48 protein-coding genes and 1 pseudogene (1 of these 49 only partly in view) are annotated in these 57036 nt (G+C 65.4%); 26 read left to right on the top strand and 23 right to left on the bottom strand.

What is annotated here, in order from left to right; genetic code table 11:
- Positions 1 to 217: 217 nt before the first annotated feature.
- The 4 genes from NGM28_RS06695 to NGM28_RS06680 form a co-directional block, all read right to left on the bottom strand.
- Positions 218 to 931: a sel1 repeat family protein gene (locus NGM28_RS06695; protein ID WP_252089286.1), complete on the bottom strand. Its 714-nt coding sequence runs from the start codon at positions 929 to 931 to the stop codon at positions 218 to 220.
- Positions 932 to 1024: 93 nt separating this feature from the next.
- Entirely contained in the window at positions 1025 to 2110 is a 1086-nt protein-coding gene (locus tag NGM28_RS06690; RefSeq protein WP_240064405.1) for a hypothetical protein, read from the bottom strand.
- Between the two features lie 29 nt (positions 2111 to 2139).
- Positions 2140 to 2763, bottom strand: a complete 624-nt coding sequence (locus tag NGM28_RS06685; protein ID WP_240064406.1) for a LysE family translocator — start codon at positions 2761 to 2763, stop codon at positions 2140 to 2142.
- Between the two features lie 2 nt (positions 2764 to 2765).
- Positions 2766 to 3542: a YqcI/YcgG family protein gene (locus NGM28_RS06680; protein WP_240064407.1), complete on the bottom strand. Its 777-nt coding sequence runs from the start codon at positions 3540 to 3542 to the stop codon at positions 2766 to 2768.
- Between the two features lie 171 nt (positions 3543 to 3713).
- Between NGM28_RS06680 and NGM28_RS06675 the strand changes: the two genes are divergently transcribed.
- On the top strand, positions 3714 to 4634 hold the full coding sequence (locus NGM28_RS06675; protein ID WP_240064408.1) for a LysR substrate-binding domain-containing protein: 921 nt from the start codon (positions 3714 to 3716) through the stop codon (positions 4632 to 4634).
- Here the strand turns inward: NGM28_RS06675 and NGM28_RS06670 are convergent.
- A complete protein-coding gene (locus NGM28_RS06670; protein WP_240064409.1) occupies positions 4615 to 5526 on the bottom strand; it encodes a LysR family transcriptional regulator in 912 nt (303 codons plus the stop codon). The genes NGM28_RS06675 and NGM28_RS06670 overlap by 20 nt on opposite strands.
- A 114-nt stretch (positions 5527 to 5640) precedes the next feature.
- Between NGM28_RS06670 and NGM28_RS06665 the strand changes: the two genes are divergently transcribed.
- From NGM28_RS06665 to NGM28_RS06625, 9 genes and pseudogenes are all read left to right on the top strand, one after another.
- A complete protein-coding gene (locus tag NGM28_RS06665) occupies positions 5641 to 6846 on the top strand; it encodes an MFS transporter (RefSeq protein ID WP_252089285.1) in 1206 nt (401 codons plus the stop codon).
- Positions 6847 to 7137: 291 nt separating this feature from the next.
- Positions 7138 to 9504 (top strand): DNA polymerase II, encoded by a 2367-nt coding sequence (locus NGM28_RS06660; RefSeq protein WP_252089284.1) that lies wholly within the window; start codon positions 7138 to 7140, stop codon positions 9502 to 9504.
- Between the two features lie 91 nt (positions 9505 to 9595).
- Positions 9596 to 10360: a COG4705 family protein gene (locus tag NGM28_RS06655; protein WP_252089283.1), complete on the top strand. Its 765-nt coding sequence runs from the start codon at positions 9596 to 9598 to the stop codon at positions 10358 to 10360.
- A gap of 16 nt (positions 10361 to 10376) precedes the next feature.
- Positions 10377 to 10799 (top strand): hypothetical protein, encoded by a 423-nt coding sequence (locus NGM28_RS06650; RefSeq protein ID WP_252089282.1) that lies wholly within the window; start codon positions 10377 to 10379, stop codon positions 10797 to 10799.
- Positions 10800 to 11072: 273 nt separating this feature from the next.
- The gene (locus tag NGM28_RS06645; protein WP_240064414.1) at positions 11073 to 11738 is read left to right on the top strand and encodes a response regulator; all 666 of its coding nucleotides are present in this window, start codon (positions 11073 to 11075) and stop codon (positions 11736 to 11738) included.
- Positions 11714 to 13057 carry an ATP-binding protein gene (locus tag NGM28_RS06640; RefSeq protein ID WP_252089281.1) on the top strand — a complete coding sequence of 448 codons (1344 nt, stop codon included), beginning with the start codon at positions 11714 to 11716 and terminating at the stop codon, positions 13055 to 13057. Before NGM28_RS06645 ends, NGM28_RS06640 begins: the two co-directional genes overlap by 25 nt.
- Positions 13058 to 13368: 311 nt before the next feature.
- Positions 13369 to 13692 carry a hypothetical protein gene (locus tag NGM28_RS06635; protein WP_252089280.1) on the top strand — a complete coding sequence of 108 codons (324 nt, stop codon included), beginning with the start codon at positions 13369 to 13371 and terminating at the stop codon, positions 13690 to 13692.
- A gap of 36 nt (positions 13693 to 13728) precedes the next feature.
- Positions 13729 to 15426 carry a phosphoethanolamine transferase gene (locus tag NGM28_RS06630; protein ID WP_286088924.1) on the top strand — a complete coding sequence of 566 codons (1698 nt, stop codon included), beginning with the start codon at positions 13729 to 13731 and terminating at the stop codon, positions 15424 to 15426.
- A gap of 278 nt (positions 15427 to 15704) precedes the next feature.
- Positions 15705 to 17890: pseudogene (locus tag NGM28_RS06625) on the top strand (TonB-dependent receptor).
- A gap of 200 nt (positions 17891 to 18090) precedes the next feature.
- On the opposite strand, the gene NGM28_RS06620 reads toward NGM28_RS06625, so the two are convergent.
- Genes NGM28_RS06620 through NGM28_RS06595 form a run of 6 tightly spaced genes read right to left on the bottom strand, consistent with a single transcriptional unit; the run spans position 18091 to position 23946 of the window.
- Positions 18091 to 19053, bottom strand: a complete 963-nt coding sequence (locus tag NGM28_RS06620) for an SdiA-regulated domain-containing protein (RefSeq protein WP_252089279.1) — start codon at positions 19051 to 19053, stop codon at positions 18091 to 18093.
- Positions 19050 to 20606 (bottom strand): ArnT family glycosyltransferase, encoded by a 1557-nt coding sequence (locus NGM28_RS06615; protein WP_252089278.1) that lies wholly within the window; start codon positions 20604 to 20606, stop codon positions 19050 to 19052. Before NGM28_RS06615 ends, NGM28_RS06620 begins: the two co-directional genes overlap by 4 nt.
- Positions 20607 to 20609: 3 nt before the next feature.
- A complete protein-coding gene (locus NGM28_RS06610) occupies positions 20610 to 20882 on the bottom strand; it encodes a lipid-A-disaccharide synthase N-terminal domain-containing protein (RefSeq protein WP_240064421.1) in 273 nt (90 codons plus the stop codon).
- The gene (locus NGM28_RS06605; protein WP_252089277.1) at positions 20879 to 21610 is read right to left on the bottom strand and encodes a glycosyltransferase; all 732 of its coding nucleotides are present in this window, start codon (positions 21608 to 21610) and stop codon (positions 20879 to 20881) included. Before NGM28_RS06605 ends, NGM28_RS06610 begins: the two co-directional genes overlap by 4 nt.
- A complete protein-coding gene (locus NGM28_RS06600) occupies positions 21611 to 22621 on the bottom strand; it encodes an NAD-dependent epimerase (protein ID WP_240064423.1) in 1011 nt (336 codons plus the stop codon).
- Positions 22609 to 23946: a UDP-glucose dehydrogenase family protein gene (locus NGM28_RS06595; RefSeq protein WP_252089275.1), complete on the bottom strand. Its 1338-nt coding sequence runs from the start codon at positions 23944 to 23946 to the stop codon at positions 22609 to 22611. Before NGM28_RS06595 ends, NGM28_RS06600 begins: the two co-directional genes overlap by 13 nt.
- 609 nt (positions 23947 to 24555) lie before the next feature.
- On the opposite strand from NGM28_RS06595, the gene NGM28_RS06590 reads away from it, so the two are divergent.
- The 5 genes from NGM28_RS06590 (at position 24556) to NGM28_RS06570 (ending at position 32087) form a co-directional block, all read left to right on the top strand.
- The gene (locus NGM28_RS06590; protein ID WP_252089273.1) at positions 24556 to 28998 is read left to right on the top strand and encodes an NEL-type E3 ubiquitin ligase domain-containing protein; all 4443 of its coding nucleotides are present in this window, start codon (positions 24556 to 24558) and stop codon (positions 28996 to 28998) included.
- A 186-nt stretch (positions 28999 to 29184) separates the two neighbouring features.
- A complete protein-coding gene (locus tag NGM28_RS06585) occupies positions 29185 to 29745 on the top strand; it encodes a DUF4174 domain-containing protein (protein WP_252089270.1) in 561 nt (186 codons plus the stop codon).
- Positions 29746 to 29993: 248 nt separating this feature from the next.
- Complete coding sequence (locus NGM28_RS06580) at positions 29994 to 30488, top strand: HvfA family oxazolone/thioamide-modified RiPP metallophore (RefSeq protein ID WP_252089269.1); 495 nt, start codon at positions 29994 to 29996, stop codon at positions 30486 to 30488.
- Between the two features lie 68 nt (positions 30489 to 30556).
- A complete protein-coding gene (locus tag NGM28_RS06575; protein WP_252089267.1) occupies positions 30557 to 31390 on the top strand; it encodes an HvfB family MNIO-type RiPP peptide maturase in 834 nt (277 codons plus the stop codon).
- Positions 31383 to 32087 carry an HvfC family RiPP maturation protein gene (locus NGM28_RS06570; protein WP_252089265.1) on the top strand — a complete coding sequence of 235 codons (705 nt, stop codon included), beginning with the start codon at positions 31383 to 31385 and terminating at the stop codon, positions 32085 to 32087. The genes NGM28_RS06575 and NGM28_RS06570 overlap by 8 nt, the downstream gene beginning before the upstream one ends.
- Before the next feature lie 199 nt (positions 32088 to 32286).
- Here the strand turns inward: NGM28_RS06570 and NGM28_RS06565 are convergent, their stop codons facing one another.
- Positions 32287 to 33243 carry a DMT family transporter gene (locus tag NGM28_RS06565; RefSeq protein WP_252089263.1) on the bottom strand — a complete coding sequence of 319 codons (957 nt, stop codon included), beginning with the start codon at positions 33241 to 33243 and terminating at the stop codon, positions 32287 to 32289.
- A gap of 103 nt (positions 33244 to 33346) precedes the next feature.
- Here NGM28_RS06565 and NGM28_RS06560 point away from each other — a divergent pair, with 103 nt between their 5' ends.
- The 3 genes from NGM28_RS06560 to NGM28_RS06550 all read left to right on the top strand — a co-directional run bounded on the left by NGM28_RS06560 (position 33347) and on the right by NGM28_RS06550 (position 34857).
- A complete protein-coding gene (locus NGM28_RS06560) occupies positions 33347 to 34231 on the top strand; it encodes a LysR substrate-binding domain-containing protein (protein ID WP_252089261.1) in 885 nt (294 codons plus the stop codon).
- 263 nt (positions 34232 to 34494) lie between these two features.
- Positions 34495 to 34638: a hypothetical protein gene (locus NGM28_RS06555; RefSeq protein ID WP_252089260.1), complete on the top strand. Its 144-nt coding sequence runs from the start codon at positions 34495 to 34497 to the stop codon at positions 34636 to 34638.
- Between the two features lie 21 nt (positions 34639 to 34659).
- Positions 34660 to 34857 carry a hypothetical protein gene (locus tag NGM28_RS06550; protein ID WP_240064432.1) on the top strand — a complete coding sequence of 66 codons (198 nt, stop codon included), beginning with the start codon at positions 34660 to 34662 and terminating at the stop codon, positions 34855 to 34857.
- A 125-nt stretch (positions 34858 to 34982) separates the two neighbouring features.
- On the opposite strand, the gene NGM28_RS06545 is transcribed toward NGM28_RS06550, so the two are convergent.
- The 4 genes from NGM28_RS06545 to NGM28_RS06530 form a co-directional block, all read right to left on the bottom strand.
- The gene (locus tag NGM28_RS06545; RefSeq protein ID WP_240064433.1) at positions 34983 to 36137 is read right to left on the bottom strand and encodes a cysteine desulfurase family protein; all 1155 of its coding nucleotides are present in this window, start codon (positions 36135 to 36137) and stop codon (positions 34983 to 34985) included.
- A 217-nt stretch (positions 36138 to 36354) separates the two neighbouring features.
- Positions 36355 to 36567 carry a hypothetical protein gene (locus NGM28_RS06540; RefSeq protein WP_240064434.1) on the bottom strand — a complete coding sequence of 71 codons (213 nt, stop codon included), beginning with the start codon at positions 36565 to 36567 and terminating at the stop codon, positions 36355 to 36357.
- 131 nt (positions 36568 to 36698) lie between these two features.
- Positions 36699 to 37007 (bottom strand): YecR family lipoprotein, encoded by a 309-nt coding sequence (gene yecR / locus NGM28_RS06535; protein WP_252089258.1) that lies wholly within the window; start codon positions 37005 to 37007, stop codon positions 36699 to 36701.
- A gap of 304 nt (positions 37008 to 37311) precedes the next feature.
- Positions 37312 to 38238: a LysR family transcriptional regulator gene (locus tag NGM28_RS06530; RefSeq protein WP_213657366.1), complete on the bottom strand. Its 927-nt coding sequence runs from the start codon at positions 38236 to 38238 to the stop codon at positions 37312 to 37314.
- 140 nt (positions 38239 to 38378) lie between these two features.
- Between NGM28_RS06530 and NGM28_RS06525 the strand changes: the two genes are divergently transcribed.
- Entirely contained in the window at positions 38379 to 39608 is a 1230-nt protein-coding gene (locus NGM28_RS06525; RefSeq protein ID WP_252089256.1) for an acyl-CoA dehydrogenase, read from the top strand.
- A gap of 114 nt (positions 39609 to 39722) precedes the next feature.
- Here NGM28_RS06525 and NGM28_RS06520 read toward each other — a convergent pair whose 3' ends face one another.
- Together NGM28_RS06520 and NGM28_RS06515 are read right to left on the bottom strand one after the other, a co-directional pair.
- Positions 39723 to 41135 carry a purine-cytosine permease family protein gene (locus NGM28_RS06520; RefSeq protein WP_252089254.1) on the bottom strand — a complete coding sequence of 471 codons (1413 nt, stop codon included), beginning with the start codon at positions 41133 to 41135 and terminating at the stop codon, positions 39723 to 39725.
- Positions 41136 to 41523: 388 nt separating this feature from the next.
- A complete protein-coding gene (locus NGM28_RS06515; protein WP_011534480.1) occupies positions 41524 to 41976 on the bottom strand; it encodes an Lrp/AsnC family transcriptional regulator in 453 nt (150 codons plus the stop codon).
- 113 nt (positions 41977 to 42089) lie between these two features.
- On the opposite strand from NGM28_RS06515, the gene NGM28_RS06510 reads away from it, so the two are divergent.
- Positions 42090 to 42704, top strand: coding sequence for a LysE family translocator (locus NGM28_RS06510; RefSeq protein WP_252089252.1), 615 nt, complete (start codon positions 42090 to 42092; stop codon positions 42702 to 42704).
- A 171-nt stretch (positions 42705 to 42875) separates the two neighbouring features.
- On the opposite strand, the gene NGM28_RS06505 is transcribed toward NGM28_RS06510, so the two are convergent.
- Positions 42876 to 43388 carry an HvfX family Cu-binding RiPP maturation protein gene (locus NGM28_RS06505; RefSeq protein ID WP_240064442.1) on the bottom strand — a complete coding sequence of 171 codons (513 nt, stop codon included), beginning with the start codon at positions 43386 to 43388 and terminating at the stop codon, positions 42876 to 42878.
- A gap of 15 nt (positions 43389 to 43403) precedes the next feature.
- Positions 43404 to 44021, bottom strand: coding sequence for a ferric reductase-like transmembrane domain-containing protein (locus NGM28_RS06500; RefSeq protein ID WP_252089250.1), 618 nt, complete (start codon positions 44019 to 44021; stop codon positions 43404 to 43406).
- Positions 44022 to 44206: 185 nt separating this feature from the next.
- Between NGM28_RS06500 and NGM28_RS06495 the strand changes: the two genes are divergently transcribed.
- On the top strand, positions 44207 to 44959 hold the full coding sequence (locus NGM28_RS06495) for an AraC family transcriptional regulator (RefSeq protein WP_240064444.1): 753 nt from the start codon (positions 44207 to 44209) through the stop codon (positions 44957 to 44959).
- On the opposite strand, the gene NGM28_RS06490 is transcribed toward NGM28_RS06495, so the two are convergent.
- Together NGM28_RS06490 and NGM28_RS06485 are read right to left on the bottom strand one after the other, a co-directional pair.
- The gene (locus tag NGM28_RS06490) at positions 44929 to 46359 is read right to left on the bottom strand and encodes an efflux transporter outer membrane subunit (protein ID WP_252089249.1); all 1431 of its coding nucleotides are present in this window, start codon (positions 46357 to 46359) and stop codon (positions 44929 to 44931) included. The genes NGM28_RS06495 and NGM28_RS06490 overlap by 31 nt on opposite strands.
- Positions 46360 to 46375: 16 nt before the next feature.
- Positions 46376 to 47155 carry a helix-turn-helix transcriptional regulator gene (locus NGM28_RS06485; protein ID WP_240064446.1) on the bottom strand — a complete coding sequence of 260 codons (780 nt, stop codon included), beginning with the start codon at positions 47153 to 47155 and terminating at the stop codon, positions 46376 to 46378.
- Positions 47156 to 47582: 427 nt separating this feature from the next.
- Between NGM28_RS06485 and NGM28_RS06480 the strand changes: the two genes are divergently transcribed.
- Both NGM28_RS06480 and NGM28_RS06475 read left to right on the top strand, forming a co-directional pair.
- Positions 47583 to 53921: a non-ribosomal peptide synthetase gene (locus tag NGM28_RS06480; protein ID WP_252089248.1), complete on the top strand. Its 6339-nt coding sequence runs from the start codon at positions 47583 to 47585 to the stop codon at positions 53919 to 53921.
- Positions 53922 to 53976: 55 nt separating this feature from the next.
- Entirely contained in the window at positions 53977 to 54378 is a 402-nt protein-coding gene (locus NGM28_RS06475; RefSeq protein ID WP_252089246.1) for a hypothetical protein, read from the top strand.
- A 5-nt stretch (positions 54379 to 54383) separates the two neighbouring features.
- On the opposite strand, the gene NGM28_RS06470 is transcribed toward NGM28_RS06475, so the two are convergent.
- On the bottom strand, positions 54384 to 55001 hold the full coding sequence (locus NGM28_RS06470; RefSeq protein ID WP_252089244.1) for a LysE family transporter: 618 nt from the start codon (positions 54999 to 55001) through the stop codon (positions 54384 to 54386).
- Positions 55002 to 55172: 171 nt separating this feature from the next.
- On the opposite strand from NGM28_RS06470, the gene NGM28_RS06465 reads away from it, so the two are divergent.
- The 3 genes from NGM28_RS06465 to NGM28_RS06455 all read left to right on the top strand — a co-directional run.
- Positions 55173 to 55394, top strand: a complete 222-nt coding sequence (locus tag NGM28_RS06465; RefSeq protein ID WP_011534470.1) for an MbtH family protein — start codon at positions 55173 to 55175, stop codon at positions 55392 to 55394.
- Entirely contained in the window at positions 55391 to 56134 is a 744-nt protein-coding gene (locus tag NGM28_RS06460) for a thioesterase II family protein (protein ID WP_353620514.1), read from the top strand. Before NGM28_RS06465 ends, NGM28_RS06460 begins: the two co-directional genes overlap by 4 nt.
- A gap of 78 nt (positions 56135 to 56212) precedes the next feature.
- Positions 56213 to 57036, top strand: partial view of a hypothetical protein gene (locus NGM28_RS06455; protein ID WP_252089242.1) — the 5' portion only. It continues 127 nt past the right edge of the window; only the first 824 of its 951 coding nucleotides appear in the window; its start codon is at positions 56213 to 56215; its stop codon lies off the right edge, out of view.

The raw sequence follows: 57036 nt of genomic DNA, 5'->3' as shown, positions 1-57036 counted from the left end.
GAACACAACGTGGCAGTTCTGTAGGTAACCTCAAGCCTTGCGCGTTCCCTGTAGGAGCGGCCTTGTGCCGCGAAAGGGCCGCAAGGCGGCCCCGACGATCGTTGCTCGACGTTGAACTCCTGGGGCCGCTACGCAGCCCTTTCGCGGCACAAGGCCGCTCCTACAAGGTTGGGGTATATCCCGAAAATCCTGCAAGGCAGTTGCGCCCACTAGATGTTCAGCGGTTGCGGGCCAATCGTTGCTGCGCTGCGGCGCAGCCATTGATGTCAACGGCTTTCTGCATCAGCGCCTGGCGATGTTGCGGGTCCAGCTCGCCGAGCAGGCGGTAGACCTCGGCCTGGTAATCACGCTGGCGCCCCCATTGCATTTCCAGCCCTTGCGGCCGGCTGCGGCTGCAAGCCAGGTGCGTTGCCGGCTGGGGATAGTACGGGGCGTACAGGGTGGCCATGCTGGGGATCGCCTCCAGCGCCTGGCGGTAGGCAGGGCTGGCGCTGTAGGTGGAGCACCAGCGGGCGATGGCCAGGGCCGGTGGCGCGAAGCCCTGCTTGAGGCTGGCTTCGAGCAACGGGCAGGCGGCATCGGCGATCTGCCCGGCAGGTAGATAGGTGGTGTAGTACAGGGCCAGGCGATACTGGGCCACCGGGTGGTCGAGGGCGACGGACTTCTTCAGCAACGCCACCGCCGTGGGCAGGGTGCGGGCCAGGGCCTGGCCCTGGCGGCTGAGCTCCGGGTCGCCGGCGCTGGTACGCAGGGGGCTGGCCGTGTCGTCCTGGTTGTCGGCCTGCTCCAGCAAGGGGAGGGCCTGGCGATAGAGCAGGTCGGCATGCGGGTCGATGCTCACGTCGAGTGCCTGCGCAGCGAAGGAGGTCAGCAGCAGCGGCAGCAGGGCTGCATGGGCGCTACGGCGCTTGGGGGCGGCTTCGATGGTCATGACAGGTGCGCGGGTGCCTCAGGCGGATCAGGAGCGATGACCGGCCTATTCTATCCACCCGAGTGTGTTCGACGATAGTCAGGGAATTCCTTATCAGACGAGCTTGATCGGCATGACCTTGCGCTGGGCGTATTTTTCCTGGGCCAGGCCAAGTTTGGCGGTGATCACCTTGGCCAGGGCGTTGTTGCCCAGGTCGTTGAAATGCAGGCGGTCGGCGAACAGGCTTTCAGCGAACACCGGCGAGCTGCTGAGCATGCTGTTCATGTCGTAGCAGGGGACGGGGTCGGCCTGGCTCTTGATGCGGCGGAAGAAAGCCATGTGCAGCTGGCTGTCGAAGGCGCCATCAATGAGGCGATCGAAATTGGACGGCTGTTGTTCGAGCCGCTCGAGCATGGCCTGCTCGCCGGCCGGTAGCGCTTCCCTGCACCAGGGCAGCAGGGGCTGGAGGATGAAGGTCAGGGTGGTGTGGCCGTCGGCCAGCAAGCGGTCCCACTGGCGCAGTGTGCGGCCGATGCTGTCGGCGGCGCGGATCAGGCGTTTATCCGGGCTGGACACCGGCTCCAGTGCGGGGCAGGGGCCCGGGCGACGCGGCGCCAGGGCGTGGCCCAGGCGTTGCCACAAGGAGTCACGGCGCGGTTCCTCAGCGGGCTGGACGCCTTCATGGAAGCGGTTGAAAAAGTCCTGTTGCCCGGTTTGCGTGCTGGTCATTATTTCGCCCAGCGTTTCCTGGGCCAGCGTATTCAGCCCACTGAACACCACGACATGGCCAATCTGGCCGAAGCGGTGCTGGTGGGTGAGGAACATCAGCAGTTCCTGGGTGGCATTGAGCCCACAACCGGCCAGGTTGAGCCAGATCTCGCCGGTCAGCAGCGAGAGGTACGAGGCCACCGTGTGTTCGTCGGAGCTGGCGCCGATGCCCATCGCGGTCGAGCCGCCCACCAGCAGGTTGACCCGCGCCAGGCCACCGCGCTCGGCGACCGAGAAGCGCTTGCCGGCGAAATGGCTGTAGCGCATGCCCAGGGCGTCGGTATTGATGGTACCGGAGCGGTAGCCGCGCTCATGCACGTAGAGCGTGTGCGGAATACGCCGGCTGCCCAGCTGGAGGAAGCGCTGGTAGTCATGCTGCAGGGGATGGGTGCTGCCCATGGGGTCTGCCACTGAGGTGTCGAGGATCGTCATGGGCGCTCCTGGGTTGATGGGCAATGGGTTCAGGCTGCCAGTTCCCTGAGGTTGTAGCCCAGGCCGACGATGGCGATGAGCAGCAGCGCAACCCCGGAGGCCAGGCTGATCAGCCGGCTGCTGCGCTGCGAGGCGATCTTGCCGATGGCGAAGATGTACAGGCTGAGCACAGCGAAATCGATGGCGATCCACAGCAGCGACAGCACCACCATGCTCTTGCCGAACGATTCGGTGATCTGGATGAACTGTGGGAAGAAGGAGATGAAGAAGATGATGTCCTTGGGGTTGGAGATGCCCACCATGAACCCCTGGACCAGACCGCCTCGGCCTGTCGGCACCGCGCTGGGGGCGGTTTCGACCGGTGCCTGAAGGGCCTCGCGCAGGGTGCCCACGGCGATGTAGCCGATGAACAGGCAACCCAGCAGGCTCATGCCGTTGAGCCAGGCCTTGTCGATGGCCGCGCTGGTCATGATGATCCAGGCGGCGGCGCCGATCAGCACCAGCGACGCCCAGTTGGTGCCGACGGCGGTGAACAGGGCCTTGCGCGAGCCGGAGGCGGCGGCGGTGTTGACGATCAGTGCCACCACCGGGCCAGGCGTGGCGATCAGCAGCAGGACGGTGAGGGCGTAGGTGGCGGTCAGGGCGGTATTCACGTTCAATTCTCGATCAGTGAGTCAGATGTTGCTTGTGCATGGAACGGGCAGCGCGCGGGGTTCAGCGAGCCGGGCTCCTGCAGTTGGTACTGTTTCCATTCGAAGTTGTCACCGTGGCCGAAGAAGCCGAGGGTTTCCGGCATCACGCCGTCGTTGTAGTGACGGACCCGGTCGCGAATACGCGCGCGGATGCGCTGGCCGCTTTCGGTGGAGGCGCTGGCGACTTCGTCGAAGCTCTCGCGGGCGTTGATCACGAAGGCGATATGCTTGCCCAGGTTGCGGCTTTTCATCTGTTGATGGCCCGGGAAGCTCATGTTGATGAACAGCGGCATGCCGGCGAAGCAGAACGACCAGTGCGCGTCGTGCGGGTCCTGGGGGACGGCTTCAGGCCAGGGCTGCGGGTCGCGGGCATGGACCTGGCGCAGCACATCCCAGGCCAGGGCCTGCTGGTCGCTCAACGTGGTGTCCGATGCGGTCTCGAGGAACACCAGCAGCGGATGGCCGATGCGCTGCTTTATCGGCAGCGGTTCGACAGTGCGGACGTAGTCGGCCAGCCCCCGGGCGATGTCGTCGGCCAGTTGCTGCGCACGGGCGAAGATGATGTGGCAGGTGCGCGCGGTGACCGCCTTGCGCCCGAACAGGCACGGGAAGTCGGGGTTGGCGAGGGTTTCCTTGAAATGTTCTATGGTCTTGTGCGTCCAGTGGTGTCTGTTCTGCACATGTTCATCGGCCAGCTCTAGCGCATCCAGGCGGTAGCAGTTTCCATAACCCGTAAACATGATTTCCCCAAATCTATCCAAATGCAGCGTTAAATAACTTTTCCGTATTATTCAGGCGGTTTGGCTATAGATAATTGTTATTTACCGGCATTTTCCGAGATGGATCCTGCGTTGTAAAACGCCTGGAACTATGACCTACTATTAGCCTCACTCATGCTCTGGATGGCGGCGATGTCGGAACGGATTCAAGCCTTGCACGCCCTGCGTGCCTTCGAAGTGGCCTCGCGCTACGGCTCTTTCACCCGTGCAGCACAGGAACTGGCGCTCACCCAGGGCGCGGTCAGCCATCACATCAAGACCCTTGAAGCCATGTTCGGCTGCGACTTGTTCGAGCGGCGTGGCCCCAAGCTGCGCCTGACCGAGCACGGCCAGTTGCTGGCCCAGGAGCTCAAGGTCGGTTTCAAGATCATCGAGAATGCCTGCGCGTTGTTGCGCCAGGACCGCTACGGCCTGCGCCTGAAGGCACCGTCGACATTGACCGTGCGCTGGTTGCTACGGGCCCTGGATGGCTTCAAGAAGGTCGACAACAGCTGTTCGGTGCAGTTGTCGAGTGTATGGATGGATATCGATGCGGTGGACTTCTACTCCGAGCCCTATGATTGCGCCATCCTGCTGGGCAACGGGCGTTTCCCGGCGGACGTGGAGAACCTGAAGCTGTTCGATGAATGGCTGATTCCGGTGTGCCACCCGGCGTACCTGGATAGCCCCGCGCCGGAGCTGACGGCGCTCAGGCACTGTGAATTCCTGCACCCTTCACCAGACCGGCGTGACTGGCGCCGCTGGCTGGCGCGCATGGACGCGCTGGATATCAGCATCGACCAGGGCCAGGTGTTCGACACCCTCGACCAGGGTATTTCGGCGGCTCAGCAGGGCCTGGGCATCTCGGTGGTCGACCTGGTGCTGGCCAGCGCCGACCTGGCGGCCGGCAACCTGATCACCCCGTTCCCGCACGCGGTGGCCACCGGCGACGGCTATTACATGACCTGGCTCAAATCCAGCCCCAAGGCCCGGCAGATGCAGAAGCTGCGCGACTTCCTGCTGGGCCAGGTACCGCCGTTGCCGCACCGGGACATCAACTACCTGTACGGCTGACCTGGCTCGCGGGGAGCACCCGCTCGAGCATGAAGTCGATGAACACCCGCAGCTTCGGTGGCATCTGCCGGCCGGACGGCCACAGCAGGTAGAAGCTGCCGCGCCGCTCCATGAAACTGTCGAGCACACTCACCAGGTTGCCGCTGGCCAGTTCCTTGCGCACGCTGAAGTCCGGCAGGCAGGTGATGCCGCGGTGGTTGAGGGCGAAGCAGATCCGTGTCTCGACGTGGTTGCAGACCATCGAGATGGGGATGTCGTAGTCCTGCTCGGGGTGTTCCCGGCGCAGCGGCCAGGTTTCCAGCTTGCCGCTGCTGGGGAAGCGGTAATGCAGGCAACTGTGCCCGGCAAGCTCACGCGGATGCTGCGGCGTGCCGCGCTCGCGCAGGTACTCCGGCGAGGCCACCAGGCAATGCTGGAAGTGCCCGAGGAACTTGGCGTTCAGGCGCGAATCCAGGGGTTGACCGCCGCGCATCACAATGTCGAAGCCTTCGCCGACGATGTCCACCATGCGGTCGCTGAAGTCCAGGTCGAGCTCGATATCCGGATAGCGCGCCATGAACTCGGCCAGTGCCGGCATCACCAGGCCGGTCACCTGCGGCAAGCTGACCCGCAGCCGCCCGCGTGGCGTGCCGCTGGCTTGCGAGAGCGCCTGTTCGGTGGCCTCGATCTCGGCAAGGATGCGCCGGCTGCGTTCGAGGAACAGCGCGCCCTCGGCGGTCAGGGTGATGCTGCGGGTGCTGCGGTGGAACAGGCGCACCCCCAGCCGGGCTTCCAGGCGCGCCACACGCTTGCCTACCGCCGAGGCGCTGATGCCCAGCGACTGCCCGGCTGCGACGAAGCTGCGGGTTTCGGCGACCCGGTTGAAGACCACGAAGCCGCTGAGGCTGTCCATGTTGCACTCCGATTGCGGACATCGATGTCCTGGGTGAGCGGAATTCTACCCGTCTTTTTCCGGAATACCGCAACACCGCAAGATGCTTGCCTCGATTGAACCCAGGAGGCACCCATGAATTCCACATCCACCGCGGCCAGCGTCAATGAACCCGCCGCCAGTGCCGCACGGCTGCCGTTGAGCGGCCTGCTGGCCCTGGCCCTGACCGGCTTCATCGCGATTCTCAGTGAAACGTTGCCGGCGGGCCTGCTCGACCAGATCGCCGATGGCATGGCGATCAGTCAGGCCATGGCCGGGCAGTGGGTCACTGCCTACGCGCTCGGCTCGCTGCTCACCGCCATCCCGCTGGTGACCCTGACCCAGGGGTGGTGGCGCCGGCGTGCGTTGTTGCTGGCCATTGGCGGTTTCATCCTGTTCAACGGCCTGACCGCGCTCTCCAGCGACAATCACCTGACACTGGTGCTGCGCTTCCTGAGCGGCGCCGCCGGCGGGCTGGCCTGGGGCTTGATCGCCGGGCATGCGCGGCGCATGGTGGCGCCGGCGCAGCAGGGCAAGGCGATGGCGGTGGCCATGCTTGGGCAGCCCATCGCCTTGTCGCTGGGGCTGCCCATTGCCACCTGGCTGGGGGCCTGGCTGGGCTGGCGTGCCACCTTCGTGGTGGTGACCCTGGCCGCGTTGCTGCTGGCGGCCTGGGTGCTGCGGGCCGTGCCGGATTTTCCGGGGCAGGTGGCCGGTAGACGCCCGGCGGCCTCGCAGGTGCTGCGCACGCCGGGGGTGGCGCGGGTGCTGCTGGTGATCCTGGCGTGGATCCTCGGGCATAACATTCTGTACACCTACATCGTGCCGTTGCTGGCGGCGGCGGGTCTGGCAGGGGAGGTGGGCCAGGTGCTGATGACCTTCGGCCTGGCCTCGCTGGCGGGGATCGTGCTGGTCGGGTTGGGTGTCGACCGGCGCCTGCGTGGGCTGGTGTTGCTCAGCCTGGGCGGGTTCGCCTTGGCGACCCTGGCGCTTGGGCATCTGCAGGGTTCGACTTGGCTGGTGCATGGCAGCGTGGCTTTGTGGGGGCTGACCTATGGCGGCGCGCCGACCTTGCTGCAGACAGCCTGCGCCGATGCGGCGGGCGAGGGCGGGGATGTCGCCCAGTCGATGTTGGTGACGGTGTGGAATAGCGCGATTGCCCTGGGCGGGATCGTGGGCGGGTTGTTATTGACGGGCGCGGGGGTTGGGTCGTTTGGCGCGGTGGTGCTCGTGCTGGTTGCAGTGGCGTGGTTGCTGGCCTTCAGCGGGCGGCGATCGGGATTTGTTGCTGGCGCAAGATAGCCTGCGCCCCCTGTAGGAGCCGGCCTTGCCGGCGAACCAGGCGACGCGGTGGATGGCACCGGCCGTGCCGGTGTTCGCCGGCAAGCCGGCTCCTACACAGGAGTCCGGCGTCGTTGAGATCGATACCTGAGGTCGTGGCACACTTTGTAGGAGCCGGCCTTGCCGGCGAACCAGGCGACGCGGTGGATGGCACCGGCCGTGCCGGCGAACCAGGCGCCTACAGGAATGCATCGTCTGGCGCGGTTAGGCGGTAGAATCAGCCATCGAGCACGACGACCAGAGGTTCATGCGGTGCAGCTGCAACAGGGGTTTGTCCTAACCCGTCATTGGCATGACACGCCCGAAGGCACTTGCGTGGAGTACTGGCTGGCCACCGACCAGGGGCCGCGGCGCCTGCGCCTGGCCGCGCAACCCTCGGTGGCGTTCATTCCCGTCGAGCACGGCGAGCACGCCAGGGCGTTGTTGGCGGGCGAGCAGGGCGTCGCGCTCAAGCCCCTGCAACTGCGTGACTTCGACCAGCGCCCGGTGCTGGGCCTGTACTGCCAGCAGCACCGTCAGCTGATCGCCCTCGACAAGCGCCTGCGCAGCGCCGGCGTAGAAGTCTACGAGGCCGACATCCGCCCCCCCGAGCGCTACCTGATGGAGCGTTTCATCACCGCCCCGGTGCGTTTCGACGGCCGCCCCGACGACCACGGCGTACTGCACGACGCCCAGCTCAAGCACGATCCGGACTACCGCCCACCCCTGCGCCTGGTGTCGCTGGACATCGAAACCAGCGAGCGCGGCGAGCTGTACAGCATCGCCCTGGAAGGTTGCGGCCAGCGCGACGTGTACATGCTCGGCCCGGCCAACGGCACGGCCTGCGAGGTGGACTTCGCCCTGCATTACTGCGCCGACCGTGCCGCGCTGATCGACAACCTCAACCAGTGGCTGGCCCGCCATGACCCGGACGCGATCATCGGCTGGAACCTGGTGCAGTTCGACCTGCGCCTGCTGCACGAGCATGCCCAGCGCCTCAACGTGCCGTTGTGCCTGGGCCGCGATGGCGCGCCAATGCACCTGCGCGAGCACGGCAGCCGCAGCCACTTCTTCGCCGAGGCGCCCGGCCGGTTGCTGATCGATGGCATCGAGGCCTTACGTTCGGCGACCTGGAGCTTCCCGTCGTTCAGCCTGGAAAGCGTTGCCCAGCACTTGTTGGGTGAAGGCAAGGCCATCGACACGCCGTACCAGCGGATGGACGAGATCAACCGTATGTTCGCTGAGGACAAGCCGGCCCTGGCCCGTTACAACCTCAAGGACTGCGAGCTGGTCACGCGGATCTTCGCCCACACCCGGCTGCTCGACTTCCTCCTCGAACGGGCGTCGGTCACCGGCCTGGCGGTGGACCGCAGCGGCGGCTCGGTGGCCGCGTTCTGCCACCTGTACATCCCGCACATGCACCGGATGGGCTATGTCGCGCCGAACCTGGGCAGCCGCGAGGGAGAAGCCAGCCCGGGCGGTTTCGTCATGGACTCGCGGCCCGGGTTGTACGATTCGGTGCTGGTGCTGGACTACAAGAGCCTGTATCCCTCGATCATCCGCACTTTCCTGATCGACCCGGTGGGCCTGGTCGAAGGCCTGCGTCAAACGGACGACGCGCATTCGGTCGAAGGCTTTCGTGGTGCGCGCTTCTCGCGCCGCCAGCACTGCCTGCCGGCCATCGTCGAGCGCGTGTGGCAGGGGCGCGAGGCGGCCAAGCGCGACGGCAATGCGGCCTTGTCCCAGGCGTTGAAAATCATCATGAACGCCTTCTACGGGGTGCTTGGTTCCAGCGGCTGCCGTTTCTTCGACCCGCGCCTGGCCTCGTCGATCACGATGCGCGGGCACCAGATCATGCGCCAGACCCGGCTGTTGATCGAGGCGCGCGGATTCGACGTGATCTATGGCGACACCGATTCCACCTTCGTCTGGCTCAAGGGCGCCCACGACGAAGACGCGGCAGCCCGTATCGGCCGCGAGCTGGTGGCCGAGGTCAACCAGTGGTGGCGCCGGCACCTGGGTGAAACCATGGGCCTGGAAAGCGCCCTGGAATTGCAGTACGAAACCCATTACCGGCGCTTTCTGATGCCGACCATCCGTGGCGCGGAGGAGGGCAGCAAGAAGCGCTACGCCGGCCTGGTGCGCCGTGCCGACGGCAGCGAGGAGATGGTCTACAAGGGGCTGGAGTCGGTGCGCACCGACTGGTCGCCCCTGGCCCGCCAGTTCCAGCAGGAGCTCTATGGGCGGATCTTCCGCGGGCAGCCGTATCGTGACTATCTGCGCGACTACGTGGAGCGCACGATGGCCGGCGAGCTGGACGAACTGCTGATCTACCGCAAGCGCCTGCGCCGTCCGCTGGCCGACTACCAGCGCAACGTGCCGCCCCATGTGCGCGCCGCAAGGCTTGCGGACGAGTACAACCGCCGCCTCGGGCGCCCGCTGCAGTATCAACGTGGCGGCTGGATCAGCTATGTCATCACCACGGCCGGCCCCGAGCCGCTGGAAAACCGCCAGGCGCCCATCGACCACGAGCACTACCTGACCCGGCAGTTGCAGCCGGTGGCCGACGCCATCCTGCCCTTCGTTGCCGAGCGCAGCATCGACCTGCGCAGCCTCAAGCAACTCACTTTCAACTTCTAGAGCGGCGGCCGGCCACGCTCAGGTTCTCCTAAGTCTTGCCCGGTAGCCTCCCTCCCCAGAAACCGCGACAGGTCCCTGGGAGGTATCGGCAATGACCGCAGCGCACAGAGGTTGGCTCAACAAGGTTCCGGAAGTGACGCTGTCCTTCTGGATCATCAAGATCATGTCCACCACCGTCGGCGAGACCTTCGCCGACTTTCTCGCCGTCGACATCGGTTGGGGGTTGGGCATCACCAGTGTGGTGATGGCCCTGTTGCTGGCCGGTGCGCTGGCCATGCAACTGCGCAAGCGCGAATGCGAGCCCTGGGTTTACTGGTTGAGCGTGGTGTTGGTGAGCATCCTGGGCACCCAGATCACCGACATCCTCACCGATGTGCTGGATGTCAGCCTCTACACCAGCACGGCGGTGTTCTCCGTGCTGCTGATCGTCAACTTCGCGGTCTGGTACGCGGTGGAGCGCAACCTCTCCATTCGCCAGATCGTCACCCCGCGGCGTGAGCTGTTCTACTGGGCCACGGTACTGTGCACCTTCGCCCTGGGCACGGCCGCTGGCGACCTGGCCACCGAGGCGCTGGGCCTTGGTTTTGGCCTCGGCACGCTGATCTTCGGCGCGCTGATCGGCGGCTGCCTGCTCGCGTGGCGGCTGGGGGGCAACACGGTGCTGGTGTTCTGGGTCGCCTACGTCCTGACACGTCCGCTGGGTGCCTCGCTAGGCGACCTGCTCACCCAGTCGCGCGACTACGGTGGCCTCGGCATGGGGGCCACCTGGACCAGTGCCATGTTCCTCTGCGTCATTTTCCTCCTGGTTGGCGTGGCCCAGTTCGGTGTCGCCCAGTCCAGACGGCTTGCTCCCTGAAAACGAGGTTTACCCCATGATGTCGAATCGCATGTTGCTCACCACCCTGATGATCGCCTGTCTCGCCAGCGTGGTTGGTCTTACCCAAGGCTGCTCCAAGGCCGAGGATACGCCGCAGGTGAGCGCCGGGATCCACACTCCCAGCAAACTGGGTGATCTCGGCGCCTTTCGTGCCATCGCCCAGGACGTGGCGGCGAAGGTGCGGGCCCAGGACCTTCCGGGGGCCAAGACCCGCATCAAGGACTTGGAGAAAACCTGGGACGACGCCGAAGCGAGCATCAAGCCTCGGGCCGCCAGCGACTGGCACCTGCTGGACAAGGCCATCGACCACTCGCTCGACGCCTTGCGGGCCGGGCAGCCAAGCCAGGCTGATTGCCAGGCGGCGCTGGACGACCTGCTCAAGGTCTTCGACGCGCTGCAGGGCCCACGGCAAGGGTGAGGCTGTTGCTTCGGTGTCGTGAGGGCTATCGTTGCCTCTCAGGGCAGTGCCCCTGTAGGAGCGGCCTTGTGCCGCGAATGGGCTGCGTGGCAGCCCAAGGGTTTCAGCGTTGACTCAACGATCGCCGGGGCCGCTTTGCGGCCCTTTCGCGGCACAAGGCCGCTCCTACAGGGAGCGCGCAAGGCTTGAAGTTGACGCGGTCCCTGTGGGAGCGGCCTTGCCCGCGGAGCACGGGGTGACGGTGGGGCATTGATGCGCATGACGGGAGACACCATGCGAGTACTGCTGGTCGAGGACGACGCCATGATCGCGCAAGCGCTCCAGGCTGCACTGGAGGCGGCGGGCTACGCCGTCGACTGGGTCGACGACGGCCTGGCCGCCGAGGCGGCGCTGCGCACGCAACACTACGATCAGGTCCTGCTCGATCTCGGCCTGCCGGGGCAGGATGGCCTGCAGGTGCTGCAACGCCTGCGCGCCGCGGACAACCCGGTGCCGCTGCTCATCATCACCGCTCGTCCAGGGCTGGAAGATCGCCTGAATGGGCTTGATGGCGGCGCGGACGACTTCCTGCAGAAACCCTTCGAGATGGCCGAATTGCTTGCCAGGATGCGTGCGGTGATGCGCCGCAAAGGTGGGCGTGCGGCCCCCGAACTGGGCAATGGCACGGTCACCCTCGATCCGGCCTCGAAATGCGCGCGTGTGCAGGACCAGGATGCGGTCCAGCTGTCCAGCCGTGAATTCGCCTTGCTGCAGGCGCTTTTGGTACGCCCTGGCGCGATCCTGTCGCGTGCCGAGCTCGAAGACCGGCTCTACGGTTGGGGCAATGAAGTCGAGAGCAACGCCGTGGAGTTTCTTATCCATGGCCTGCGCCGCAAGTTGGGCAAGGACGTGATCCGCAATGTCAGGGGGTTGGGATGGATGGTCTCGAAGGGCGCGTGAGGTATTCGCTGCAAGTGCGCCTGTCACTGGCGTTGTCGCTGGCGATCCTGCTGGTGGCTGCCCTGACCGGGATCTTCAGCTATGTCTCGGCCTACGATGAGGCGCTGGAGTTCCAGGACAACAGCCTGCGCCAGGTCGCGGCCTTGTACGCTCGGCAAGGCATCACCTTCCGCTATGCCGGCAACCCGGTGACGGCGATGGAGGATGACGAGGAAACCCGCATCGTCATCCAGTTCCTGGCCGATGGCGCCCAGGCATCACATGGCGATGACAGCCGGCTGCCGCTGCCCATTCTCGCCACGGTCGCCGATGGCTTGTCGACCGTCGAGGTCGGTGGCGAGCCGTTTCGCGTCCTGGTGGTCGGCAACGCTGCCGGCGAGCGTCTGGTGGTGGCCCAGGAGATCGATAGCCGCAACCGCGACGCCCGCGAGAGCGCCTGGCGTGCGTTGCTGCCGTTCGCCATCCTCTTTCCGATCCTGTTGCTGGTGGTCGCCGACCTGATTCGTAAATTGTTCAGGCCTGTCGCGACGCTGGCGGCGACGCTCGACCGCCGTGAGGACCAGGACCTGCGGCCGATCGACGACCAGGCGCTGGCCAGCGAGATCCGCCCCTTCGTGCATGCCATCAACCGGCTGCTGGCGCGTGTCGCGCGCACGCTGGAGGGGCAGAAGCGCTTTGTCGCCGATGCCGCCCATGAGTTGCGCACCCCGCTGACGGCCTTGTCGCTGCAGGCGGAGGGGCTCGAGGCTGCCGTGACGTGCGCAGCTGCTCAGGCGCAAGTGGCGCAGTTGCGCCGTGGGATCGGCAGGAGCCGCAAGCTCGTCGAGCAGCTGCTGGCCCTGGCCGGCGCGCAGTTGGCGGTGCAGCCCTCGGGTACGGTGTCGTTGCATGAAGCCTGCCGCGCGGTGCTGGAGGACCTCATGCCGTTGGCCCAGCGCAAGCAACTCGATATCGGCGTCGAAGGGGAGGATGCACGCTTGAGCATCCGCGACATCGAGCTTCGCGCCGTGATCAGGAACCTGGTCGAAAATGCCATTCGCCATGCACCGGTCGGTGGGCAGGTTGATGTGCAGGTGGAACAGACCCCAACAGTGGTGCAACTGTGTGTGCGCGACGACGGCCCGGGCATCGACCCGATGGAGTGGGAGCGGGTGTTCGACCCGTTCTATCGTGGCCAGGGGCGTCAGGAGGAAGGCGCCGGGCTGGGCCTCTCCATCGTGCAGGGCATTGTCCAGCGTACGGGTGGCGTGATCGTCGTGGGCTTTGCCGATGCAACCCGGCAAGTGGGTTGGCGGGTGTGCCTGCGTTGGCCCAAGTGAAAGTTTCAATGGCGGCTAGCGGACGGCGCAGGGGCTGCTAGAGTCTAGGCGTTCCCAATTGTGGGAGTGGACAAGGATTGCCTGCTCATGCACCACGTTTTCAGTTGCACTCGACTTGCAGATCACCCTGCGAGGCGAGATTACCCTCTGCCCGAAGCATTCGATTCGGGCAATGACTCGAACTTCTACATGCGTAAAGGCAACCCCTGTGGGGTGCCCGGATATATTCCGCATGTTTTTTTAACGAGTTTTTCATTCGACACACCTTAAAAGGATGGCCATGCGCGTTCAAAAGAACGGAGGCGCGGGTCATGCCTGACACCATGTTTGCTTATCGCTTGCTGTTTCTCATGGTGTTCATGGCCTCGATCATGAGCTGGGTCTTTCTCTGGCTGGTCGGCTATATCCAGCATCATCCGCTGTTCCACGATCACCCGGGCAAGCCTGGCGCCGTTTCGGCATTGGGGCTTTTGCTGGTGATGGTCTGCGCACTGCTGGACTTTTTCCGGGTGGCCGAGCGCAACAGCCTGCTGTTCGTGCTGACCAGCGTGGGCCTGATCATTCCTTGGGGCATGGTGCTGATCATCAAGTGCCATGACTTGATTCGCAGTCGCAAGTTTCCATCACATAACTAGATCCAAAGCATTAATAAGTTGGGGAGCAGTAAGTTCATGAACAGGGACGCTGTAGCTGCACGCGCCGAAGTTGGCTTGAAAAAGGGCATCAATCCACTGGGCGTTATTTTATTGGTCGCCATATGGATGACGGTTGCCGTCAACTCGGTGTTCTGGTCGACCGTCTGGCGCGCCATCGACGGTTTCGACAACGGTAATCCGCTGTTCCTGATCAGCCTGCCACTGTTTGTGCTGGCCTGGCATTTCATCATTCTCTGGGCGCTGTGTTGGGGGCGGCTGCTGCGCCCCGTGCTGGTCATCTTGATCCTCGTGGCGTCCGCCGCGAGCTACTTCATCTCGCGCTACGGCATCGTCATCGACGCCTCGATGCTGACCAACGTCATCCAGACCGACCCGGCCGAGGCGCGTGACCTGCTGAGCCCCGGCCTGCTTTTTTGGCTGCTGCTGACCGGCGTGCTGCCCGCGCTGGTGGTCTGCCGCCTGCCGCTGGCCCGGCCGCGCTGGCGGCGCCAGGCCGCCTGGCGCCTGGGCAGCCTGGCGCTGGTGCTGGCCATGGTTGGGGTGATCGTGGCCACGCAGTATCAGTCCTACGCTTCGCTGTTGCGCAACAACCGGGAAGTACGCCTGATCCTGGTGCCCTCGAACGTGCTGGGCGCGGTGCACAGCTATGCCAAGCGCACCTTCGACAAGCCCGAGGCCTTCGTGCAGGTCGGCCTCGATGCGCAGCTACGGGTCGAGGCCGGCACGGGTGGCCGGCCCAAGCTGCTGGTGCTGGTGGTCGGCGAGACCGCCAGGGCCATGAACTTCTCCCTCAATGGCTATGAGCGGGCCACCAACCCCGAGCTGGCGCGCCGGCAGGTGCTCAGCTTCCGTGATGTCAGCGCCTGCGGAACCGCCACCGCCATTTCAGTGCCCTGCATGTTCCAGGACCTGGGCCGCCAGCAATGGAAAAGCCAGTACGCCGATCATCGTGAAGGGCTGCTCGACGTGCTGCAACGTGCCGGGGTCTCGGTGCTGTGGCGGGACAACAACTCCGGCTGCAAGGGGGCTTGTGACCGGGTGCCGACCGAGGACCTGTCCCATGCCGACGTCGCCCAAGTGTGCAGCAAGGGCGAGTGCTTCGACGAAGTGCTGCTGTCGGGCCTGCAGGGCTACCTCGATCAGCGCAGCGACACCACGGTCGTGGTGCTGCATATGAAGGGCAGCCACGGCCCGGCCTACTACAAGCGCTACCCGGCGGCCTTCGAACGCTTCACGCCAGTGTGCAAGGACAACCAGCTAGACCAGTGCGAAGAGCAGACCATCCGCAACGCCTATGACAACTCGGTGCTGTATTCGGACCATGTGCTGGGGCAGGTGATCGACCTGCTCAAAGGCAACGCCGCGCGTTTCGACAGCGCGATGCTGTACGTGTCGGACCACGGCGAATCGCTGGGGGAGAAGGGCGTGTTCCTGCACGGGTTGCCCTATGCCATGGCGCCCAAGGAGCAGACCCACGTGCCCATGGTGCTGTGGATGTCCCCGCAGTTGGCGGCGCGCCGTGGGCTGTCGTTGACCTGCATGGAGCAACGCACGGGGGCGGAGTTGTCCCATGACAACCTGTTCCACTCGGTGCTGGGCCTGATGGATGTGCAGACCTCGGTCTACCGTGCACAACTGGATATGTTCCAGCCTTGCCAGGCCGGGCATCTGGCGGGGGAGATGCCGGCAGTGGGGCAGGTTGCCGAGCAGTAACCCCTTGCTTTGGCACCACCTCTGTAGGAGCGGCTTTAGCCGCGATCACCCGCGAAGCGGGTGCCAGGCACCGTTTTGCCTGCATCGCGGCTAAAGCCGCTCCTACAGGAGATGTATTTATTTAAAATGAGAAAGTGTAAGTAAATATATGTAACTAAATAAGTAATCATTTCATATTTGAAACACCGTGTTACTTCGCGTAAATTTTGTAAATGTGCTGTTTTCAATAATTCGTCGTAAATAGGATTGCGCATCATTTCAAGGGTGATGGCAATCAAATGGCAGACAATGCTGAAACAACACGTCGTTATGACTCCGGTCATCTGTACACCGCGCTCGGCCTGGCCTTGGCCTCGTGCTCTGCGCCGAGCCTGGCGCAGGCATCCGAATCTGGCGAACCCCGGCCACCCTCCGTCCTGGAGCTGGACGCCACCGCTGTAAAAGGCACGCACCACGCCGACACATTCAAGGTCGACGAGCTGTCTTCGCCCAAGTTCACCGCCCCGCTTCGGGAAGTACCCAAGTCGATCACCATCATCAACGAGACCCTGATCAAGGAGCGTGGCGCCACCTCGCTGGCCGACGTCCTGCGCACCACGCCGGGCATCACCCTGGGTGCAGGGGAAGGCGGGACGCCGCTGGGCGACCGGCCCTTCATCCGTGGTTTCGAAGCCAGCACCGATATCCAGATCGATGGCTTGCGCGACCTGGGGCGCATGTCCCACGAAGCGTTCAACGTCGAGTCGGTCGAGATCGTCAAGGGCCCGGGCTCGGCCTACAGTGGCCGGGGCTCCACCGGCGGCTCGATCAACCTGGTGAGCAAGGCGGCGAAGGCCGAGGACTTCATCGCCGGCAGCGTGACCATGGGTACCGACCAGCTGTGGCGCAACACCCTGGACATCAACCAGTACCTGCCCGAGCAGGACCTGGCGTTTCGCCTGAACGCCATGAAGCACGAGGCCGACACTCCCGGCCGCGACGAGGTCGAGGTCAAGCGCTGGGGCATCGCGCCGACCATCACCTGGGGGCTGCAGGGCCCGACCCGGGTCACCGCCAGCTACTACCACCTCGAGACCGATGACATCCCCGACCAGGGCCACCCCATCTCGCTGATCCACAACAAGCCCGTGGACGTCGACCGCGACAACTTCTACGGGCTGGTCGACCGTGATTTTCGCAAGACCTCCGCCGACCTCGCGACCCTGGTGCTCGAGCATGAGTTCAGGCCTGAGCTGACCGTACGCAACACCTTGCGTGGCGGGCGCAGCATGCAGAACTACGTGATGAGCCGGCCTGTGTTCGCCAATGCCGAGCAGGAACAGAACGGCCTGGTACCGCGTGGGTTCCGGCCCCGCAACGTGGTCAACACGTCGCTGATCAACCAGACCGACCTGTTCGGCACCTTCCACACCGGCGGCATCAAGCACAGCTATTCCGCGGGCATGGAGTTCAGCCGCGAAACCACACCGACAAGGACAAGCATGCCGGCAACAACGGCCGTCCCGGCGACCTGCACAACCCCAACCCGCACGATGGCGGCTGGACCCTGCTGCCCGGGACCGGCCAGGTCACCAGCAAGTACCAGACCGACGTCAAGTCGCTGTATGTCTTTGACACGTTGGCGCTGCATGAACAGTGGGACCTGAACCTGGGGCTGCGCTACGACGACTACGAGGTGAAGAACCGCGTCGCGGGCGGGGCCGAATCGTCCAGCGAACTCTGGAACTACCAGGTGGGTATCGTATTCAAGCCGTTGCCCAACGGCAGCATCTACCTGTCCTACGGCACCTCGTCCAACCCCTCCGGCGAGAACACCCAGTCCGGTGGCGCCGACGGTGCCGGGGCGGGCAACCTCAATGGCAACAAGGCCAACCTGGATCCGGAGAAATCCCGCAGCCTGGAACTGGGCACCAAGTGGGACGTGTTCAACGAACAGCTGTCGCTGACCGCCGCGGTGTTCCGTACCGAGAAGACCAACGCCCGGGTCACCGACCCGACCACGGGCCTGGTGGCCCTGGATGGCGACCAGCGCGTCACCGGCATCGAACTGGGGGCGACCGGGCGCATCACCGACGCCTGGGCGGTCTGGGCCGGCTACACCTACCTGGACACCGAAGTGGTGAAGTCGGGTGGCGATGGCAGCAACGACGGCAACCGCGCCAAGTTCATCGCGCCGAACAGCTTCAGCTTGTGGACCTCCTACGACCTCACCGACCGCTGGACCGTGGGGGCCGGGGCCAACTACATGGACCAGCGCTACATGAACGATGCCAACACGGTCAGCATCGATGACTACTGGCGCTATGACGCAATGCTGGCCTACAAGGTCAGCAAGAACCTCGATCTGCAGCTGAACGTGCTCAACCTGACCGACGAAACCATCTACGATGCGTCCCACGTCGGGTTGTTCGCCACGGTGGCACCGGGACGCTCGGCGGAGCTGACGGCGAACTTCAGGTTCTGACCGCAGCACCTGCAACTGTCGGCCACGGTCGACTACGGATGGATGGTGGTGCCTTTTTTTGCGGGTACTGCGCTGAACCAGGGACTTGCAGCAAACCCGTAGGAGCCGGCCTTGCCGGCGAACACCCGCGAAGTGGGTGCCAGGCACCGCGGTGTCAGTTTCGCGGGGGAACCCACTCCCACAGGTACTGCGCTGAATGCTCAGGGCTTCTTGAACAGGTAGAACAGGTTCGGTTCGCTCACCACATAGAGGTTGCCGTCGCTGTCCATGGTCATGCCTTCTGGCTGCGGCGCATCGCGGTGCAGCCCGCCAATGCCGGCGCGCAAGGAACGGATACTGACGAAGCGGCCTTCGCCATCCAGCTCGGTGATGTTCTTCGACTGGTCGCTGAGCACCAGCAGGTGGCCGGTGCGCGGGTCGAAGTGGCCGTCTGAAAGGTCAGTGGCGAACACGCTGCGCTTGACCCAGTCGCGCCGGTCACTGACGGTGAGCTGCACGGGCCCGCCGTTCAACGCCGCGAGCATGCCGGTGACTTCGAACAGTTGCCGCGGGCCACGTTCCTTGATGGCATAGAGGCGGTCATGGCGGGCGTCGTAGGTCACGCCCTCGAAGCCTTTGTTGTGAAGACTCGGGTTGATGTCCAAGGTGATCCAGCTGGCCTGGTCGGCGTGGATCGGTTGAGGTGTTGCGGGCAGGGTGATCACATCCAGTCGCTGCAGCATCTCATCGCTGATGGCCAGGCGACCGTTGCCCAGGTACGCCAGCCCTTCGGTGTCCTGGAAACCCACCAGCGGATAGCGTGCCTGGATCTCGCCTTGCTTGCTCAGCTCGAGGATTTCCATGGGCGTGCCGTTGGTGATCGCCAGCAGCCGGTCGCGGTCGTAGTCGTAGGTGATACCGGAGAGGTTGTCCAGGCCTTGCTCCACCACCTTGGCGTCGATCACCACCTGGTAGGCCGGCAGCCAGATGTTCTGCCCAGGTGCCGTGTCGCCGGTCCAGCGATTGCTCAAATGGGCGTAGAGTTGCTGGGGCCAGAACGAGCGGGCGGCTTCGATGCCGATCAGGCTCAGGGCCACCAGGACGGTCACACCGCCGATCAGGAACCAGCGGTTGAGACGTTGCCACCAGCGCCAACGCTGGGTCGATAGAGTCTGGGTGGTCATTGCCGGCTGCCCTCCTTGGCGGCTTGCAGATTCCCAGGCGTGTCGGCCCAGGCGAAGTGGTAGACCTGGGCGGGTGGCGCGGCCTGGCATTGGCCGTTGTCGGCGTCGGCGCCAACCACATACCATTCATGCCGCGAGGTGTCGCCAAGCTTGCGCGCTTTGTCGGCGCTGAAGCAGCGGCCCAGTTCGGCTGCCGGGATCAGGGCAAAGGCCCTGGGGTGCTGGCGCAGCCAGTAGACGGCCGAATCCGCCACGGCCTTGCCGCTGAAGCCGAAGTGGACGATCGGCTGGCGAGCGAACAACCAATGCCCCTCGCGCCAGTTGACCAGTACCAGTTCAGCGCCACCGGTGGCCCGGGCGGCATCGGCCATCAGGGTTTCGTGGGGGTTGCGGCCGTCCTTGACGGGTTCTATGAAACCTCGGGCGAACCACAGGCAGAACCACACCATCGCAACGGCAACGAATACCTTGCGCCAGCCCGGCCGCTGCTGGAACCAGCGCTTGAGCAACCAGGGCAGCAACGGCGCGATGGCCAGCACCAGGCCCGGCAAAGCCGGGAAGATGTAGAGCTTGCGCTTGCCGCTGCTCAGGCTGAAGAACAGCAGCACCAGCGCCACCCAGCCGAGCAGCAGGAGGATGCGCCCGTCGCGCTTTTGCAGCTGCTTGCGCCAGGCTGGCACCAGCCAGGGCAGGGCCAGGATCAGGGGCAGCCAGTACTTGGGGATGACCTCGACGAAGAAGTACCAGAACGGTTCACGGTGGTCCCAGGCATTGGCATAGCGATTGGCCGTCTGGCGCAGCAGGATCTCTTTCAGATAGGCCAGCTCCGCCGCGCCACCGCCTTGGGTGATCGACACCAGCAACGGCAGCAGCCACACCGCGCAACCGACCAGCAGCCAGATGAACCCCAGGCTCCAGCGCCAGCCCTGGCCGGGCATGGCCACGACCCCGCGCCAGCCCCGGCGCACGGCCCAGGCGTAGGGCAGCAGCATCAGCGCCGGGACGAAGCCCACGCCCTTGCTGATGATGCCCAGCCCCATGGCCGTGCAGGCCAGGTAGAACCAGCCCCAGGCTGGCCCCAGCAGCAAATGGCGGACCATGCCGTAGAAACCCAGCGCCACCCACAGGCAGAGGAAGCTGTCGATCTGCCCGGTGCGCAGGATGCTGTAGGTCTGGTAGGTGGCCAGGAACAGCAGCGCGGCAATGCGCCCGACCCGCCGGTTCCACAGGCGCCGGCCGAGGTCGTGCAGGACCAGGGTGATGGTCGCCGCCGACAGCAGCCCAGGCAGGTACAGGGCGACCTTGGGCAGGCCGGTCAGGGCTGTGAATAGGGCCACGGTCCACATGAACAGCGGCGGCTTGTCGCCGTAGATTTCCGCGGCCCGGTGCGGGATGAACCAGTTGCCGTTTTGCAGCATTTCCAGGGCGACGCCGAGAAAGCGCTCTTCATCGACGTTCATCGGCTGGCGCCAGCCGATACCGGCACCGATCAGCAACAACGCGAGGGCGACCAGCGCCAGCCGCTCGGCGCCGAGGGTCTTGAGACGTGGCAAGGGCTATTCCTTCTGCTCTTTGTAGCGGGCGATCAGCTGCAGGTTGCGCAGGTAGACGAGGATGCCGAAGGCCTGGCCGAGGATGAACACCGGGTCCTGGCGGTAGATGGCGTAGATCAGCAGCAGCGCGCTACCGAGCATGCTCAGGTACCAGAAGCCCACCGGGATCACGCTGCGGCGCTTGAACTCGCTGTACAGCCACTGCAGCACGAAGCGGCCGGTGAACACGGCCTGGCCGGCGAAGCCGACGATCAGCCAGAGGGTTTCGCGGGTCATCCTTCGAACTCCTGTGGGCGGGCGTCCAGGCGGGTGCGGCGGATCAGCCACCAGACCCCGAACAGGTCGAGAATGCCGACCAGCGCGCGGTCGAGGTTGCCGTACTTGGAGATGCCGGCATGGCGTGGCCGGTGGTTGACCGGGTGCACCAGCATGCGGCCGTTGTGGCGCAGGATCAGCGCCGGGATGAAGCGGTGCATGTGGTCGAAGTAGGGCAGGCCGACGAAGGCCGCGCGCTCGATCAGCTTCAGGCCGCAGCCGGTGTCGGGGGTAGCGTCCTTGAGCAGGCGGCTGCGCAGGCCGTTGGCGAAGCGCGAGGCCCAGCGCTTGCTGGCCGTGTCGCGGCGGTTGACCCGGTGCCCGGCCACCAGCTTGATGCCTTCGCTGCCGCGTGCCAGCGCGAGCATGCCGGGGATGTCCGCCGGGTCGTTCTGGCCATCACCATCCAGGGTCGCCAACCAACGGCCATGGGCAGCCTGGGCGGCATGCCAGATCGACGTGCTCTGGCCCAGGGAGCGCTCGTGGCGCAGGATGCGCAGCTGCTGGAAGCCCTCGGTCTTCAACTGTTGCAGCATGGCCAGGGTCTGGTCGCTGCTGCCGTCGTCGACCACCAGCACTTCATAGCGCTCATTCGCCAGTGCAGTACGGATTTCCGCCAGCAGCGAGGGCAGGTTGTCGACCTCGTTCTTCGCGGGGATCAGTACCGACAGGTCAAGGGGTTCGGTCATTCAGGCTTCCTGTTTCGTTGTTGTGGTTGCGCGGCGGCTACCGGTGTAGAAATCCCGGTACCAGCCGACGAATGCCCGCACACCCTGTTCCAGCGAGGTGCTCGGGGAAAAATCGATCCAGCGCGCCAGCGACGACACATCGGCCCAGGTCTGGTGCACGTCACCCGGCTGGAACGGCAGGAAGTTGCGCTGTGCCTTGATGCCCAGGGCGTCCTCCAGGCATTCGACGAAGCTCAGCAGCTCGACCGGTTCGCCGCGGCCGATGTTGAACAGCTGGCAAGGTGGCTGCCCTTCGCCGGCCAGGGGCGGTTTGACGCGCAGGCGGTGGATGCTTTCGATGATGTCGTCGATGTAGGTGAAGTCGCGGCCCATCCGGCCATGGTTGTAGAGGTCGATCGGCCGGCCTTCGAGCATGGCCTGGGTGAACTTGAACAGCGCCATGTCGGGGCGGCCCCAGGGGCCATACACGGTGAAGAAGCGCAGGCCGGTCATGGGGATCTGGTACAGGTGCGCGTAACTGTGGGCCATCAGTTCGTTGGCGCGCTTGCTCGCGGCATACAGCGAGACCGGCTGCTCCACCGGGTCTTCGACGCTGAACGGCAGCTTGGCGTTGGCGCCGTAGACCGAGCTGCTGGAGGCGTAGACCAGGTGGCGGGGGCGATGCTGGCGGCAGGCCTCGAGCACGTTGAGAAAACCCACCAGGTTCGACTGGCCGTACACGCCAGGGTTGTCCAGCGAATAGCGCACGCCGGCCTGGGCGGCCAGGTGGATCACCTCGGTGAAATCGTGCGCGGCGAACAGCCGCAGCAGCGCGTCCTGGTCGGCGATGTCGAGGGGCACGAAGCGAAAGTTCGGCCATTGCGCCAGCTGTTTCAGGCGCGCGTGCTTGAGCTCGACGCTGTAGTAGGCGTTGAGGTTGTCGATGCCCACCACCTCCAGCCCTTCGTGGCACAGGCGCTGGGCCAGGTGGTAGCCGATGAAACCGGCGGCGCCGGTGATCAGTACGGGCATGGCGGCTGCACCTGGCCACGGCCGATGCCGTAGTACGTGAGGCCCGCGGCGGCCATGTGCTCGGGCTCGAACAGGTTGCGGCCGTCGAACACCACCCGGTCGGCCAGCAGATGCGGCACCTGGTCCAGGTTGAGCACCCGGTAGTCCTGCCATTCGGTGACGATCACCAGGGCGTCGGCGCCCTCCAGCGCGTCGTCCTTGCAGTGCACCAGGCGCAGGTCGGCGCGCTCGCCGTAGTGCCGCTGGATTTCCGCCATGGCCTGGGGGTCGTGGGCCTGGATCCTCGCGCCCGCGGCCCACAGGGCTTCGATCAGCACGCGACTGGAGGCTTCGCGGATGTCATTGGTGTTGGGCTTGAAGGCCAGGCCCCAGAGCGCGAAGACCTTGCCTTGCACACCCTCGGGGTAGTGCCGGGCAATCTTGTCGAACAGGCGGTTCTTCTGCCGCTCGTTGACCGACTCCACCGCGCGCAGCAGGTGCGGTTCGAAGCCTTCGGCCTCGGCGCACTTGCGCAGGGCCTGCAGGTCCTTGGGGAAGCACGAGCCGCCGAAGCCGCAGCCGGGGTAGATGAAGTCGTAGCCGATGCGCGGGTCCGAGCCGATGCCACGGCGCACCATCTCGATATCGGCACCCACATGCTCGGCCAGGTTGGCGATCTCGTTGATGAAGGAAATCTTGGTCGCCAGCATGCAGTTGGCGGCGTACTTGGTCAGCTCGGCACTGCGCGCGTCCATGACCATGAGCTTTTCGCGGTTGCGGCTGAACGGCAGGTAGAGTTCGCGCAACAGTTCCACCTCGGCCGGCCCGGCGCCGCCGATGATGATGCGCTCGGGGCGCATGAAGTCGTCGACGGCCGAACCTTCCTTGAGGAATTCCGGGTTGCTGAGTACCTGGAAACCACGGTTGTCGGCCACGCGCTGGGCGATATGCGCCTTGATGCGATCGACCGTGCCGACCGGCGAGGTGGATTTATTGACGATTATCCTCGAGCCGTCGGCGTGCGCCACGATGCTGTCGACCACCGCGAACACATGGCGCAAGTCGGCGCTGCCATCGGCGAGCGGCGGGGTGCCGACGGCGATGAACAGCAAAGAGGCATGGTTGCCGGCCCGCCTGGCATCGGTGGTGAAGGTGAGCCGGCCGCATTCGAGGTTCTTCTCCAGCATGGCCGCCAGGCCCGGCTCGAAGATCGGGCAGTGCCCTTGGCTCAAGGCGGCGACCCGCTCGGCGTCGACATCCATGCACATGACCGAGTGCCCCACCTGGGCCAGGCACACCGCTTGGGTGAGGCCTACATAACCGGTACCGAAAACCGTCACCTTCATCTAGCAGCTCCATGATCGAATCTGGGCAGGTAATGACCAATGCCGCGCAGGGCTGTGCTGACGTGCAGAGCCTCGGCTTACAAGCTGTAAAAAAATGTCACAACGTTGTTTAAGTTTTGTTAATCAAGCTGTCATCCAGCCCATGGCAACGCCCGTCCTGGGCGACGCGAGCAGGGGCCTTGCGCAAAGTGAGAAGGCGCTGAGTGTTGCCCAGCTGAGCAGCAGGCAACGGAATACCAATCCAAAGTGCACACATCTCTCCTTGACGTGGATGACTTCAGGGGGCGGTGACAACGATGATCCGACAAACAATCCCTATGCGGAATCGAGGCTGGGCAAAGGAAGAACAATGGATCGCTGTTTGATCGCAGGCCCTTGAACAGGCGGTCTCAGGGCACGCCTAGAGCGTAGCCAGTGGTGTCCTGGTTGCCAGCCTCGTGGGCCAGAATGCCGACAGGAGGTAGGTGGAAACTGCATGCGTATGCAGATCGACCATCCGCATGGGTTGAGCCGTCACCTGTGGCAGTGTTGTACGGGTGTTAACTATCTAGCCTCTGGCAGGGCCTTGCCTGGCCTAGCCTCGTGCCTCCACGCAATCTGGAGGTAGTCATGCAGGAAAACACCCCTCGGCCATCGGCCGCAGTCGATCCCCTTGCCGTTGCGCAGGCGTACCAGGACCAGATGATCAAGCAGCGCCTGCCCGCCTGGGTCAAGCAGTTGAGCGAGTCCGAATTCACTCTGCTCGGCGACGCCTTGCGCACGCAGTTGGCCTGCGGCCGGGCACTGGCGACCAGGCTTGCCCAGGTCCGCCCCCTCGATGCCTTCGCCAGGCCATTGCTGCAGCAGGTGCTCGACCGGCATGGCAAGCACGATGCCGATTCCCTGTATTTTCGTCGCTGGTATGTCTATGACGCGCACAGCGTCAGCTACCTGGCAGGACGGGTGCCGGTGCCGGACAGCGACTACTACGACCTGCCGTTGCTGGAGGCGGCGCTCTACAACTTCACCGCGCAGGAGCGTCAACAGCAACCTCGCCACAATGCCGTGGTCGACCGCCAAGGCGTTGCCCAGGTGGGCCTGTCGGCGTTGGCCTTCGCCACCGTGTGCCGTGAACTGGACCTTGGGAGGCAGTATCAGCAGCACTTGGATTCGATCCTGCTCGCCGGTACCGGCGAGCACAGCGTAAAGGCCTTGCTGGCGCAGAACCTGCGCAGCGGCATGCTTGCCGACGCCGTGCAAGCCAAGGCCCAGGGCGTGCTGAGCAAGGCTGAGCTGCAACTGGTGATCGGGCTGTGCCGCGACGACCGTCTCGGCAAACTCGACGGAGCACCGGTCCATGCCCGGCAATTGAAGGTGTTCGGTTGTCCGCTGCAACGTATCGTCGTGCTCGAGGTTATTGACGAGGGGTGGCTCTACAACTCCACCAAGCGGGTACTGGTGCATGTGCCGGGAGACCCGCAAGGTGCCTGGAGTGCCGCTGACGATCTTGAGGATTACGCGCGCCGCGTGCTTGGCATGCGCCTGCGCAAGGATGACTACCGGCGCTTCTTCAGCCGCTTCGTGCGCCGTCGCGATGGCCAGCGGGTGTTCGCGGCGCTCAGTGAGCGTCTTGATGGCGTAGCGGACTGGGCGACTCGCGATCTCGATGAGCAGACCTCGGGCTACAGGCTGCCGCTGTTCGACCACCTGGCCGATGCCTGGATAACCCGGATCAAGGACGACGCGGCGATGATCGCCCCGCCCGTGGCGCAGCTGGACCGCCAGGTGCAGGCCGAGCACGACAAGCGCCTGCGGGCCGAAGGCTGGGGACTGTTGACCGTGGCCGGGTTGTTCGTGCCGGTGCTTGGCGCCGCGTTGGCGGCGGTGATGGTCTACGAGCTGCTGCGCGAAGCCTTCCAGGCCATCGACGATTGGCGCGACGACGAGCGCGATGCCGCGCTGGAGCACTGGTTGAACGTTGGCAAGGGCGCTGTGACGCTGGCGGCGACCGCCGCTGCCGTGACCCTGGTCCGTCGTGGCTGGAGCGAGGTCGATCAGTTGGTCACGGCGCGGCTGGACGACGGCAGCGAAAAACTCTGGAACGGTGACCTGAAACCCTACCGCAGCGAGGGCCCGCCAGGTGACGCGGTCATCGACGAGCAGGGCATCCACCAGCAGGGCGAGCGCCGCTGGATCGAGATGCAGGGGCATTGGTACCGGGTCACCCAGGACAGCGAGGATGAGCCTTGGCGACTGCTGCCCTACCGGGGGCATCGCCCGCAGTTGCGTCACAACGATGCGGGAGCATGGCGGCTCGGGCACGAGCAGCCCGCCGAATGGACCGGCTCGTCCATGATGCTGCGCCGGCTGGGCAGGCCCTTCAGTGCACTTGATGCACAACAGCTCGATCAGGTACTTGCCATCCACGACCTCAACGAAGATCACTTGAGGGCGTTGCATGTGTATGGCCAGCGGGTGGATGCGGTGGTGGCCGACACGGCCAGCCGTCTGTTGCTGGCCAGCCGCATCGAGGACCTCGCCCGCCAACTGCGCGCAGGCCTGGCGATAGCCGATACGGCGCTGCTGCAACGTGCCCGTGCCTTGCCAGGAGCGCAGGGCAAGGAGGGGCAGGCCCTGGCCGATGTGGCGTGGGCCCAGCGCCGCGCCTTGCTGCAGCACCTGTATGAGGCGCAGTTCCCCGACACCGAGGCCAGTGCGATCCTGCGCAGGCATTTCACCAGCCTGCACCGACTGGCCGTCGATCAAATCTGGCGCAGCGCCAGTGAAGATGACCGTGCGGCACTGTTGGAGACGCGGCGGGTACCGCTGCTCATGGCCCAGGCCGCCAGGGCTCAGGTCATGGAGATCCGTACGGCGAGGGTATATGAAGCGCTGACATTCGATACGCCGCAGACGCTCGACCTGGCGCGGGTCTCGCTGCATCTGCTCGCACGCCTGCCGGAGGCTTCGGCTGTACCAGGCTGGCGACTGTTCGATGGTGATGCCAGCCAGCCGTTGCTGACCACCGAGGGGCGCGGAACGCCTTTCGACCTGGTGCACCGCAATGGCGTGTTCAGCCACCGTCCGGCCAGCGCCGAATCGCAAGCCGGTGGGGGTGAGCTGTTTGACACACTGGCCCAGGCCTACAACGCCGAGCAGCGTGCCACGCTGAACCTTGGCGAGCCCTTCGCGGGTATCTTGCGGACGCGCTTGGCGCAGAAGGCTGCCGGCCAGCGCGACCTGATCACCGGCTGGCTGGGCCTGGATCGGCCAAACGGCACGTTCCTGGCTCCGCAACGGCTCGAGGACGGCAGGATCGGCTACCCGCTGAGCGGTGGCCGGTTCTGGGCCACGTTGGGCGGGCGCACTCCACGAGCCCTCCAGGCGAGGCTGCGCGACCTCTATCCGGCATTCAGCGAGGAGCAGGTCGTCCGCTGGCTCGAGGGCGAGCATGCAATGGCACGCCTGGAAGCGCTGGAACAACAGTACAGTACGCTGCGCAGCCACCTGGACCAGTGGGTGCGGGATGCCTTCCCCAGCCTGGAACTGTTGGCCCGGCGTGACTTTCGCAAGGGCCTGGTCGACTGCTGGCGCTGGCTTGTCCCGGAACTGGACGGTGACCAGGCGCAGCCCCGTCGCTACATGCTGCTGCAGACCCGCAGCCGCCTGCGGCACCTGCCGAGCATTCCGCCGTCGATCAGCTTCCCGCATATCTCGATCCTCGGGCTGCATGCCATGCGCGTGGAGACGATTCCGGAGGAGTTCCTGCGGGCTTTTCCCAACTTGCGCAGCCTGGAGGTCACCCATTGCCGGCTCAAGCGCCTGCCCCTGCCGGAAACCCTCACCGCGCACCTGGAAGTACTCGACCTGACGGGTAACCAGATTGCCCTGGAGGAAGGGCACGCGTTGGTCCTGGCCAGTTGCCAGTCGCTGGTGTACCTCAATCTTTCGTTCAACCCATTGGGCAGGAGCTTCTCGGTCTTCGGCATGCCCAGGCTCAATGCGCTGCACCTCCAGGCCTGCCAGCTGGACACCTTCCCCTATGGCGTCATGGACAGCCCGGAGCTGCGCACGCTGGACCTGCGGGACAACGCCTTGTTCGAGTTGCCCGAAGGCTTCTACGAGTCTCAGTTGTGGCGCACGGGCAGGGTCAACCTCCACGGCAACCTGTACGCGGCAACGCCTGAGTCGCTGAGCATCTGGCATTGGCTGGAAGAAAGCCGGGTACCGTATCGCCTGCGCTGGCTGGACGTGGTGCCGGCCAGCAGGCGTGACGACATGTCCGCGCTGTGGACGCAACTGGAAACGGAGCAGGGTGCCACGGACTTCTTCACCACCCTGGCGGCGCTGACCTCGTCGGGCAATTTCAAGTCCGCGCCGCTGGCCAGGAACTTCGCCGTGCGCCTGCTGGACATGTTCGAGTACATGACCCGCGACCCTGTGCTCAAGCGAGAGCTGTTCGACAACGCGGCCGTGACCGATTGCCAGGACAACGCGACCATTCGTTTTTCCGACCTGGAGCTGCGTGTGCTGGTGTGGCGCGCCCGCCACAGCGAACTGGCGCGGCACCCTGAGCGCGCGCTGTTGCACCTGGGGGGGCAACTCTGGCGCATGAACGTGCTGGACCAGGTCGCCGCCGAGCATGCCCTGACGGCAGGGGCGAGCAATGAGTCGATCGAGTTCGCGCTGGCCTACCGCATCGCGCTGCGCAGCAAACTCGACCTGCCGCTGCAGCAGGATGACATGCTGTACTTCGGGATTCCCAACCTCAAGCCGCGCGACCTTCGCAGGGCCATCCGCATCGTCAATGCCGAACAGTCGCCCGACAGCCTGGCCCAGTACCTGGCCAGGCAGCCGTTCTGGCAGGACTACCTGAGGGCCAACTACGCCAGGCGCCTGGAGGTGCCGGCGCAGATGCATGATGAGCTGCAGCGGCTCATGGAGCTGGACAACATGGAGCACGAGATCAGGCTCTTGCAGATCAGCAACCAGCAACGGGAGCACGAGGTGCTGTTGCAGTTGACGCGCGAAGCCATGGGCAGGGCGCGGACGATATCACTGAGCGAGCCCTGAACCCTGGCGGCTTTGGGCTATGCTCTAACTGGGCCACGGCGGCTGCGCAGCTGGCGTGGCCCGGTCATGGTAATCGGAGGTTACGGTTGTGCCGAGCATGCCCTGGGCAAGTCGTTTAGGCTCCTGCGTCGGATCTTTCTCCATGATCTGCAGTCTTTGGTTTATCGAGAAATTAAGGAGATGTGCATGCTTGTCCGGTCACTGACCCTCGGTACCTTGCTTGCCCTCGCGGGCCCCCTGTACGCCGCCGACAGTGATGCACCACTGGCCAAGGAACTGGGCAAGGCCAGGCCGCTCGTCATCATTGCCCCGAGTACCGCCGACCCGACCCTGCGTGGCCTGAACCAGGCCCTGGAAGACCCGGCCACCAAGGCGGGTTTCACCGAACGCAACCTGGTGCTGTACAGCGTCGCCAACATGATGGGCAAGCGCGAGGACAAGAACCTCGAGCAGCAGGCCACCATGGCCCTGATCCGCGAGCTCAAGCTGGGGGCCAGCAAGGGCACCAAGGTGATCCTGGTGGGCAAGGACGGTGAGCGGCATATTCTCAAGGACGATGACAGCGGCGAGAAGATCGACCCGCAGGTGATCTTCAAGGCGGTCGATGAATTGCCCGCCAGCGAGAAGGCGGTTACCGCGCCAGAGCCGGTGGCCAGTGTTCCGGAGCCGGCCCCCAAGGAGAGCAAGTCTGGAAAGCCGGCCAAACCGGCCAAGCCCGCGGCGCCGCCCAAGCCGCTGGACGATTGATCCGGCGGATGGCCCTGCGCGGGTAAATCCGATCCCACAGGGATCGTGCTGAATTTGATACTCACCACACATCCGTAGGAGCCGGCTTGCCGGCGAACCTGGCTCCCACGGTGCAAGCTTTTGTACTGCACTGTATCTACCTCGATCCCTGCGTTGTTTTCATACAAAACCCGCTTGTACGCGATACACCCGCGACACATCGCCCAGGCCAAATGGCTCCACTTTTCAACCCCATGTGGAGCTACACCATGAAAGCCAAAACCACCCGTAACACGCTCGGCCTGCTCGGCGCCACCCTGCTCGGCGGCATGGTCCTGGGCAACACCGCCTTTGCGGTCGAACCGCTGTCCCAGGGTTACCAGCTGGCTGCCGCCAAGACGCCCGGCGAGGGCAAATGCGGTGAAGGCAAGTGCGGCGCCAGCGCCAAGGCCAGTACCGAGGGCAAGTGCGGTGAGGGCAAGTGTGGTGCCAGTGCCAAGGCAGGCACCGAAGGTAAGTGCGGTGAAGGCAAGTGTGGCGATGCGTCATTCGCCCGCACCGACACCAACCACGACGGCAAGGTCTCGCGCGAGGAATTTCTCGTGGTGGCCAAGGACCGCGCCGCTGACTTCGACAAGATCGACAGCAACCACGACGGCTTCATTTCCGAACAGGAAGCCGCCGACCACCTGGCGACGATCTACAAGGCCAATGGCAAGGCGATGCCCGATGGGCTGTTCAGCCACCTGACCGGCAATTCCTGACCTGTACCCGACCGTGGAGCCGGTGTGCTCCACGGGTCGGCCTGTTGCCTGCCTGGAGCCTTCCCATCATGATCGATACCCCATTGCATACCGGGCTCGGCTTGCGCCGAGGCCTGCTGCCCGAATTGCTGGAGATGGAAACGGGCGAAGTGGACTTCCTGGAGTGCGCCCCGGAAAACTGGATCGGTGTCGGTGGTGCCTTCGGCCAGAAACTGGAGTGCCTGGCCGAGCGCTTTCCCATCGCCTGCCACGGCCTGTCCTTGTCGCTGGGAGGTACCGTGCCTCTGGACGAAGCGTTTCTCGGGCTCACCCGGCGTTTCCTCGACCGTTTCCAGGTGCGCCTGTACAGCGAGCACCTGAGCTATTGCAGTGACGACGGCCACCTCTACGACCTGTTGCCGATCCCGTTCACCGAGGACGCCGTCCACCATGTGTCTGCACGTATTCGCCAGGCCCAGGATCTGCTGGGGCGGCGCATCGCGGTGGAAAACATCAGCTACTACGCCGCTCCGTACCAGGCCATGAGCGAGCTGGAGTTCATCTGCGCGGTGCTTGAAGAGGCTGACTGCGACCTGCTGCTGGACGTCAACAATGTCTTCGTCAATGCCTGCAACCACCGCTACGAGGCACAGGCCTTCCTCGAAGGCATCCCCCGTGAGCGGGTGGTGGGCATGCATGTGGCCGGTCACTACGACGAAGCGCCCGACCTCAAGGTCGACACCCACGGCGCGCCGGTCAAGGAGGATGTCTGGGGCCTGTTTGCCCAGGCTTGCGAGCGCTTCGGCGCGCAGCCGACGGTGCTTGAACGCGATTTCAACTACCCGCCGCTGGCCGAGCTGCTGGCCGAAGCCGCCCGTATTCGTATCTTGCAACAGCGTCATGGAGGGCCACACCATGGTTGATACCCTGCGCGAGCAACAGTTCACCCTGGCCCGGCACTTGCGCGATCCGGCGGCCAATCCACCGCCGCCCGGCATCGAGGCGCGACGCCTGGCGGTCTATCGCGAGCTGTTCTTTGGCACCGTCGAAGGTTTGCTGGCCGGCAGCTTCCCGGTGTTGCGCGCCACCTTGGGCGTGGCGCGCTGGCAGGCGCGGGTGCAGGACTTCTATGCCCATTACCGCAGCCAGACGCCGCTGTTCAGCGAAGTCGCCACGGCGTTCATCGACTACCTGCAAGGCATCGAACTCGATGCGCCTTGGCAGCTCGAACTGGCGCATTACGAATGGATCGAGGCGCAGCTGTATCTGAGCGATGCTGAAGACCCGCCCCACGATCCCGCGGGGGGCCTGCTCGAAGGCGAGCCACTGTTGTCTTGCGTGGCGCGGGTGTTGGCCTACCGCTGGCCGGTGGAGCGCATCGGGCCGGACTACCAGCCGGCCGAGCCGCCTGAAGCGCCGACTTTGTTGCTGGTCTATCGCGACGCGGAGCTGCACGTGCGCTTCGCCCGGGTGGCGCCGATGGCCTGGCAACTGTTGATGGGGCTGCCGGGCTCCGGGCGTGAGCGCCTGCGGGCGTTGGGTAACGAAGAGGTGCAGCGCCAAGGCCTGATGCTGCTGGAGACGTTGCGCGACCAGGGCATCATTGTTGGTACCCGTTGAGCGCGCACGGCGTAGATGGAAGCAACTGACTCGCACAATGCTCGGGATTGACGCGAATCCCTGTAGGAGCGGCCTTGTGCCGCGAAAGGGCCGCATAGCGGCCCCGGCATTTTTGCATCACCGTCAGATCCTGGGGCTGCTGCGCAGCCCTTTCGCGGCACAAGGCCGCTCCTACAGGGATCGAGCACTTGGGGCTCATCTACGCCGCGGCTTGTTTGGCCGATGCGGCTGCTTCTGCCTTCTTCGCCGGCTTCAACCGCGACACCCCGAACAGCACCAGCGCCAACCCGGCCACTTGATACAGCGAAATCTCCTCGTTGAGGATCGCCCACGACGCCAGCACCGTCAGCACCGGCCCCAGGTTGCCCACCGCCGCCGTGTGGGTCGGCCCCAGGCGCTGGATGGCCAGGGCCACCCAATAGATTGGCAGCACCGTGGAGAACAGCGCCATCAAGGCCGCGTACAGCCACACCGCACTTGGCAGTTGCAGCAGCGGCGCGACGTCCGCGACCAACAGGTAATGGGCCAGGACCATCAGCGACGACGCCGTGCCGCACAACCCGGCGAGGCGCATCGAGCCCATGCGCTTGAGCATCGCCCCGGTACCCGAGTAATACAGCGCGTAGGTCACCGCACTGGCAAACACCCACAGCGAACCGAGGATCACCTGGCTACCGACACCGGAGCTGCCGATGTCGTGGACGAAGGCGATGCCCAGCCCCAGGTAGCACAGGCCCATGGCCGCCAGTGTGCGCAAGGTGGGGCGCTCGCGTTGAGCGATGGCCTGGATCAACAGCACCAGGGTCGGGTAGGTGAACAGGATCAGTCGCTCCAGGCCGGCGCTGATGTATTGCAACCCATAGAAGTCGAACAGGCTTGCCAGGTAATAGCCGAACAGCCCGAGCAAGGCCACGCGCAGGCCGTCGCCCAGGGTCAGCGGCGCGCCATCGTGGCGGCGGCTGGACCACACCAGCCAGGCGAACAGCGGCAACGACAGGGCCATGCGCAGGGCCAGCAGGCTGATGGCGTCCACCGGCCCTGCGGCATAGGCGAGCTTGACGAAGATGGCCTTGAAGCTGAAACCCAGTGCCGCGAGCACGGCATACAGGCTGCCGTTGGCGAGGGCGCGTTGGAGCGGGGCGGGCAGGCGGGTCATGGCGAATCCGTAAGCGGTGGGGTCGTGGCTTATTCTGAATAGAAGGTTGTCACGCTAGAATCGGTTTTTCTCGAAGATGGTGTTCTGATTTGGAGAAGCCCTCATGCACTTCGACCTGACCGACTTGCGTCTGATCGCCGCCATCGCCAGCAGCGGCAGCCTGAGCAAGGCCGCAGGGACCTTCCCGGTGGCGGTGTCGGCGGCCAGTACCCGCTTGCGCCTGTTCGAGGAGCGCAGCGGCCTGACGCTGTTCATCCGCAAGGCCGATGGCATGCAGCTCACACCGGCGGGCCGACTGGTGCTGGAAGCGGCGCGCAGTGTGCTGGGGGAGGCGCAGAAGCTGCAGGACACGATGCGGGAACTGGCAGGCCTTCGGCGCATCACCCTGCATGTGGCAGCCTCGACCGTGACCAACAGCACCTTGCTGCCGGCGGTGCTTGGGCCGTTCCTGGCGGATTATCCGGAGGTCGACCTGCAACTGGTCGAGCACAAGAGCGTCGATGTGCTGCGGGTAGTGCTGGGCGGGGAGTGCGAGATCGGTGTGTACGACGGCAACCTGGTCAACGATGGCGTGGTCTCGCTGCCGTTTCGCACCGAGCGCCTGGTGCTGCTGGTGCCGATCGATCACCCCTTGGCCGGGCGGGGCCAGCTGCGCCTCGGTGATGCCCTGGGCTACCCCTTCGTCTGCCTGCCGCCCGAGCGGGCCATGCAGCGCTTCGTCGAAGAACTGGCGATGAACCTGGCGATGCCGCTGAAGGTGCGGGTGCGCGCGCCGAGCTTCGAGGCCATTGCCCAGCTGGTGGCCCAGCACGCGGGCATCGCCATGCTGCCGGAAACCGCGGCGCTGCGCGCCCAGCAGGAGCTGGCGGTGTGCCCAGTGGCACTCGAAGAGCGTTGGGCGACCCTGGAGCTGCGCATCTGCTTCCGTGGCTGGGAGGCGTTGAGCTCGCACGGACGGCAGCTGGTGAGTTTTCTGTCCGGGCAGTGAGCGAGGGCTGGTGGCAATGTGCAGCTAGTGTCCTGTCTCGGAAATAAGCTGTTCACTTTTGGCGGCGTCTTGGGCGCCTGGCCGGCGTTGCCACTCCTCGCCATAGCCCTGCTATGACTCGTCGCGGCGCCTTGGCCGAACACCCAAGCCACTCGCCAAAAGAGAACGTATTTCCGAGACAGGACACTAGTACACCAGCCCTAGGGTCAAGCCGGGGCAACCGGTTGATAATCGACACGCTTTCCCAACAAGGAGCGTTCACGATGATCGAGGTTGAAGAAGCGCTGCAGGAACTGGATGAAGCGCAGGTCGAAGCGGTTGCCGGAGGTGGGCAGCGCCCGGGCGACCCGCCACCGCAGTTCCCCGAATGGCCCGAAGAACTGTTCGGTTCGCGTGCCGGTTACTGACTCAGCAAAGGAGCGATACCCATGTCGATTGAAGATTCGCGCACGCTGCGTGTGCTTGGGCACGAGGAACTGGAGCGGGTTGCCGGCGGCACCGATGCGACCATCATGCCGGTGATGCCGCCGGTGTATCCGAAGCCGGACGTTCCGCCGCCGCACCTGCCACGGTATCCCGAGGTGCCGCCGCCCAATGACATCGTGGGGCCGATAATCCGGTTCTGAGGTGTTCCTGTAGGAGCGGCTTCAGCCGCGATGCCGGCAACGCGGTGCCTGGCCACCCGCTTTGCGGGTGATCGCGGCTGAAGCCGCTCCTACAGAGGTCGTATCAGGTCAATGGGTGACGTTTTTTACCACAAGGCAACCGAACCCGCCGCAATCACCCGGCTGAATACTTCAACAGCCTTGTCCACGTCCTGCTCGCTGGTGTAGCGCCCGATGCTCAGCCGCACGCTGTTGCGCGCCTGTGCTTCGCCGAGCCCCAGTGCCAGCAGCACATGGGAGGCGCTGTTGGCGGCCGAGTTGCACGCCGACGTGGTCGACAGCGCCAGCTCGCCCGCCAGTGCGTTGCTGTTGAAGCCCTTGGCCTCGATGCACAGGTTCAGGGTGTGGGCGATGCGCTGCGTCGGGCAACCATTAAGGCGCACGCCTGGCAAGCCCAGCAGGCCATCGCGCAACCTGTCGCTCAAGCGCTGGATACGCGTGTGCTCGCTATCACCCGGCTGGCCGGCCAGGGCAAAGGCGCTGCCCATGCCGACGATCTGGTGGGTGGCCAGGGTGCCGGAGCGCAGCCCGCGCTCATGACCGCCACCGTGCATCTGTGCGCGCAGCACCGGGTGGGCGCGGGGGCCGACGAACAGGGCGCCGATGCCCTTGGGGCCATAGGCCTTGTGCGCCGAGAACGACATCAGGTCCACCGGCTGCCGGGCCAGGTCGATCAGTACTTTGCCGACCGCCTGGGCGGCATCCACATGCAGCAGCGCGCCGTGTTCGCGCAGCAACGCGCCGATGCTGGCGAAATCCGTGACTGTGCCCAGTTCGTTGTTCACCGCCATCAGCGACACCAGGCGGGTGTCCGGGCGTAGCGCCGCCTGCACGGCCGCAGGCTGGATCAGGCCCTGGGCGTCCGGCGCCAGGCGGGTCACCGCCCAGCCCAGGCGTTCCAGTTCGGCGGCGGTGTCGAGCACCGCCTTGTGTTCGAGCTGGCTGGTGATCAAGTGGCCGGGTTTTTCCAAGCCCTGGGCGATGCCCTTGAGGGCGAGGTTGTTGGACTCGGTGGCGCCGGAGGTCCAGACCAGCTCGTCAGGCTGCGCGCCGACCTGTTCAGCCACCTGGCGGCGCGCCTGTTCCACGGCCTCGCGGGCGGCCTTGCCATGGGCATGGCCGCTGGAGGCCGGGTTGCCGAAATTCGCCTCGCGGCCAAGGCAGGCCATCATGGCTTCGATGACCCGGTCATCTACTGGGGTGGTAGCGGCGTAATCGAAATACAGCGGGGCGGTGGGCATGATCGGGCGTGTCCGTGCAGGGGCGCCGACAATCGGCGGCCATGGGGGAAATCCTACGCGTAGCCTTGGAGGAAGGTTTTTCCTTTTTGACCATTGCCTGCGCAATTGGAGATCAATCCTTCTGATCCTGCCATTTTTGTAGGATTTTTTTCCTTGCGCTTCACCGGGCATCAAAACCATTCCCAGGGCGCCTGCTTGAAGACCATCACCAGTACCATCAGGAACATCCCGGTAAAACCGGCACCCTCCATCCACATCCACCAACGGTACAGCCGCTGGTGGGGGCCGCCGCCACGGCAACCAGTGCCTGCATTGAAGCGGCAATGCGCCCGGCGATGACCAGTGGTACGTCCGGCATCTGGTTCAAGTGCTGGCTGATGATTCGACCGAAGTTGCCAGAGGCGCCGATCATCAGAATCCTGAGAGCCATGTTCCGTTCCTTGTGCCGTGAATCCGAGAAGCCCGTTTCAGGGCGGCGCAAGGGTTACCGAAAGGCCATGGCAATGCACGCGGGGCAAGGTGCGGGAGCCCATGCAGCCGGCCCCCGTGATGGGGAAGGGGTCATTTCTGGCAGAGGTAGTCCTGGGTGACCGTGGTTTGCAGGCAGTTGAACTGGCCCATGGTGCGGCAGATGCTCTTTTCGCTGCCAGTGATTTCCGCGTTGCGGTAACCCCAGGTCTTGCAGCGCGCGGTGGCGACCTGCAGCCCCTGGGCCGCGTCGCTCTGGCCGTTTTCGAACTGGCCCTGTTCGTAGGAGACCTGCACCAGGCCGTCGTTCTTGCTGCCGCCGGTGGCTTCCCATTGCTTGGGGGTGGCGCAGCCGGTGAGGACCAGTGCGGCGAGGGTGAGGGTGGCGAGGGTTGTCTTCATGTCGGCAGGATCCTTTGCAGGGCTCGGGCAGAAGGCGCCGAGCCACGTGTCACGTAAGGGAGAACGCCGTCGACGGTAGCATGGGCCCAGACGCTGGCCGATAGCACGGGTGTGCTAGTGTCCTGTCTCGGAAATAAGCTGTTCACTTTTGGCGGCGTCTTGGGCGCCCGGCCGGCGTTGCCACTCCTCGCCATAGCCCTGCTATGACTCGTCGCGGCGCCTTGGCCGAGCACCCAAGCCACTCGCCAAAAGAGAACGTATTTCCGAGACAGGACACTAGCGGCTGTTCGCCACCATGCGACCCTCAGGCATTTTCCAGCGCCTGCTCGTCCTGCACCGCCACCCGTTCGCACAACTCGATGATCTGCTCGCGCATCCAGCGGTTGGCCGGATCCTGGTCAGTGCTTTCGTGCCAGTAGAGGTGGGTTTCCAGGGGCGGTACCTCCACCGGCAGCGGCTGGTGGCGCAACTGGTGGCGGCGGGCGAAGCGCTCGGGCACGGTCATCACCATGTCGGTTTGCTGCAACACCTGCGAAGCCATCAGGTAGTGCTGCGAACGCAGGGCGACGCGGCGCTGCACGCCCATCTTGCCCAGGGCCAGGTCGACATAGCCCAGGCCGTTGCGACGGCTGGAAATATGGATGTGGGTCATGCCCAGGTAGGCGTCGAGGGTCAGCTTGTGCTCGGCCAACGGATGGCCCGGGCGCATGGCGCAAACGTAGCGGTCCTGCATGAGCTTGACGTGGCGCACCTGCGGGTCGGTGTTCAGCGGCGCGTCCACGGCGAAGTCCAGGCGCCCGGCGGCCAGCTCCTTGGTGGTCTCGCGGCGCTTGCATAAAAAGCTCTCGATCACCAGCGCGGGCGCCAGCCGGCGCAGGCGCTGGAACAACGGCGGCAGGATCACCGCCTCGGTGAGGTCGGTCATGCTGATGCGGAAGGTCTTGCTGGCCTGCAGCGGGGTGAAGATACGGCTTTCCTGCACCGAGGTGCGCAGCAGCGTCAGCGCGCTGCGCACCGGGCCGATGATGTTCTGCGCCATGGGCGTGGGCACCATGCCCTGGGCGGTGCGTACGAACAGCGGGTCGTTGAAGGTCTCGCGCAGGCGCGACAGGGCGTTGGACACCGCCGGCTGGGTGATGCCGACGATCTGCCCGGCGCGGGTCAGGTTGGCTTCGGTGTAGATGGCGTCGAAGACGATGAACAGGTTGAGGTCGACCTTGCTGAGGTTCATGGGCGCCGCTCTTTGTTGGAGTTATCGGTCGATCATATATCGGTTATGAATGTTTATACACGTAGAAAATAGACTAGGTGGATGACAGCCGGCTGTTCTAGGCTCAGGCCCATGTTCTTCATTGACGGAAGGTAGCCCCGATGGATTTCGCCTATTCGCCCAAGGTCCAGGCACTGCGCGAACGCGTCAGCGCTTTCATGGATGCATACGTCTACCCGGCCGAGCCGGTGTTCGAGCGCCAGGTCGCCGAGGGCGACCGCTGGCAGCCCACCGCGATCATGGAGGCGCTCAAGGCCAAGGCCCGTGCCGAGGGCCTGTGGAACCTGTTCCTGCCCGAGTCGGAATACGGCGCGGGGCTGACCAACCTGGAGTACGCGCCGCTGGCCGAGATCATGGGCCGCTCGCTGCTGGGCCCGGAGCCGTTCAACTGCTCGGCGCCGGACACCGGCAACATGGAGGTGCTGGTGCGCTACGGCAGCGAGGCGCAGAAGCGCCAGTGGCTCGAGCCGCTGCTGCGCGGCGAGATCCGCTCGGCGTTCGCCATGACCGAGCCGGACGTGGCCTCGTCGGACGCCACCAACATGGCCGCCACCGCCGTGCGCGACGGTGATGAATGGGTGATCAACGGCCGCAAGTGGTGGACTTCGGGCGCCTGCGACCCGCGCTGCAAGGTGATGATCTTCATGGGCCTGTCCAACCCCGATGGCCAGCGTCACCAGCAGCACTCGATGATCCTGGTGCCCACCGACGCGCCGGGGGTGAAGATCGTTCGCCCGCTGCCGGTGTTCGGTTACGACGATGCGCCCCACGGCCATGCCGAGGTGCTGTTCGAGAACGTGCGTGTGCCTTACGAGAACGTGATCCTTGGCGAGGGCCGTGGCTTCGAGATCGCCCAGGGCCGCCTGGGCCCGGGCCGCATCCACCACTGCATGCGCTCGATCGGCATGGCCGAGCGCGCTCTGGAACTAATGTGCAAGCGCTCGGTGGAGCGCACTGCCTTCGGCCGACCGCTGGCGCGCCTGGGCGGCAACGTCGACAAGATCGCCGACTCGCGCATGGAGATCGACATGGCGCGGCTGTTGACGCTCAAGGCCGCGTACATGATGGACACCGTCGGCAACAAGGTGGCGCGCAGCGAGATCGCGCAGATCAAGGTGGTGGCGCCGAATGTCGCGCTGAAGGTGATCGACCGGGCCATCCAGATCCATGGCGGGGCAGGGGTGAGCGGTGATTTCCCGTTGGCCTACATGTATGCGATGCAGCGCACCCTGCGCCTGGCCGATGGGCCGGATGAGGTGCACCGGGCGGCGATCGGCAAGTACGAGATTGGCAAGTATGTGCCGAAGGAGATGCTGCGTAGCAGTCATTGACCTGGCAGAAAACCCGCTTTGGCGGGTTTTTTGTTGCTCGTCGAATCGCCGGCAAGCAGGTTCCTATAGGCCCGTATCTGACCTGTAGGAGCCGGCTTGCCGGCGAAGGACCGATCAGGCTGCGGCCGCCATTTTTGCGCTCATTTGCCGACGACGATACGCGCTGTCCCGGCTGGCCAGCCACCCATACAACGGCGAGGTGATCACCAGCCCCACCAGCCACGACAGGTCGGCGCCATTGATGTGCGCGGACACCGGCCCGACATACAGCGGCGTGTTCATGAACGGGATCTGCACCGCGATGCCCACCGCATAGGCGATCAGCGCCTGCGGGTTGTAGCGCCCGTAGATGCCGCCATCGACCTTGAAGATCGACTGGATGTCGTAGTCGCCCTTGTGAATCACATAGAAGTCGATCAGGTTGATCGCCGTCCACGGCACCAGCACCACCAGCAGCACCAGCACCATGTCGACGAAGTGGCCGATGAAGTCCGCCGAGGCGAACACCGCCACCACGCAGCAGGCGGCCAGGACGATCAGCGACAACACCGCGCGGCTCTTGGCGGTGGGGATCCAGCGGTAGGCGAAGGTCTGCACCAGGGTGATGATCGACAGCACCGCGCCGTACAGGTTGAGGGCGTTGTGGCTGATCACGCTGAGCAGGAACAGCACCAGCATGATCGGGCCGAGGCTGCCGGTGGCCAGCTTGACCGCGTCCATGGTGTCCATGCCGGCCGGGATCGCCAGCACCGCGACGGCACCGAAGATGAACGACAGGCTCGAACCCAGGGCCGAGCCCAGGTAGGTGGTCCAGAAGGTCGAGGAGACTTTCACGTCGGCCGGCAGGTAGCGCGAGTAGTCCGACACGTAAGGCGCGAAAGCAATCTGCCACAGTGCTGCCAGCGACACGGTGGCCAGCCAGCCGGCCAGGTTGAAGCCGCCGCGGGTGAGGAAGTCGTCGCTCTGCACGTGGCTGAAGATGTAGCCGAAGCCGATCACGATACCGATGCCCAGCACCCAGGTGCCGATGCGGTTGAGCACGTGGATGAAGCGGTAGCCGATGATGCCGATGATCCCCGAGCCCAGGGCGCCGACGACAATGCCCACTGACACCGGCACGGAGTCGACCACCCCGTGCAGCGATTTGCCGGCCAGGACGATGTTGGAGGCGAAGAAGCCGATGTACATCACCCCGGCGATCACCACCACCAGCAGCGCGCCGAGCGAGCCGAACTGGGCGCGGCTCTGGATCATCTGCGGGATGCCCATCTGCGGGCCCTGGGCCGAGTGCAGGGCCATGAGCACGCCGCCGACCAGGTGGCCGACGAGGATCGCGACGATGCCCCAGACCAGGTTCAGGTGGAACAGCTGCACGCCCAGCGCGCCGGTGACGATGGGCAACGGCGCGATGTTGCCGCCGAACCACAGTGTGAACAGATCCCTTACCTTTCCATGGCGGTCTTGCGGCGGCACGTAGCCGATCGTGTGTTTCTCGATGAGGGGTGCCGAATTGGCTGCACTGGTCATGACTGACTCCAAGGCAAGGAGGGGCAACCGCGGGTGCCCGGGGGCGTGCCGGCAAAGGGCGACGCGTTCTTGTTGGAGCGATGATGGGGGGCGGGCGGGGAAGGGGAAATTAGTAAATTTGTGCTCATGGGCCTTAAAAAACCTAAGGCTGGCGAGAGGTCAAACGATGGACGGCAGCAAGGAAGGTGCCAGGTGGCGGGAGGCTTTGAAACCGCCGGGTTGCGGAGGTGCCCAGTGGTTTCGGGGGCGCAGCGGTGGTGCACAGTGAACGTTTCTGGGGCACTGGGATGGATTGCCCTTACCGGCCCATTCGCCGGCAAGCCGGCTCCTACCGAGGATTGTGTTGGACCCGTAGGAGCCGGCTTGCCGGCGAACCAGGCGCTGCGCGCTACATTGGCAACAACCGGTCCTGGATCACCTCTTTCATCACCAGCGTCGAGCTCAGCCGCTTCACATTGGGAATGCTGGTCAATTGCTCGTCATAAAGCTTCTGGAACGCCGGCAGGTCCTTGGCCACCACGTGCAGCAGGTAGTCCGGGTCGCCGAACAGCCGCTGTGCCTCGACGATCTGCGGGATCTCGCTCACCGCCGCCTCGAAGTCCGCCACCGGCTGGCGGGTGACTTCGCGCAGGGTCACGAACACCAGCGCGGCGAAGTTCAGGCCCAGGGCGGCGGGGGCCAGGCGTGCGTGGTAACCGAGGATCGCGCCGGACTCTTCCAGCGCCTTCAGCCGGCGATGGCAGGGCGACAGGCTCAAGCCCACGCGTTCGGCTAGCTCGGTCACCGACAGGCGCCCGTCTTTTTGCAGCTCGGCAAGGATCTTTCGATCGGTTCTATCCATGGGGGAAGAATCTTCCAGGTATCAGGGTCATGCCGCTAATATACGAAAGAAAATCCCCGGGCGATATCCGTAATCTTTCTTTCAACGAAACTTGTTTGAAAGGAAGATTCCAAGTGGCCATGAGTGTATTGGCGGCGTTCTGGGCCGTGTCGTTCCTGTTCGTGATCAGCCCTGGCGCGGACTGGGCCTATGCCATTTCCGCCGGCATGCGCGGGCGTTGGGTGCTGCCAGCGGTGGCGGGAATGTTGTCGGGGCATTTCCTTGCGACCCTGGTGGTGGCGGCCGGCGTCGGCAGCCTGATTGCCGGGCACCCGCTGGCGTTGACCCTGCTGACGCTGGCCGGCTGCACCTACCTGTTGTGGCTGGGGGGTAACCTGCTGCTCAGCCCTTCGGTGCCCCAGGCCGGTGATGACGGGGTAGGCGACTCCGGGTCGCGCTGGGCGTTCAAGGGTTTCTGCGTGAGCGGGATGAACCCCAAGGTGTTCCTGCTGTTCCTGGCGCTGCTGCCGCAGTTCACCGACCCGCAGTCAAGCTGGCCGGTGCCGGCGCAGATTCTGCTGCTGGGGCTGGTGCACCTGTGCAGTTCGCTGGTGATCTACCTGATGGTCGGGTATGGCGCCAAGGCGGTGCTGCGCACCCGGCCAGCGGCGGCGCGGGTGGTGGGGCGGTTGTCGGGGGTGGTAATGATCGCGATCGCGCTGGGGTTGGTGGTCGGGCAGTTGCGTTAAGGGGCATCCCTCAGATGCACGCCGCAACCCTTGCGGCGTCCATGAGATCGAGCGCCGCCTGCGCGGCGCATCGCGGATGAATCCGCTCCTACATTTGTTGCACGTGACCAAGACCGATAGGCCATGGTGCTTGTACGACGCGTTTTTTCGGCTGCCGCTGTAGGAGCGGATTCATCCGCGATGCGCCGCGCTCGATCCCGCAACCCGCCACAACCACCGGTCCAGGCTCAACCGCCCAGCCCCCCGCAACAGCAACGGCAGCAGCGCCACCAGGTAGATCAACGGCAGTTTGTAGTTGCCATGCCCCTGGTCGGTGATCGCGTAGCCCTGCGCCAGCTCCGCCAGGCTCGACCATTCGGCCGGCCAGTGCACGGCGGCAATCGCCACCACCGTCACCACCATCAGCACCGCGGCGGCCAGGCGCGTGCCCAGCCCCAGCAGCAACAGCAACGGGCAGATCAGCTCGGCCCACATCGACAGCTGCCAGTTCAATCCGGCCGGCAGCAGGTCGAAGGGGAAGGGAAAGCTGGCCTGCAGGTCGGCGAACCAGTTCGTCCCGTTGAATTTCTCCAGCCCCGATTCGAAGAACTCCCAGGCCAGGAACAGCCGCAACGGTAAATCGGCGCCCCAGCTGCCAAAGCGGTCGAGGGCGGTGAGCGGGCGAGTGAGGGTGGCGGTCAGCATGAGCGGCTCCTGCGATCAGTGGGACAGTGAGGGTGCGGTGCGGCGCAGGCGAATCACCTGCTTGGCGACCAGCTTGAGGGCGATGGCGGCGAACATCAGGGCGAAGGCCAGTGGGTACCCGCCCCCCATCGGAATGCGTTTGTAGAACGACAGGCAGAACACCCCGGCCAGCAACCAGGTCCCGGTGGCGTGCAGGCCCTTCCACAGGCGTGGGCCGAGCAGGCGCATGGGGGCCTTGAACGAAGTCAGGGCCAGCAACAGGATGAACAGGTAACCCAGCGAACCGGGAAGGTTGGCCAATGCCGTGCGTCCAGCCCAGAACAACTCGGGATAACCCTGGGCATACAGGTAGATCAGCACGCCATGCACCGTGTGCGAGAAGGCGAAGGCCAGGCCCAGGTAGCGCCGCTCGCGCAGCAGGCGCCGGCTCGCGTCACTGGGCAGCAACACGACCAGCGACGAGGCCAGGAAGGTCAGCAGGAACAACGCGAACGAGCTGCGGGCCGTGGCGCGGATGGCGCTGCGCAGGCCTTCACTCCCCAGCGGGTGGGCGATCAGCACCATGGCGGTCATCAGCAGGGTCAGGGCTGCGAGGGCGGCGAACAGCTTCCAGCCGGAGGGCAGGGCTTTCATGAGGGGGTCCCCGGTGTGTGGCGAGGGCAGGCTGCCGTCGCGCTCCAGTGGCCGGGAGTGTGTGAGGGGCGGGTATCGGCAGTGTGTCGAGGAGACCGGGTTTATGTATCGCTGTGTAGGCGGGCATTGCCCAGGCCACCGCGCTGCGCCAGTATTGGCCGTTCGATTCCAGTGGACCCTCGCCGGTGACCCGCCCGCTCATCCTGCCCCTTGCCGAGAACTACCGCCATGGCGAGCACATCGCCCCGCACTGCCACGACCGGGCGCAGCTGATCCATGCCATCAGCGGCGTGGTCACGGTCAATGCCCGCGAAGGCAGTTGGGTGGTGCCGCCTGGGCGCGGGGTGTGGGTGCCGGCGGCCACCGAGCATGAGCTGCGGATGTCCGGTGTGGTGCGCATGCGCACTTTGTTCATCGACCCCGGCGCGCGCCCGGATCTGCCCGGCCAGTGCCAGGTGATCGAGATTTCGCCGCTGTTGCGCGAGCTGATCATCCGCGCCATGGACATCGCCCCCGAGCCGCCACCTCAGGGCCGTGATGCGCGGATCATGCAACTGATCCTCGATGAGATCCGCGTGTTGCCGGTGTTCGCCCTGCATGTGCCAAGCCCACGCTCGGCGGTGTTGCAGGCCTTGAGCGAGGCCCTGCGCCAGGCACCGGACGAGGACTGGAGCCTGGCCCGCGCCGCCGCCCACTGCGGGCTCAACCCACGCACCCTGACCCGCGCGTTCCAGCGCGAAACGGGGCTGAGCCTGATGCAGTGGCTGCGGCGCATGCGCCTGCTGGCCAGCCTCGATGCGCTGGCCGCCGGGCGCTCGGTGCTGGCGGTGGCGCTGGACCTGGGCTACGACAGCCCCAGCGCGTTCAGCGCCATGTTCCGCCGCACGCTGGGGGTGTCGCCCTCGGTCTACTTCGGCCGGGCCGGCGAGCGCTGGTAGGCCAGCCCGGGCGTTTCTTCCCAGCCGCCGCCCAGGGCGGCGAACAGGTTCACCTCCGCCAGCAGCTGTGCCAGGCGATCGTTGATCAGGCCCTCCTGGGCATTGAACAGCGAACGCTGGGCGTCGAGGAAGGTCAGGCTGCTGTCGATGCCGGTGCGGTAGCGATGCTCGGCCAGGTCGTGGTAGCGCTGGCTGGCTGCCACCAGGTCGCGCTGGGCCTGCAGTTGACGCTGAAAGGTGGCACGGGCAGCCAGGCCATCGGCGACTTCCTGGAAGGCGCTCTGGATCGACTTTTCATAGCGTGCCACCTGGATGTTCTTCTGCACCTTGGCGTAGTCCAGGCTGGCGCGCAGGCTGCCGGCATTGAACAACGGCAGGTTGATCTGCGGTTGGAACAGCCAGGTGCCGGAGCCGGCGTCGAACAGGTCGGCAAGCTGGCGGCTGCTGGTGCCGGCGTTGGCGGTCAGGGTGATGCTGGGAAAGAACGCCGCGCGTGCCGCGCCGATGTTGGCGTTGGCGGCGCGCAACTGGTACTCGGCCTCACGGATGTCCGGGCGGCGCTGCAACAAGTCCGCCGGCAAGCCTGCCGGTACCCGGGCGATCTGATCGTCCGCCAGGGGCAGCGCCGGCAGGGTGGCGCTGACCTCGACGCCGACCAGGCGGTTGAGCTGGTTCAGGTCCTGGGCGGCCAGGCGAGTGTAGCGGGCCACGGCGGCGCGGGAGCTGTCGACGCGGGTGGTGGCCTGGATCGCGTCGAGGGCCGAGAGGGTGCCGGTGCGGCGCTGGCGTTGGGTGAGGCGCAGGCTCTGCTCGTCGGCTTGCAGCGTCTGGGTGGACAGCGCCAGCAGCTCCTGGTCGGCGCGCCAGGTCAGGTAGGCGCCAGCCACGCTGCTGACCAGGCTGAGCTCGGCGCTGCGCCGTGCCTCGTCGCTGGCCAGGTAGGCCAGCAGTGCCTGGTCGCTGAGGCTGCGCAGGCGGCCGAACAGGTCCAGCTCGTAGGCGCTGATGCCTACGGTCGCCGATTGCTGGCTGCTGATCATGCCTTTGCTTCCGGTCCTGCTGCGGGGCAGGTACTGGCGCTGGCCCTGGGCGTTGGCGGCGACCTTGGGCAGCAGCTCGGCGCGCTGGATGCGGTACTGGGCGCGGTAGCCTTCGACGTTGAGTACCGCCACCCGCAGGTCGCGGTTGTTGGCCATGGCCGTATCGAGCAACTGGCGCAGGACCGGGTCATGGAACACCGCCTGCCATTCCAGCGGTAGCGCCGAGGCCGATGGCCCACCGCTGTAGGCCACACCGCTGGGGTAGTGGTCGGCGCTGGGAGCGTCCGGGCGCTGGTAGTCCGGGGCGAGGGTGCAGCCGGCCAACACGGTGGCCAGCAGCGGCAGGAGCAATCGGGTCATGCAGGGTTCCCTGGGTTCAGGCACCGGCCATCCAGCGGGCCAGGCCGTGGCGGCCGCTGACCCCCAGTTTGGCGGTGGCTCGCTTGAGGTAGGTTTCCACGGAGCTGTTCTTCACATTCAGGCGCTGGGCCATCTGCGGCACGGTGCCACCGGTCAACAGGCCGATGCAGACTTCCTGCTCGCGCGTGGACAGGCGCACCGCCTCCTGGCTCAGGCGCTCGCCGAACACATGGCGCAAGGAACCGGCTTCATCCAGCGCCTCCACGCCAACCCGGCGCAGGCAGGCTTGTTCGAGCAGGTGCGCGTGGTGTTCGACCAATGGCAGCAAGGTGTCCGACAGGCTCTTGAGCAACGACAGTTCGGTCAGGGAGAAACCGCGCTGGTTCGGCAAGCGCTGGAAGCAGATGACCCAGCGCCGGTCGCCATTGCATGACACCAGATTGCACTGGTGGGCATTGCGCCGGGGGTGCTGGGCGCTGGTGTGGGCGTTGATCTGGATCAGCAGCGGGTCCTGCATGCACAGGATGCTCTGCAGCAGCGGGTGACGCAGGTGTTCCTGGATGGGCAGGTCATGGTGCAGGCCGGCGCTGCCCAGCACCTTGATCCGGCTGATGCTGGCCGGGTCGTTCTCGAGGGTCCATTCGCTGAGGTCGAGCCGATGGATCGGCACCTGGTTGCCGACCAGCAGGAGCATCTGTTCGGCGAAATGCTCGTCACCCGTGCTGGCAACCAGTTCACCCAGTTGCAGGTACAGGTGCGGGTCGTGGCGGTGTTCGAGGCTGTCGGTCAGCTTCATGTCGTTGTCTTCCTTGATCGGGTGTCGCAGCGGGCGGGTCTCGCGACCGAGTCCTCTCTGTGTTCTCGGGGGTGGAGGCTATTGAATCGCAGGCGCCGAGCACGCGTCTGTAGTGGAAACCGGGGACAGAAAATGCCAGTTAATCCGACTGAAATGCTGGGCCTTGAACGAGGCTGTTTCTGGCCGGTGTGTCGGCTTGTCAGGTGATTGGCGCCAGAAAGCAGCCGGTTTGCTTCCGTTCGCAGCAGCAGGCGTGACGAGTAGGTCAGGGGCGTTATGGGGGTGTAGTTAATGTCCTACAGGAAATTCAGCGCACTCCGGCTGAGCGTTTTTCCGCCGTCGATGTCCGGGTTTCGGGGGCCATACAGGGGGATAGGGGGGTGTTTGAATCCGCGCAACCACTCTGTTTCAAGGACGATCCAAGCCCATGTTCGCCGCCGACACTTACCCCTTGACCTGCGCGCAGCGCGACATCTGGCTGGACCAGCTCGGCCATGGCGACTCGCCGCTCTATAACATCGGTGGCTATGTCGAACTGGATGGCGCGGTCGACCGTGAGCGCTTGCAGCGGGCCTTGACCCACCTGGTGGCGGTGCATGACGCGCTACGCACCGTGCTGGTGTCCACGCCCAGCGATGACGGCTTGCCCCGCCAGCGCTTCGTGACGGGCCTGCAGGTCGTGCTGGCCGAGCACGACCTGGCTGGCCAGCCTGATCCGGCGGGCGCGGCGCAGGCCCTGATCCAGGCACAGTCGCAGCAGCCGTTCAGCCTTGGCGATGGCCCTCTGTTGCGCGTCGCGCTGATTCGCCTGGGCGGGCGGCGCCACCTGGTCGCAGCCCAGGCCCATCACCTGATCCTCGACGGCTGGGGGTTCGAGCAGTTCTTCCACCGGCTGGGGCAGTACTACGGCTTGTTGGAGCAAGGCGCGACTTTGCCCTCTTCCATGCCGTCCTACGTGGCATTCATCGAGCAAGACCAGGCCTACCAGACTTCACCGCGACATCAGCGAGACGGCGACTACTGGCTCGACCGGTATCGGCAGTTGCCGGACGTGCTGTTGCGCCCGCGCGAGCGCGGCCCGGTGCGCGCGGCAACGCCCAGCCAGGCGCTGCAGCGCAGCTTCGACCCCGCCTTGCTGGCGCGCATGCAGCAGTTGGCCGCGCGGCTGCAGGCATCGCCCCTGCATGTGTTGCTGGCGGCGTTGCACGTGTGCTTTTGCCGCAGCGGCCAGCGTGACGAGTGGGTGGTCGGCCTGCCCGTGCGCAATCGGGGCACGGCCTTGCACAAGGCGACGCTGGGGTTGTTCGCCCAGGTCAGCGCGTTGCGCATGGACTTTGGCCGCGAGCTTGCGTTTGCCGACCTGGTGCGGGCCATCGCCGGCACGCTCAAGCGCGACCTGCGCCATCAGCGCTTGCCGATGACCGAGCTCAATCGTGGCCTGGGCCTGTCGCGCGAGGCACGCGCGCAGTTGTTCGAGGTGACGGTGTCATACGAGGAGGAGGGCAATGATCTGTTCTACGGCGCCTTGCCCACCCATACCGTCAAGGTCAGCAACGGCCACGAGCCGACGCCGCTGTCCATCTATCTGCGCAGCAACCGCCACAATGGCAAGGCCTGGCTGCACCTGGTGCACAACTTGGGCTGGCTGGCGTCCGACGAGGTCGAGGCGCTGACCGGGCGGATGCTGCAAGTGCTGGACCAAGGGCTGGAGACGCCACAACTTCGGGTCGATGCGTTCGAACTGCTGACGGAGCGCGAGCGCGAGCAGTTGAAGCAATGGAATGCCACGGCCGCCGTTGGCCAGGGAGAGCAATTGATTCACCGGCGCATCGAGGCGCAGGCCGCCTTGCGTCCCCACGCCACGGCGCTCATGCAGGAAGGCCATGGCCTGAGCTACGGACAGTTGAACCAGCGCGCCAACGCACTGGCGCGGCGCTTGATCGACCTTGGCGTCAAGCCGGACCAGCGGGTGGCGGTGGCGGCGCGTCGTGGCCTGGACACCGTGGTGGGTTTGCTGGCGGTGCTCAAGGCCGGCGCGGCTTATGTGCCCATCGACCCGGCTCATCCCAGCGAGCGCCTGGCCTACCTGCTGCAGGACTGCGCCCCCCAGGTGCTGCTGACTCAATCCAGCCTGCGTGAGCGCTTCGCCGGGCAGGTGTTGCCGATCATCGAGCTCGATCTTCCGGATACTGAACCCGAATCGACGGCAGACCTCCAGGTGCCGGGGCTTGCTGCGAACAACCTGGTGTACGTGATCTACACCTCAGGCTCCACCGGCCAACCAAAGGGGGTGATGGTTGAGCACCGTATGCTGGCCAATCTGGTCGACTGGCACTGCGACACCTTCGACCTGCACGCCGGCAGCCACACCTCCAGCTTGGCGGGTTTCGGTTTCGACGCCATGGCCTGGGAGGTCTGGCCGGCCCTGTGTGCCGGCGCGACGCTGCACCTGGCGCCCGTGCGCGAAGGCGGCGAGGATATCGACGCCTTGCTGCGCTGGTGGCGCGAGCAACCGTTGCAGGTGAGTTTCCTGCCCACGCCGGTGGCCGAGCATGCCTTCGCCCAGGGCCAGGCCCATCCGACGCTGCGCACCTTGCTGGTCGGTGGTGATCGCCTGCGTCGGCTGGCGCGCGAGCGCGGCTACCAGGTGATCAACAACTATGGCCCCACCGAAGCCACCGTGGTGGCGACTTCCGGAGCGGTCCAGGCGGGTGGGGCGCTGCACATCGGCAAGCCGATCGCCAACACCCAGTTGCATGTGCTCGATGAGCGACGCCGTCCATTGCCTGTCGGGGCTGCCGGCGAGCTGTACATCGGTGGCCTGGGCGTTGCCCGGGGCTACCTGAACCGCCCCGGGATGACCGCCGAACGCTTCATCGACGACCCCTTCGACCAGCGCCCCGGCGCCCGGCTGTACCGCACGGGCGACCTGGTGCGCTGGCTGGCCAATGGCACCCTCGAATACCTGGGGCGCAACGATGACCAGGTGAAGATCCGTGGCGTGCGGGTGGAACTGGGCGAGATCGAGGCGGCGCTGGCGACCCACGAGGCGGTGCGTGAAGGCGTGGTGCTGCTGCGTGACGGCCAGTTGGTCGCCTGGTACATCGCCGAGCGGGTCGTGACGCCTTTGCAGTTGCATGAGCACTTGCGTGGTCGCCTGCCGGCCGCGCTGCTGCCGACGGCCTACATGGCGGTGCCGGCGTGGCCCCTGACCGCCAATGGCAAGCTCGACCGCCGCGCCTTGCCGGCACCGGACGTGCACGCTGCGCTGCGCCGCCCCCACGAACCGCCGCAAGGCGATGTCGAGCAACGCCTGGCCGCCCTGTGGGCCGAACTGCTGCACGTCGAACGGGTCGGGCGGCAGGACCACTTCTTCGAGCTGGGCGGCCATTCGCTGATGGCCGTCCAGTTGATCGAACGCATGCGCCAGGCGGGGATGCACGCCGATGTGCAGGTGCTGTTCGGCCAGCCGACCCTGGCCAGCCTGGCCGCTTCGGTCAGTGTCATGCCGGTGGTGGCGGTGCCGGGCAATCGCGTGCCGGCCGACTGTGCGCGGATCACGCCCGACATGCTGGCCCTCGCCGAGCTCGGCCAGGCTGATATCGAACGCATTGCTTCGGCAATCCCCGGGGGCGCCGCCAATGTGCAGGAGATCTACCCGTTGGCGCCCCTGCAGGAAGGCCTGCTCTACCACCACCTCACCGAGGCCCGCGACCCCTACCAGCAGCAAGCGTTGTTCGCCTTTACCGGCCATGCCGAACTGTTGGCGTTCAGCCAGGCGCTGGAACAGGTCATCGCGCGTCACGACATCCTGCGCACCAGCCTGGCCTGGGATGGGCTCGAGCAACCGCAGCAAGTGGTGTGGCGCCAGGCGCGGTTGCCGCTGACGGTGCTCGAGCCGGGCCAGGGCGATGCCGTCGCGCTGTTGCGCGCACGCCAGGCCACACTGGACCTGCGCCAGGCGCCAATGATGGCCCTGGCCTGCGTCGAGGATCGCGCCAATGGGCGCTGGCTGGGCATGCTGCACTTCCATCATCTGGTCAACGACGCAGTGTCGGTGCAGGTGTTGCTGTCGGAACTGGACGCCTTGATGACGGGTCAGGGCCATGCCTTGGCGGCGCCCGTCGCTTATCGCAACTATGTGGCCGTGAGCCGCGACCCGGTGCGCCAGGCGGGTCACGAACAGTTCCTGAAAGCGCTGTTGGCGGGGATGGAAGCACCCGCGAAGCTGGCGGGGATGGGCGAGACGCTGGACGCGCAGGCACTGGAAAGCGCCGCGCTGGCCGTGCCCGGGCCACTGGCCGAGGCGTTGCGGCGCTTGGGGCGCGCCAACGACGTCGGCTTGGGCAGTCTGTTCCACCTGGCTTGGGCGCTGGTGCTGGGCGCATTGGGGGGACGTGACGAGGTGGTGTTCGGCAGTGTGCTGCTGGGCCGCATGATGGCGGGTGAGGGCGCTGACCGGGCCTTGGGCATGTTCGTCAACAGCCTGCCGTTGCGGGTCGTGTTGAAGGGACCTGGCGTTGCCGACGCGTTGCAGGCAACCCACGCGCAGTTGGCCGCCTTGCTCGGCCATGAGGATGCGCCGCGGGTGCTGGCCCAGCGCTGCAGTGGCCTGCCGGCTGGCGTGGTGGTGTTCGACAGCCTGCTCAACTACCGCCACGGCCCGGCGCCGGGTGCGCGCAAGCTGCCGGGGGTGACACTGGTGGACGCCAGCGAAGTCCACAGCCATGCCCTGGTGCTTACCGTGGACGAGGAGGGCGACAACATAAACCTCCAGGTGCGCGCGCCCCGTGAGTTGGGCGCGCATCGTGTGCTCGGGCATGTTGCCTGTGCCCTGCGGCAGCTGGCCGAGGTGCTGCAAAGCGACCCCGGGCGGGCACTGACGTCGTTGTCGACGTTGCCGGATGACGAGCGCCACTATCTGTTGTCGACGCTCAATGCCACCGACACGCCCCTTGACCCCGCGCATGTGCATTGGCCGGCCCTGTTCGCCGCCCAGGTGCAGCGAACCCCCCATGCCGTGGCGTTGCAAAGCGAAGCGGCTCAGTTGACCTACCGCGAACTTGACGCCCAGACCAACCGCCTGGCGCATCACCTGATCGGCCTTGGCGTGAGGCCTGACAGCCGGGTGGCCGTGTGCGTTGAGCGCGGCGTGCACCTGATCGTCGCCCTGCTGGGCGTGCTCAAGGCCGGTGGCGCCTACGTGCCGCTGGACCCGGGCTACCCCGACGAACGCCTGCGCTACATGCTGGCGGACAGCGCGCCATCGGCCGTGCTGGTGCACGGTGCGACCCGGGGCTTGTTCGAGCCTTCGCCCACCTTGGTCGACCTCGACCAGGACGGCTGGCAGGCTCATTCGGAGCAGGCCCCGGGTGTGGCGCAACTGAGCGGCGAACACCTGGCCTACGTCATGTACACCTCCGGCTCCACCGGCACGCCCAAAGGCGTGATGGTCGAGCACCGAGGGCTGTGCAACCTGATGCACTGGGGGTCGACGCTCTGCCCGCCACAACCCGACGGTGCCTTGCTGCAGCGGGCGCCCTTCAGCTTCGACGGTTCGGTCTGGGAGCTGTTCTGGCCGCTGTGCGCCGGCCTGCGCCTGGTCCTGGCGCGCCCGGACGGGCATCGCGACCCGGCCTACCTTGTGCAATTGATCCAGGCGCGCCGGGTGACCACGGTGAAATTCGTTCCCGCGTTGCTGCACGCGTTCCTCGAAGCGCCGCATGTCGAGGGCTGCACCAGCCTTACCGACGTCTTCTGCGGCGGTGGCGAGCTGACCCTGGCCCTGGTCCGCCGCTTGCGCGAACGCTTGCCCCGGGTACGCCTGCACAACGTCTATGGCCCGACCGAGGCCACCGTCGACAGCACCGCCTGGACACTGGAGCCGCACCAGCCGTTACCGGACCTGGCACCGCCGATCGGTCGGCCGATCGGCAATACCCGGTTGTATGTGCTCGACGCCCATGATCGGCCGGTACCGTCGGGGTGCATCGGCGAGTTGCATATCGGTGGCATCGGCGTCGCCAGGGGCTACCTGGGGCTGCCAGAGCTGCAAGCGGCGCGCTTCATTGCCAGCCCGTTCGTCGAAGGCGACCGGCTGTACCGCACGGGCGACCTGGTGCGCTATCGGGCCAACGGTGACCTGGAGTTCCTCGGGCGCAATGACTTCCAGGTCAAGCTCAATGGCTTGCGGATCGAGCTGGGCGAGATCGAGGCGCTGCTGGCCGCCCACCCGGCCCTCGGGCAGGCGGTGGCGCTGGTCCGCGATGAACGCCTGGTGGCCTATGCCGCCTGTCGGGAGGGCCATGCGGCGCCAGCGCTGGAGACCCTGCGCAGCTACCTGCTGGCACATTTGCCGGCCTACATGGTGCCGTCGGCCTACGTCATCCTCGGGCAATTGCCGCTGAGCCCCAACGGCAAGATCGATCGCCAGGCGCTGCCGGCGCCGGGGCCGGAGGCAGTGATCAGCCGCACCTACCAGGCACCGCGCGACGATCTCGAGCAGGCCCTGGCGCAGATCTGGACCGAGGTGCTGAGAATCGAGCAGGTGGGGCGCGACGACAATTTCTTCGAACTGGGCGGGCATTCGCTGCTGGCGGTGAACCTGGTGGCGCGCATGCGCCAGGCCGGGCTGCACACCGATGCACGCATGCTGTTCAGCCAGCCGACGTTGGCGGGGTTGGCGGCGCATACGCGGCGGGAAGACATCCAGGTACTCATTCCGAAGACCACCATTCCCGGGCTGGGCGGGCGTCGTCGGCTCTGAGTGGTGCGCATGAGCCGGCTGGTTTCGAGGGCGAGGATGGGACTATTCTTGCCCCATGACCCTCCAGCCTCCCCAACGCCATCCCTGCCCACCGGGCGCCTGCGACTGCGGCCGCGAGCGCCTGTTCGACGCGCCCGCCCAGGACTTGCGCATCCTGCTGCTGACGCGGGAGGAAGAGAAGCGCCTGCTCGAACGCCTGGAAAACCTGAAGGACCTGGACGACCTCAAGCACCTGCAGCGGCGGCTGTACGAAAACCTGGGTATCCGCGTGCGCATCGCCCCAGGGTTCAACGAGGTGCGCACCATGCGCGGGATCGTCATTGAGCTGGAGGCGCAGGTCGGCCTGTGCCGCAAGACCCGCCAGTCGATCCCGGCGGCGATCCGCCGTGGGCTGGAGCGCAACCCGCAGGTAGCGTTCCGCCTGCTCGATGCCCACGACCTGCTACGCGATGCCTGAAGGCCTCAGCGCATCGCCGCCAGCTTGATGCCGAACCCCACCAGGCAGGCGCCGGCCAGGCGTTCGAGCAGGTGGCCGATGCGCGGGTTGGCACGCATGCGCTCGGCCAGGTGGTGAGTCAGCAGCACCGCGACCAGGCCATAGAGCAGGGTCAGCCCGGCGACGGTCAGCGCCATGAAGGCGAAGGTCACCACGCCCTGGTGGCGCACCGGGTCGATGAACAGCGGGAAGAAGGCCATGTAGAACATGATTGCCTTGGGGTTGAGCAGGGTGATCATCATGGTCTGGCGCAGGTAGCGCCCGTTGGTCATGCTGCTCTGCCGCGGCCCGCTGCCGGGCTTGCTCAGCAGCATGCGCAGGCCCAGCCAGGCCAGGTAGGCCGCGCCGGCCCACTGCACCACGTGGAAGGCCGCGGGGTAGGCGGCCAGCAGGGTGGCGACGCCAGCCACCGCCAACCACATGAGCACCTGGTCGCCCAGGATGACGCCAAAGGTGGCGGCCAGCCCACCCTTGACGCCGCCCTTGCCGGTGGCGGTGATCAGGGCGAAGTTGCCGGGGCCGGGGATCGCCAGGAGGATGAGGAACGCAATCACGAAAGCGCCGTAGTCGGTCACGCCGAGCATGGGGAGTCTCCTGGTCGAGTGGTCGGGGGAACTGGACTTATGCCACCATTCGCAGTGCTTGCACAGCTGCCTCGAGGCGTTTACAGGTAATTTTCTTCCTTTGCTCTTCGTATTCAGGAAAGCCGCCCTGCGCCTGGCGCGTTCGGCCCTCATCATTCAAGGAGACAGGCAATGACTTCCGTTTTCGACCGCGACGACATTCAATTCCAGGTAGTGGTCAACCACGAAGAGCAGTATTCCATCTGGCCTGACTACAAGGCGATCCCCAACGGCTGGCGTGCGGTCGGCAAGAGCGGCCTGAAAAAGGACTGCCTGGCCTATATCGACGAAGTGTGGACCGACATGCGTCCGTTGAGCCTGCGCCAGCAGATGGCCGAAGCCGCGGCGCAGTGAGCTCGTCGACACTGAACCTGCTGTGCCTGCCGTACTCGGGCGCCAGCGCCATGGTCTACAGCCGCTGGCGGCGCAAGCTGCCGGCCTGGCTGCAGGTGCGGCCGGTGGAGTTGCCGGGGCGTGGTGCGCGCCTGGGCGAGCCATTGCACACCGATCTGCAGGCGTTGGCGCGGCAGTTGGCCCACGAGCAGCGCACGGTCGCCAACGCCCCTTACGCGTTGCTTGGGCACAGCCTGGGCGCGCTGGTGGCGTTCGAGCTGGCCCATGAGCTGCAAGCGTTGGGCTGTCCGCCACCGCTGGCGCTGTTTGCCTGTGGCACGGCGGCACCCACCCGGCGTGAGGACTACGACGGCGCCAACTGGCGCGAGCCCAAGAGCGATGCCGAGCTGGTCGCCGAACTGCGCAAGTTGGGGGGCACGCCCGAAGAGGTGCTGGCCAACGAAGAGTTGATGGGGCTGACCCTGCCGGTGCTGCGCGCCGACTTCCTGCTGTGCGGGCGCTACGCCTACCGCCCGCGTGCGCCGTTGAGCTGCCCGCTGCATGTGCTGGGTGGCCTGGATGATCGGGCCAGTGAAGAGCAGTTGTTGGCCTGGCGCCAAGAAACGGCGGGGGATTTCTCGTTGGAACGCTTTCCTGGCGGGCACTTTTTCATCCATGGGCATGAAGATGCCGTGTTGAAACAGATGACCGGCACCCTTCAGTCAATCTGTCAGCCGCAGTCACAGCTTTCATTCAGCTGACGACTCCAAGGCTGACATACGCGTCCTAGGTCTGAGCGTTCTACTGACACCTCATTCATCCAGAGTTGAGGTGTCAACATGCCTTTGCACAGTGCTGTATTAAGAAATGGACTGATCAATGAATCAGGCATCCTGTCGGTCACAGAAGAAGCCGATGAATGTCGATTGATCGTGTTCAAGAAAAAGCTGTATTGCTTCTATTTGAAAGCACCCACGCGCGTGTTCTACATCTCAAGGGGCACAACGGGGGGCTGGAGCCAGCCGGAAGATGTCGGTGTCGAAAGCATCACCGGCATGCCCGCACTGTTTATCGCGCAGGACAGGCTGCATGTCTATGCCAGTGGCGTGAGGGATGAATACGATGTAGAGGGCAATCGGACAGTCTATCCAGGCAAGGGTGCCAAGATTGCGGTTTTCGACGCGAGTAAGAAAAGCTTTGAAGTCAAAGACGTTGACGCCGTACTCGGTTCCCCCTCGGTGGTGGCCTTCAAGGACAAGCTCTACCGGTTTTCGCGCTTCGACAAGGATAGTTGGCTGTGCACGCGTGAATCCCATGATGGAGAGAATTGGTTGCCAGGTGAATGGGTTCGCGGGCAGGGCGCGGACTCGGCCATCCTGAAGCCGGCACTCGATCCGGTAGCGTGCCTCTACCAAGGGCTTATCCATGTGTTCCACAAAACAACGGAAGGCCTTTCGCTGATCAGGTTCGATGGTCAATCGAGGTGGAGCCGATCGCAGCTGTTTCTAGACGCAGAATACTCCCATATGCCCAGCATCGTGGTGCATGACGGCATGCTCACCCTGGCGTTCGCCAATACCAAGAACACGTTGGACAACACGATTTCAGTCCATGGCACACCCACCGAAGTCGCAATGGGAGATGACGCAGACGAGGGCACCCT

This window comes from Pseudomonas sp. MWU13-3659 (assembly GCF_023757525.1).
Taxonomy (GTDB): Bacteria; Pseudomonadota; Gammaproteobacteria; order Pseudomonadales; family Pseudomonadaceae; genus Aquipseudomonas; species Aquipseudomonas entomophila_E.
This window is presented reverse-complemented; position numbering and strand designations above follow the sequence as displayed.

Coding starts and splice junctions, on each gene's coding strand:
- NGM28_RS06610 (WP_240064421.1), bottom strand. CDS start 20,882: ATGACCCGCGAAACCCTCTGGCTGATCGTCGGCTTCGCCGGCCAGGCC.
- NGM28_RS06475 (WP_252089246.1), top strand. CDS start 53,977: ATGACCCTCCAGCCTCCCCAACGCCATCCCTGCCCACCGGGCGCCTGC.
- NGM28_RS06665 (WP_252089285.1), top strand. CDS start 5,641: ATGAATTCCACATCCACCGCGGCCAGCGTCAATGAACCCGCCGCCAGT.
- NGM28_RS06505 (WP_240064442.1), bottom strand. CDS start 43,388: ATGCTGACCGCCACCCTCACTCGCCCGCTCACCGCCCTCGACCGCTTT.
- NGM28_RS06620 (WP_252089279.1), bottom strand. CDS start 19,053: ATGACCACCCAGACTCTATCGACCCAGCGTTGGCGCTGGTGGCAACGT.
- NGM28_RS06655 (WP_252089283.1), top strand. CDS start 9,596: ATGACCGCAGCGCACAGAGGTTGGCTCAACAAGGTTCCGGAAGTGACG.
- NGM28_RS06635 (WP_252089280.1), top strand. CDS start 13,369: ATGCCTGACACCATGTTTGCTTATCGCTTGCTGTTTCTCATGGTGTTC.
- NGM28_RS06580 (WP_252089269.1), top strand. CDS start 29,994: ATGAAAGCCAAAACCACCCGTAACACGCTCGGCCTGCTCGGCGCCACC.
- NGM28_RS06600 (WP_240064423.1), bottom strand. CDS start 22,621: ATGCCCGTACTGATCACCGGCGCCGCCGGTTTCATCGGCTACCACCTG.
- NGM28_RS06530 (WP_213657366.1), bottom strand. CDS start 38,238: ATGAACCTCAGCAAGGTCGACCTCAACCTGTTCATCGTCTTCGACGCC.
- NGM28_RS06560 (WP_252089261.1), top strand. CDS start 33,347: ATGCACTTCGACCTGACCGACTTGCGTCTGATCGCCGCCATCGCCAGC.
- yecR (WP_252089258.1), bottom strand. CDS start 37,007: ATGAAGACAACCCTCGCCACCCTCACCCTCGCCGCACTGGTCCTCACC.
- NGM28_RS06645 (WP_240064414.1), top strand. CDS start 11,073: ATGCGAGTACTGCTGGTCGAGGACGACGCCATGATCGCGCAAGCGCTC.
- NGM28_RS06465 (WP_011534470.1), top strand. CDS start 55,173: ATGACTTCCGTTTTCGACCGCGACGACATTCAATTCCAGGTAGTGGTC.
- NGM28_RS06670 (WP_240064409.1), bottom strand. CDS start 5,526: ATGGACAGCCTCAGCGGCTTCGTGGTCTTCAACCGGGTCGCCGAAACC.
- NGM28_RS06555 (WP_252089260.1), top strand. CDS start 34,495: ATGATCGAGGTTGAAGAAGCGCTGCAGGAACTGGATGAAGCGCAGGTC.
- NGM28_RS06630 (WP_286088924.1), top strand. CDS start 13,729: ATGAACAGGGACGCTGTAGCTGCACGCGCCGAAGTTGGCTTGAAAAAG.
- NGM28_RS06480 (WP_252089248.1), top strand. CDS start 47,583: ATGTTCGCCGCCGACACTTACCCCTTGACCTGCGCGCAGCGCGACATC.
- NGM28_RS06605 (WP_252089277.1), bottom strand. CDS start 21,610: ATGACCGAACCCCTTGACCTGTCGGTACTGATCCCCGCGAAGAACGAG.
- NGM28_RS06515 (WP_011534480.1), bottom strand. CDS start 41,976: ATGGATAGAACCGATCGAAAGATCCTTGCCGAGCTGCAAAAAGACGGG.
- NGM28_RS06590 (WP_252089273.1), top strand. CDS start 24,556: ATGCAGGAAAACACCCCTCGGCCATCGGCCGCAGTCGATCCCCTTGCC.
- NGM28_RS06540 (WP_240064434.1), bottom strand. CDS start 36,567: ATGGCTCTCAGGATTCTGATGATCGGCGCCTCTGGCAACTTCGGTCGA.
- NGM28_RS06675 (WP_240064408.1), top strand. CDS start 3,714: ATGTCGGAACGGATTCAAGCCTTGCACGCCCTGCGTGCCTTCGAAGTG.
- NGM28_RS06485 (WP_240064446.1), bottom strand. CDS start 47,155: ATGAAGCTGACCGACAGCCTCGAACACCGCCACGACCCGCACCTGTAC.
- NGM28_RS06595 (WP_252089275.1), bottom strand. CDS start 23,946: ATGAAGGTGACGGTTTTCGGTACCGGTTATGTAGGCCTCACCCAAGCG.
- NGM28_RS06550 (WP_240064432.1), top strand. CDS start 34,660: ATGTCGATTGAAGATTCGCGCACGCTGCGTGTGCTTGGGCACGAGGAA.
- NGM28_RS06500 (WP_252089250.1), bottom strand. CDS start 44,021: ATGAAAGCCCTGCCCTCCGGCTGGAAGCTGTTCGCCGCCCTCGCAGCC.
- NGM28_RS06525 (WP_252089256.1), top strand. CDS start 38,379: ATGGATTTCGCCTATTCGCCCAAGGTCCAGGCACTGCGCGAACGCGTC.
- NGM28_RS06695 (WP_252089286.1), bottom strand. CDS start 931: ATGACCATCGAAGCCGCCCCCAAGCGCCGTAGCGCCCATGCAGCCCTG.
- NGM28_RS06690 (WP_240064405.1), bottom strand. CDS start 2,110: ATGACGATCCTCGACACCTCAGTGGCAGACCCCATGGGCAGCACCCAT.
- NGM28_RS06490 (WP_252089249.1), bottom strand. CDS start 46,359: ATGACCCGATTGCTCCTGCCGCTGCTGGCCACCGTGTTGGCCGGCTGC.
- NGM28_RS06570 (WP_252089265.1), top strand. CDS start 31,383: ATGGTTGATACCCTGCGCGAGCAACAGTTCACCCTGGCCCGGCACTTG.
- NGM28_RS06565 (WP_252089263.1), bottom strand. CDS start 33,243: ATGACCCGCCTGCCCGCCCCGCTCCAACGCGCCCTCGCCAACGGCAGC.
- NGM28_RS06640 (WP_252089281.1), top strand. CDS start 11,714: ATGGATGGTCTCGAAGGGCGCGTGAGGTATTCGCTGCAAGTGCGCCTG.
- NGM28_RS06470 (WP_252089244.1), bottom strand. CDS start 55,001: ATGCTCGGCGTGACCGACTACGGCGCTTTCGTGATTGCGTTCCTCATC.
- NGM28_RS06575 (WP_252089267.1), top strand. CDS start 30,557: ATGATCGATACCCCATTGCATACCGGGCTCGGCTTGCGCCGAGGCCTG.
- NGM28_RS06520 (WP_252089254.1), bottom strand. CDS start 41,135: ATGACCAGTGCAGCCAATTCGGCACCCCTCATCGAGAAACACACGATC.
- NGM28_RS06650 (WP_252089282.1), top strand. CDS start 10,377: ATGATGTCGAATCGCATGTTGCTCACCACCCTGATGATCGCCTGTCTC.
- NGM28_RS06545 (WP_240064433.1), bottom strand. CDS start 36,137: ATGCCCACCGCCCCGCTGTATTTCGATTACGCCGCTACCACCCCAGTA.
- NGM28_RS06585 (WP_252089270.1), top strand. CDS start 29,185: ATGCTTGTCCGGTCACTGACCCTCGGTACCTTGCTTGCCCTCGCGGGC.
- NGM28_RS06680 (WP_240064407.1), bottom strand. CDS start 3,542: ATGTTTACGGGTTATGGAAACTGCTACCGCCTGGATGCGCTAGAGCTG.